Raw genomic sequence first — 42,175 nt, 5'->3', positions numbered from 1 at the left:
CAAGTAATGCTTTTTTCATCTACTCGCAATGGTAGATGTTGTATTATGTCGACCTTTTGCTCATTTAAAATGAGTAAATGTAATCAACATAACTTAAATATTGTGGTGGAGGGAGAAGGATTCGAACCTTCGAAGGCTGAGCCGTCAGATTTACAGTCTGATCCCTTTGGCCACTCGGGAACCCCTCCACAAGTACGAAACGGATAATATCAGAAAATGTCTATATGTGAATAAAAACTTCAAATAAACAGCTAAATATTTTGAAAAACAGGCCGATAACTTACTAGTTGATTATTTCGCGGCAAAATTTGGTTGTTCTGCGCGCAATCTTGTTAAAGAGGTACCTTTATTTACGTTCAATCGATACGACAACATGCTTTAATTGATGAGTTGCAACTTGGCCAACAATTAAATAGATGTGCTTTAAATGGTGATAGAGCAAAATTTGCTTTGCTATTAAGTATGTTGTCATCTGACATTACTGATCAGAAACAAATCGAGATTAAGCAACCTGCCGTTGATACGTCAGCGTACGATGCTGCCCGTATGGTTCGGTTGAATGAATATGCAGTCACTAACAATATGGCTGCGATGCGTTTAGAAATCTGCTTCTCGCCAGAAATCGCTGTGAACGTCGGTGATATTAAATATGTGCCTGAATCTGTGGTGCAAAATAGTTCGCATTTGTTACAGCAAAAATTAGCCCATGATACGTTAATTAAGCCGACGCTGAATGAACTTGCTCAAGCCAATGAATTTAATGAAGATATAACATCTCCTTCTGATACTGTCTCAAGTACCGCTAACTTATTAGATGTATTAAACAGTTATGATACTAGCAAGCCATTGAAAATTAGAGAGTACAGTTAGTATGTATAGTTAAGGCTATATCGATGCTTATATAGGAACGGTTTAATATAAAAAACCGGTCTATAGTAATGCTTGCATCAAAAAGAGCTACGGCTCTAAAATAACCACATAAGGTGATGGGGTGCCACCTACTTAACCGCCAATCTCTGGCTGATGACTCCTATTAAATTTGAGAACAAGTGAATCTGTAAAATAACATCTAAGTCATAGATCTGCGTTATGCATACTATTAACTGAACTGTTATTTAACCTGTGATGATGCCTTGTTTTCCTAAATCTAATAGGATAATTGTATGCACTACTCTTCTGAAATCCAATCAATGTGCCCGATTCAACGCGGCGATCTCCATGCATCAGCACCCATTCCAATCGAAGGTCGAATGATCAATCCTAAAGAAGTGATTGCGATCTCTGGTTTAAGTCATGGTGTCGGTACCTGTGCGCCACAACAAGGGGCTGCAAAACTCACGCTTAATGTTAAAGAAGGCATTATCGAAGAAGCCTTAATTGAAACGATTGGCTGTTCTGGTATGACGCAATCAGCAGCAATGGCGGCTGAAATCATTACCGGGAAAACCATTCTTGAAGCGATGAATACTGATTTGGTCTGCGATGCAATCAATGTTGCAATGCGTGAAATATTCCTCCAATTTGCCTATGGTCGTACGCAATCTGCTTTTTCTGAAGGTGGGTTAGAAATTGGCGCGGCTTTAGAAGACCTAGGGCAAACTCAACGTAGTCAAGTTGGCACTAGCTATGGCACCAGTGCTAAAGGCGTTCGCTATATGGAGATTGCCGAAGGTTATGTCACTCAATTAGGTTTAGATGAAAATAATGAAGTGATTGGTTATGAATACGTCAACCTTGGGAAAATGATGAAAGCGGTTAGCAAGGGTTTTCAAGCTGATGAAGCAATGAAGTCTGCTACCGGGAAGTATGGTCGCTTTGACGATGCAGTTAAAACCATTAATCCACGTGAAGCTTAACCTGAGGGCACTACTATGACGAATCAAACTATTGCAAACCAGACTATTACAAATAAAACTGTTACAAACTCAGTGATGACAAACCAAATCACTGCAATACTAAATGAAATCAACCTGTTTTCAATTGATGAAGCTTATCAATATTGCCTGGCTAAAGGTATCGACTCTAAAGCGTTAGTTATGGAAACTCAGCCTATTGCATTCGATAGTGCCGCTGAAGCATATACCATAGGCACTGCATTAGCGCTATATCGCGAGGCGAGTTCTGCTGAAGAGGCCGCTAATATTATAGGTGAAGGGCTACAAGCATTTACGAAAGAGGGCAGTGTCGCTAAACAACGTAAAGTTGGGCTTGGGCATGGCGCACTTGCAGCGCGATTATTGAATGAGAAAAGCCAATGTTTTGCATTCCTTGCTGGGCATGAATCTTTCGCTGCCGCAGAGGGCGCGATAAAAATTGCGTTGAATGTGAATAAATCACGTCAAACACCGCTTAAAGTTATTCTAAATGGTTTGGGTAAAGATGCTGCTTATCTGATCTCGCGTATTAATGGCTTTACCTATGTCAGAACTCAATTTGATTATGATACTAATGAGCTAAAAGAAGTGAGCCGTCGTTCATTCGCAGCAGGCCCTCGTGGCGACATTCTGTGTTATGGCGCTGATGATGTGCGTGAAGGCGTTGCTATTATGCACGCTGCTGGTGTGGATGTGAGTATTACCGGTAATTCAACGAATCCAACTCGTTTTCAGCACCCTGTCGCTGGTATTTATAAATCAGAATGCATTCGCACTGGTCATGCTTACTTTTCTGTCGCCTCAGGTGGTGGTACGGGACGTACTTTACATCCAGATAATGTCGCGGCGGGTCCTGCATCGTATGGTATGACGGATACGATGGGACGTATGCATGCAGATGCACAATTTGCCGGTAGTTCGTCGGTGCCATCTCACGTTGCTATGATGGGGTTTATTGGTATGGGAAATAACCCGATGGTGGGCGCAACCGTTGCTTTAGCCGTTGAGGTTGATCAGTTACTCAACCGGTAATCGATACTAAATAGCTTTTTAAAATACAAACCGATGACTCTTAATCATCGGTTTTTTAATATCTAACACTCAGCATCGGACTATCTCTGTTCAAAAACATAAAGTCTGTTTATAAATTGTTTCAATTATTTTTAAGATGGGATACAAGATAAGGCTAGATTGTTACACAGCGTTAACATATTATGCCTTTATATAAATAATTTTTAGGTTATAGCGCGTACTTAATTGTATTGAGATAACTAAGTCGGTTAACAAGGGTGAAAATAATGTCTGATCTCAGTAGTTCTGTTGAAGCAGAAGGCAAGTCAGGCTCGATGCCTCAAGACGATATCGTCTATGCCCATATCTTTGATGCCATACTTGAACGTCGTCTACCGCCTGGTACTAAGTTAAATGAAGAAGCATTAGGTGATATTTTTAGTGTCAGTCGCACTATTATACGTCGCGCATTATTACGTTTATCGCACGAACAAGTTGTGGTCATCCGGCCTAATCGTGGTGCTGTTGTGGCATCGCCTTCTGTTGAAGAAGCAAAACAAGTTTTTATTGCCCGCCATACCTTAGAAGACGCCATTACTAAATTGGCTGTTGAGAATGCAACGACTAAACAGATCAATCATTTACGTAAGTTAATCGTCGCTGAAAATGTGGCTACTAAACAAGGTGATTTGGGTAAAGCTATCCGCTTATCAGGTGAGTTTCATTTAAAACTGGCTGAAATGTCGGGTAATGCGCCGTTATTTAACTTCCAGCGTAGCTTGGTATCATTAAGTTCGTTAATCATTGCCCAATATGAAGTGGCGACCAGTACCCATTGTGTATTGGACGAGCACAGTGGCTTACTTGATGCGATTGAAGCGAAAGACACCGAGCAGGCTTGTTTATTAATGCGCGAGCATTTGCAACACATCGAATCTAAATTAAATTTGGATGGTGAAACTGTGTCTAGCGATTTACATGTCGTGTTCTCTAATGTATTAAATAAAAAAAGTTAATGTGTTGGACAAAAAGTTATGATGCGTTAAACAGAAACAACGCATGTAATAATAAAAATTAAATACTGTTACTTTCCATCATATTGTATACACATAATGCCAAGTTCGCCGTGACTTGGCATTGTTTTTTCTACGACTCCAGCCTATTGCCTGCGCTAATCTTCACTATAATTGTATGTATAACCTTTGATTTATTGGATTAAGATGTGTCTCAATTGTTATTTTTATGTAACAATAAGTTGACTCTCGAGTCAGGTTTTAAATCTGAGAGCACTATTACTGAGTCAAAACACAGCTAATAACAACAAATAATAGCAATCAATGTCAATGTTATGGAACAACGCAGGAGGTACGACTTGATTAAGTTTCTACTTAACCAAAAGATGTGTCAGGTATCTGACCTTTCACCCAATACCACAGTCCTTAATTTTTTACGCCAACAAGAAGCGAAGAAAGGGACTAAAGAAGGTTGTGCATCAGGAGACTGCGGTGCTTGTACCGTTGTACTTGGTGATGTTGTCGATGGGCGGATCCGCTATACATCAGTGAATGCGTGTATTACGTTTATATCCGCGTTACATGGTAAGCAATTGATCACAGTCGAAGACCTTAAATCCAAAGACGGCACCTTACATCAAGTGCAGCAAGCACTTGTTGATTATAACGGTACCCAATGTGGTTATTGTACTCCTGGGTTTGTCATGTCGATGTTTGCGTTAAGCAAAAATACCCCGTCAGCCGATAAACAGGCCATCTTTGAAGCGCTAGCAGGTAACTTATGTCGTTGTACGGGTTATCGCTCTATCATAGATTCAGCAATGGCATTAGTAGAACAAGATCATATTGTTGATGCGTTTGAACGTTTAGAAACTGAAACCGTAGCCAAACTTAATACTATTGAGCGCAGCGGTACACAAATACTCTCAGGTAACGGCCAAACGGCTTATTCACCGGATAATGTTGCTGACTTAGCTGCATTATTGGTGAAACACCCCGATGCCCGTATTGTGGCCGGTGGTACTGATCTAGCCTTGGAAGTCACGCAATTCCACCGTCCTATCAATACCCTTATTGCAGTTGGTAACGTCGCCGAGATGAAAAATATCACGGTGACTGACCGTCATATCGAAATTGGTGCAGCAACAAGCCTCACCGACAGCTACAGCACGTTAGCGCAATACTTCCCTGATTTTGGTGAACTTTTACATCGCTTTGCATCACTGCAAGTACGTAATCAAGGTACGATTGGTGGCAACATCGGTAATGCATCGCCCATTGGTGATACACCGCCAGCGTTAATGGCACTGAATGCGCAAGTCGAATTACGTTGTGGTGATGCAGTGCGCGTGATGGATTTAGACGATTACTTTGTTGGTTACAAAGTAACAGCGCAACAAGCGGCTGAGTTTATTACTAAAATTATTATTCCATTGCCGACAGCAGAACAAATATTCCGTACTTACAAGTTATCTAAACGTCTTGATGATGATATTTCGGCAGTACTGGGCGCATTTAATATTACCTTGAAAGACAATGTCGTTACTGATATTCGCATTGCGTTTGGTGGGATGTCGGCGACGCCGATGCGCGCGCAACACGCTGAAAAAATATTATTGGGCGCAACCTGGGAATATCACAATGTAGCAGCAGCGATGCAGGCATTAGCGAAAGACTTTTCGCCATTGTCAGATTTTCGTGCCAGTAAAGAATACCGTTCATTAACAGCGAAGAATTTACTGAAGAAATTTTATTTAGAATTGCAAAATACAACAATTGAAACGCGGGTAACGTCTTATGTCTAATCACAATAAAGTACAATTATCACAGCAGCAATTGTTAGCACAAGCTAATGGTTCGATCAAAACCGGTGTTGGTAAAAATGTAAAACACGACAGTGCTGGTATTCAGGTAACAGGCGAAGCTGTTTATGTCGATGATCGCCTAGAATACCCAAATCAATTGCACGTGTATGTGCGCATGAGCGATGTGGCGCATGCCAATATTATTAAGATCGACCTAACACCTTGTTATGAATTTGACGGTGTTGAATTAGCTATCCAAGCGAAAGATGTGCCGGGCGAATTAGATATCGGTGCCATTTTACCGGGCGATCCATTATTAGCTGATGGCAAAGTGGAATACCTTGGACAAGCGGTTATTGCGGTTGCGGCAAGTTCGATGGAAATAGCTCGCCAAGCAGCGCAAGCGGCCATCATTGAATATGAAGAGCTGCCAGCCATTTTATGTGTGGAAGAAGCATTGGCTAAAAAGAGTTTTGTGACCGAATCACACCAACAAAAACGCGGTAACTCAGCTGCTGCATTGTCAGCAGCTAAGCATATTTTAGAAGGCAGTATCCATATAGGTGGTCAGGAGCATTTCTATTTAGAAACGCAAGCCGCGTCAGTGATGCCAACCGAAGATGGTGGCATGATTGTTTATGCTTCAACCCAGAATCCAACCGAAGTGCAAAAGCTGGTGGCGGAAGTGATTGGCGTACCTATGCATAAAGTCGTTATTGATATGCGTCGTATGGGTGGTGGTTTTGGTGGTAAAGAAACCCAAGCAGCAGGACCAGCCTGTCTCTGTGCGGTATTTGCCAAACTAACAGGACGACCAACTAAGATCCGTTTACCCCGTGTTGAAGACATGATGATGACAGGCAAGCGTCACCCGTTCTTTAATCAATATAAAGTTGGCTTTAATGACGATGGCCAAATTAATGGCATTGATATTATCGTGGCAAGTAACTGTGGTTATTCACCGGATCTTTCTAGCTCTATTACGGATCGTGCCATGTTCCATTCTGACAACGCTTACTATTTAGGTGATGCAACGATTACTGGTCATCGTTGTAAAACCAATACCGCATCAAACACTGCATTCCGTGGTTTTGGTGGCCCGCAAGGCATGATGACCATTGAACACATTATGGATGAGATCGCCGGTAAGTTAGGTAAAGATCCACTCGATGTGCGTAAAGTGAATTTTTACGGTATCGAAGACAGAAACGTCACGCATTACTATCAGAAAGTAGAAGATAACTTTATTCATGACTTGGTGGCTGATCTTGAAGTGAGTAGTGAGTATGCACAACGTCGTAAATCGATTGATGAATACAATAAAACCAGCCCGATTTTGAAAAAGGGTATCTCGCTAACACCGGTTAAGTTTGGTATTTCGTTTACAGCGACATTCTTGAACCAAGCGGGGGCATTACTGCACGTTTACACGGATGGCAGCATGCAGTTAAGTCATGGTGGCACCGAAATGGGCCAAGGGCTTAATACCAAAGTGGCGCAGATTGTCGCGCAAGAATTCCAAGTGGATATTGAAAATATTCAAATCACCTCGGCGAATACCGGTAAAGTACCGAATACTTCACCAACAGCGGCCTCGTCAGGTACTGACTTAAACGGTAAAGCGGCACAAAATGCAGCGCGTACGATTAAGCAGCGTTTGATTGATTTCTGTGTGGCGCATTTTAGCGTGACAGACGAAGAAGTTACCTTCAGTAATAATACCGTGACCATTCGTGAACAGATCATGACGTTTAGCGATTTGATCCAACTGGCTTACTTTAACCAGATCTCGCTATCGAGTACTGGCTTTTATAAAACGCCGAAGATCTATTATGATCATGCCACCGCGAAAGGGCGTCCATTCTATTACTTTGCTTATGGTGCATCTTGTTCTGAAGTATTAATTGATACCTTAACAGGTGAGTACAAAACGCTGCGTGTCGATATTCTCCATGATGTTGGCGCGTCACTTAATCCTGATATTGATATAGGCCAAATTGAAGGTGGCTTTATTCAAGGTATGGGTTGGTTAACCACTGAAGAATTAGTCTGGAATGACAAAGGTAAGTTAGCCACTAATGGCCCTATGGGTTACAAGATTCCAGCCATTGCTGATACACCAATAGATTTTAGAACCCATTTAGTTGAAAACCGCAGTAACCCCGAGCAGACGGTTTATAACTCCAAAGCCGTGGGTGAACCACCGTTTATGTTGAGTATGTCAGTGTGGAGTGCATTGCGTGATGCCGCCGCGAGTGTCGCAGACCATCAATATATGCCACATCTAGATACACCAGCCACACCAGAACGCGTGCTGTGGGCAGTACAAGACGCCGAAGACTATTTATATGCCCACAATCAGGCCGATAAGGTAAAAGACGCACTCGTTAGTGAATCAAAAGTAACGACTGTTACCGCTTAGGTTTAAACGTGTAATGGTGTCACTAAGCTGTTTAGTAAGGAGATTGATGATGTTTGAAGACAATTGGATTGACCCACTTGCGGCGCTAAAGCAGCGCGGTGAAGCATGCATCATGGTAACGGTGCTTGAGCATCACGGTTCAACACCGCGAGATTCAGGCACCAAAATGTTGGTCACGCAAGATAAGCTCTATGCCACGATTGGCGGCGGTCATTTAGAACACTTAGCCACTAAAATGGCGCGCGAGATGTTAGTGGATGCTAAAGAATCACTGGTCGTCGAACGCTTTGATTTAGGTGCGCGCTTAGGGCAATGTTGCGGTGGCAGTGCAACTTTGATGTTTGAACCGATTGGCCAGTCATTACAGCACTTAGCCGTATTTGGTGCTGGACATGTGGCGAAAGCGTTATTGCATGTTGTTGCAACTCTACCATTTCGTGTGACTTGGATTGATGAGCGCGAAGAGCAATTCCCGGCGCAATTGCCCGACAATGTCACCAAGCTACTGAGTGATGATCCGGTTGGCGATGTGCGCGATATGCCAGCAGGCAGTTACTACCTAGTGATGACGCATAATCATCAGCTGGATTTTGATTTAGCCAAAGCGATTTTAAAACGCGGTGACGCCAAATATTTTGGCCTGATAGGTTCGCAGACCAAGAAAAAGCGTTTTCAGTATCGACTGCGTGCACGTGATTTTACTGATACCCAGATTAACCAAATGATTTGCCCGATTGGCATTAGTGCTGTGGTGGGTAAACATCCTGCCGAGATTGCCATTTCAGTGGCGGGTGAGTTAATTGCCATTTATCAAGGCAGAGCGTTAGAAAACAAACAAAAACCTAATCTAGTGCAAGTAAATAGCGACATAGCTAAGTTAGCCTAGTCATCGACAGTGTATAATTATAGACACGCTATCACCAGAGTATTAGGATAGCGCGAGATTTGATGCAGCAGCATAATGAAGGAAGTTTTAAATGAGTACAATTCGAACAGCATACCGATCAGCAATATTACATAGCTTGGGTGATCCCGATAAAGTCGGTATGGAAAATTCGTATGAATATTTCGCTGATGGTGCCCTGATTATTGAAAATGGTATCGTGCAAGCAATCGGTAACGCCGATGAGATCCTGGCTAATGAAAGCAGCGATATCGATGTTAAAGTCTATGAAAACAAGATCATCACATCGGGTTTCATTGATACCCATGTGCATTACCCACAGACGGGTATGATCGCGTCATATGGCGAGCAATTACTGGATTGGTTAAATAACTATACCTTCCCTGCAGAAGGTAAATTTGATGATCCAGCGCATGCGACAAAAGTGGCCGAGATCTTCTTACAAGAATTAATGAGTAACGGTACGACGACAGCGTTAGTATTCGGCACTGTGCATAAAGAATCGGTTGATAGCTTCTTCACTCAAGCGGAATTACGTAACTTACGTATTATTTGCGGTAAAGTGATGATGGATCGTAACGCGCCTGATTTCTTAACCGATACCATTGAAACGTGTTACGAAGACAGTAAAGAATTAATCGAACGCTGGCACCACAAAGGCCGCTTACATTATGCGGTAACCCCTCGTTTTGCACCGACAAGTACGCCCGAACAACTTGATGTAGCGGCGCGTTTGTTAAGTGAATATCCAGATCTCTATATGCACACGCATTTATCAGAAAACTTAAAAGAAATTGAGTGGGTTAAAGAGTTATTCCCTGAGCGCACTAACTACCTTGATGTATACGATCATCACGGTCTGTTAAGTGAACGTTCGGTATTTGCACATGGTATTCATTTGTGTGATAGCGAATGTCAGCGTTTGGCTGATACGGGTTCTGCAGTGGCTTTCTGTCCTACTTCAAACCTATTCTTAGGTTCGGGTCTGCTCGATTTACCGCGTTTAGAAAAATTCGGTGTGAATGTTGGCATGGGTACGGATGTAGGCGCGGGTACTTGTTTCTCATTATTATCAACGATGAATGAAGCGTATAAAGTAATGCAGTTGCAAGGACAGGCGCTAAGCCCGTTTAAATCACTTTATCTAGCAACGTTAGGCGGTGCAAATGCATTACGCTTAGCAGACAAAATTGGTAATTTAGCAGTAGGCAAAGAAGCTGATTTCGTAGTATTGGATTTAGCCGCAACGCCGTTGCTTAAATTCCGCATGGATAACTCAACGTCGTTAGAAGAAACCTTGTTTGCATTAATGCTGATGGGTGATGATCGCGTTGTGTGTGAAACTTATGTGTATGGTGAAAATCGTTACAGCAGCTTGTAACATTTAAGCTGATGATAACGGAGTAAACTGACGAGTTTACTCCGTTAGTTATTTGCTATCGCTAATCTTTCTTCTATTTTATTTCTTCTTTCCAGATTTAACTAGCACAAGCCTCAATCCAATTTGATAGGCTCTTCGCCTGATTTAAAGCATCAAAATTATTTTCTACATTTAAACGAGCTAAACGTCTCATATCTTCGTGTTTTTCTGGTGAGTAATTGATAAATTCAGTGATTGCCTGACTCAGCGATTGGCTATTTTTTTGTTTTACGATCAAGCCTGTTCCTGGCGCGACTATCTCTTTGCAACCCATTAAATCGGTGGTGATCACCGGTACGCCGACAGCCATGGCTTCTTTCAATACTAAAGGACCGGTATCGACACAACCTGAATGTGATACGCAAAATGGGGCAACGAGACAATCAAAAGTGGCAAGATTACGGCTGACCCAATGGGGTGATTTAGACCCGTGGAAGCGAACAAATTTCGATAACCCCAATTTATATACTTGCTGTTGTAAGTTTGTGCGCAGTTCGCCATCACCAATAATATCTAAGGTAACTAAATGGGGTTTATTTAATTCAGCGAGACTTTGGAGCAAGTAATTAAGTCCTTTCTGTTCCACTAACCGGCCTAAGAATACCAGTTTAATAGGTGTGCCACCTTGGTTTTTTTCGGCTGATAAAGCAGGTGGTTTAAATTGATTTGTTTTAACCCCGCAGTGCAATAACCTTATCTTATCGTCGTTTATCTTCTTTAAATCATTCTCCATATCTTTGCATACAGCGATAACAAAGTTGCTGTTATTTACCTTTAAATCGACATCAAAGGGTGTTTCATATAGATCATGACCATGGGCAACAAAGGAGTTACTGATCCCCATCATCTTCGCGGCGGCAATCGCGTGTGTGCAGGTATGCTGAGCAAAGTGAGCATGGACATGATTAATCTCTTCTTTACGCATTTGTAGTGCGAGTTGTAGGCTGTATTTAAAGAGGGATAATTTGGGCATGGATTGTTGCTTAGTAATGAAATGTAACGCTTTCAGCATACCTGTTGGACTAAGTGTACGAATTAACGAAAAATCTGCTTTCTCCCCAATGGTATGGGTATCATAATCAAACTCACTGCAGTCATTATGTTTGGTAAATGTCATGACACAAACCGGATGGCCGCAGGCTTTTACTGAATCTACCTCGGTGCGGATGAATGTTTCACTTAGTACTGGATACGTCGGTGCTACAAATGCCACTTTTTTCATTCTAAGGTCCTCTATGTATTCGTTTGTCCATAAATATTTATTTTTATGGCGGTCAATTTGGTATTTGAATGCGCATAATGTTGCCGATATTACATCCAAAAACATATTTATTAGCTAGGCTTAGCAGCATAGTTAAAATAAAAATGAAGCCTTTGATAAATAATAGTATATCTAAAAGATATTGTTTTTAAGATGTGAAAAACAAGTGTCGGTAGGTCACATAAGGATGGTGTTATGGTGTATATAGTTTCTGTGATTATTCCAAGTTATAATTGTTTAGCTTATTTGCCAAAAGCGATAGCGAGTATTTTGCAGCAAGACCGAAGTGATGTAGAAATCATTATAGTTAATGATAATAGCACGGATGGAACGGCTGAATACTTGGAGACTTTAAGTCAGCAACATGTTTGCGTTAAGGTTATTACTACTACAGGGGTTGGTGCTGCAGGTGCGCGTAATATCGCGATAGAACAAGCTGCTGGCGAGTACATCGCTTTTTTAGATGCGGATGATTATTGGTATCCAGAAAAATTAACGACGCAACTGGCCTTACATAAGTCGAATCCGGATGTCGCGATGTCATTTACTAATTATGATCATGTGAATGAACAATATCAGTATATTGTTGATTGCTTCGGTTATTGGAATCAATTTGCCGAGGTGACGACACCGAGCCATTATATCAAGCAACCTTTAGCCCAAGTACTGGCTCACAATGTGGTGGGCACATCAACGGTAATGGTAAAAGCGTCTGTTTTTAAGACGGTGGGATTATTTGATGTCGATATGAGTTATTGCGAAGATTGGCAGTTATGGCTAAAAATTTGTGAGCACTTTGAAGTGGCGGCCTTAACAAAAAGTTATACCGGTTATCTTATGCGTAGTGATTCTATAACCCAAACTGATAGTAAGCGTTTACAACACCTTAAGTGTATTGAGCAGATAATTAGGGGTTATAAACAGCGTGATCTTGGATTGAGCAAACATACGTTTGCTTTGGCTGATGCTAAATTAAAGGAAGGCTATGCCGACTATTACCGTACACAAAGGAAGTTTATGAATGCGTTGTGTTATGAGGGTTATGCGTTTTTGCTTAACCCTCAAATTCGGCGTATTAAAAATGGCTTAGGGGATATCAAAAAATTAATCTTAAGTCCGATTAGCTAAGCTTTAAACCGCTGCTGGTGTAGTACTGCTATCACAAGAGCGTACGTTACAGCCTTTTAACACCAGTTGGCTGATGAGGTGTGCCGCGTCATCATAATCACTCGCAGCCAGCGATGTTTTACCCATGACGGCATTAATCTGCCAGCTAAAGTCGGCATAAGTTTGCGTTGAAGACCAGATCATAAATAACAGATGGTGTGGTGATACGTTATCCATCTGACCAGCGTCAATCCATTGGGTAAATTTATTGAGTAGAAAGGTACTCTGATTCATTAAACGTTGGCGTATTTCGGGAGATAATAATGGCGAACCGCGCATGATCTCATTCGCGAACACTTTCGATGCATAAGGGTAATCTCGTGAGATGATTAGCTTAGTCTTGATGTATTCGGTTAAGGCGATAGCAGGGTTATCAATCGTCTCGATAGGATGAGTTGCGCTGAGTAATGGTTCAATGATCGTTTCCAATACAGCGGAATATAATGTCTCTTTATTACCAAAATAATAATAGACGTTGGCCTTTGGTACACCGGCAAGTTTCGCGATATCAATGGTTTTGGTTGCTGCGTAACCTTCACTGGCAAACACTTGACTGGCAGCTTTTAAAATCTTTCCTTCGTTTTTCTTCCGTATGGTAGACATACTTATCTTTATCCCTTCGCAGTGATTGATATCAAAGATGTCAGTATACTTTATCCTGAAATTTCCAGCTAGGTTGGTGTTGTATTCAGGCGTAATAATTTAATGAACTATTACCAAAGGAATTGCGATTGCAGATCCTTATTTAACTAAAATTTAGGACTGAAAGTATAATTTTTGATGATGTGCTCGTATTTTACGTGTAAATCTTGAAGTTGTAGCAGTAAGTTTTGATTTCTTAAGGCGAGTTGTTGTTGATTGTGGTTGAGTTCGGCTACGCTTTCCTGACTTACACTTAGTTGTTGTTCTAGTAGGTTAATTTGTTGCAATAACGATACTTGTTCGTGGATCACGGTTTGTTGAGTTTGCTGTATCTGGGCTTGTAACTTGGCCTGTTTTTGTTGTTGGCTTAATGTGTTCGGGACGATGACACGAATAGGCACTTGCGGAAAAAACGGTGCGACTGCTGCAGTCGATTTAAGTTGTAAGGTTGCATTATACTCAAGCAGTTGAATTTTTTGGTCATTGAACTGGGTGCGTTGTTTGGCAATACTAGGATCACCTACTGTATAATGATTATCTTGATAATTCGGTAGTATGAGCACGCTTTTGGCTTTTAATTTATTTTTATTGTTGTTAATAAACGCTTGTGGATTAAGCTGTAAAATCATATTCATGTATTTTTTACGCGACATATTCGTCGGTGCATGCTGTCTGGCTATCGAAGACAGCGTTTCTCCTGAACGTACCGTACCATGCCGTAATTTGCTACTCACCCCGACGGTTAGTTGATTGACAATTATATCTTGTGAGGGTGTTTCTGGTATCGAGTGCAGAGGCGAGTCATGAGCATGTACTTGGCTAACCGCCATGGCTGTCATTATCACCATACCGAGTCTTCGCCCTAGCCCGAACCGAAACGGGGGATGAAATATGCGTCCATTCAACATTTAATTACCTTAATTATCAGTCTACATTACTACTAATACTAGTGTATTTTTTTACTTGTTGGTGATGATTAAGGCAGTGGAGGTATTAATGCCGAACTATTTCAAGACTGAGCTATTTCAAGACTGAGCTATTTCAAGACCGAGCTATCCCATTGTTGGCTAAAGTCGATAAACGCAGTGATTAATTCACTTTTGTACTTTTGCTTATGCATAATAATTTTGTACTGTCGTTCCAATTTATTCGCGAGCGGTAATATCCGTACACGGCCATTGTCTAAAGCGTGTATCGCACTAAATTTAGACACACAAGCAATCCCTAATCCTGCCGCCACAAAATTTAACTGTGCTTCGATAGAATTGAGTTCATAGGCCAGTTGCCAGTGAGAAACCAAGGGGGCTATGTGACTTTTAAAGAAGGCGCGGCTGCCAGAGCCTGACTCACGTAATACCCACGCCGTATCGGTTAAATCAGCCAACGTTAAGTCGGTGCTTTCGAGTAGCGGATGATCTGCGGCAACAATGATGCACATTTCATCTGTGATCCAGGGTGTTGTTTCTATATCATTGTGGTTTACGTCACCTTCGATAATGCCGATATCCAGTTGATAGTGTAATATCATTTCTGCAATGGTGGTGCTATTACTGATGTGTAGTGTTTGCTGGGTGTGCGCGGTCTGTTGTCGAAATTGGGCCAGTAACCAAGGGCAGAGCTGATTACCGATAGTTTCGCTTGCACCAATCGCGAGTTCACCGATTAGCTGCCCAGACTGCTGAAACAGCGTATCAATACTGGCTGCTCGGTGCAGTAATTCATCGGCAATCGGCAATAAACGTTGACCGTGTGGATTGAGGTGTAAGCGGTTATTGGTACGATCAAACAGCCGTTGGCCTAATTGATTTTCGAGTTCGCTGAGCGCCATGCTTACTGCTGCTTTGGTGAGAAATAAGCTTTTTGCAGCGTGGGTAATGCTCTGCTGTTGACTGACTGCAACAAAGACACGTAATTGTTTTAACGATAGATTCATACTTGTTCAACTTATTTTAACTCAATGTTAAAAAGATACAGATTTAATTAACTAAAAGCTAGGGTTATAATAGCTTCATCAACAAGTGAGGTGCATTATGTTAAACCAAATTAAAATTAACTTTAAATTATTACCAACGCCAGTAGCAGGTCTTGCCTTAGGTATTTCATCACTGGGTGCGCTGTGGGAGTCGATATATGGCTTCAGTGGTTATGTGCAGAATACGACATCAACGATTGCTGGGGTGATCTTACTCACTTTGTTATTACGCTTTATCATTCACCCACAAACACTTTGGAATGACCTTTCTCATCATGTTGTTGGTAGTGTTGTACCGACATTTGCTATGGCAACGATGGTGGTATCAAGTTCGCTAACGGCTATTTACCCTGCCACAGCTTCATTCATATGGCTAGCGGCAATTGTGTTACATGTCGTATTTTTGGTCATGTTTCTTTACCACCGTTGCCAAGATATGCAACTACAGCATATGGTACCAAGCTGGTTTGTGCCACCAATCGGTTTAATTGTTGCTGTATTTACTTGTCCACAACCTGAGTTATTCAAACCGATTTGTTATGCCATTTTAGTCTTCGGTATTGTTAATTATGCGGTGTTATTACCTGTGATGATTAACCGTCTTATTTTTGGTGAAAAAATCCCTGCGAGTGCGAAACCTTCAATTGCGATATTAGCGGCGCCAGCAAGCTTATGTTTAACCGGTTACTTGGCTTTTATGACCCAACCATCACCGGTAATCGTCGCAGTATTATTAGGCATTGCACTATTGATGACCGTGGTTATTTATATGGCGCTGTTACACTTATCCCGCTTAGATTTTAACCCTGGTTTTGCAGCGTTTACCTTTCCGTTAGTGATCAGTGCTAAAGCCTTGTATAGCACTGGTGATTGGTTTGCCAGTATCGGTATTGCTGAACAATATATTTCACAGTTGCATGTGGTGGCTTTGTTTGAATTGTGGGGCGCAACGGCTGTCGTTACTTGGGTGAGTATTGGTTACATAAAATACTTAGTCAAAAAACTACAAAACATGCACTTAGCGCACAAAATAGAAGCTAAAGTATTTATAAAAAATTAATAAAAACAGGGGGGTAGGGATTAGGTATATTTACTCGGTATATGGTGATAAAGTAACATTTCTAACACTATTATTATTTTTTGAGTCACTGATTATTATGCTTATAGAACAAGATATTGCCGATGTTTCTGCGGGTACTTACATTGAAAAAATCACCGTGCAAACTGGCAGTTTTAGGCTGACAACATCAGAATGGATTAAAAATGATGTAGTGCTTAATAAGTTAATTGAACTCGGCATTAAACGCGTATTAGTGGATACCGAAAAGTTTGATGCCAAAATGGCAGCGGATGCTGCGGCCTTAAGGTCTGGCTCATTTGGGCGTAAACAAGAGTTCAATGTGAAGATGATCGAAGCTAAAGCGCTTATTTCAACGTCTAAAGATGTGCAGAGAAAGCTATTCCAGCATATTGAAGAAGGTACACAGATAGATCTTTGTTCAGTAAAAAGTCTTACCACTGAGTTAATAGATACTTTGTTTACCGATTCTGACGCGCTGATGTGTGCGATCAATATCCGTAAAAAAGATGAATATTTGTTAGAACATTCTTTTGCGGTATCTATGCTGATGGCGTTATTTTCTCGTTATCTTGGTATTGAAAAAACCATCATCAGAGAACTGGCAATTGGTGCTTTTTTACATGATATAGGCAAAATTCGCACGCCAGATAAAATCCTCAACAAGCCGGGTAAATTAACCGCTGATGAATTTGGCGTTATGAAGTTACACGTCAATCACTCTATCGATATTATTAAATCGATTCCGGGTATTTCTAAAATAAGCTTAGATGTTGCTGGTTTACACCATGAAAAGTTAAACGGTGAAGGTTATCCCTACGGCTTATCTGGACAGCAAATTTCGCGTTATGGGCGCATGCTTACTATTTGCGACATCTACGATGCTTTAACGGCAAATCGTTGTTATAAAGAAGGCTCTACTCAGTTAAAAGCATTTGGTATTTTACGTAGCTTAGGCCAAGCCGGACAATTAGATTTAAGTTTGGTTAATGGCTTTATCAAATGTATGGGCGTTTACCCTGTCGGTTCACTGGTTAAATTGAATTCTAATCGTTTGGCGATTGTTGAAGGTTATAATCAAGCGGATCCTATTCGCCCAAAAGTGAATTCGTTTTACAGTTTAGATAAGTGCGATTTTGAACATTCTAATCAGATTGACTTGTCTGTGGTTGATGATGGTATCGCGCAGTCGGTAAGAGCGGATGATTTTAACTTAGACATGGAAGAGATCATGCGCTTCTTAGTTAGCGAAGCCTAATACCAGAAAATAGTACCAGCAACAGCTAATGTGCTGCTGGTGCGGAACATTTATTCAATCCCTATCATATGACGAACTCCACGGCTCGTACCTATAACAGTCGCTTGGTTAAGCGATCGCCGGTCGTAATAATTAGATTGTAAATACCTGCAAGTTTATATCGAACAGTGTGTACTAGCATTGCTGACATCATCCCCATGACTGATGCGGCTACAATATCGAAAGGATAATGTACGCCAATATATACCCGCGATAACCCACCTATAATAGCGAACACCGTTAATCCCAATGCTAATGTTTTTGTTGCTTGATGAAACAACAAGCTAAATGCGATACAAAACATAAATGTAGTGTGATCAGATGGGAATGATGAGTTTGGTGTATGGGCGACAAGTGTGGTGCCCAAATCGTTCATAAAAGGACGTGGGTGAAAGTAAACTTGAGCGATAAGCGAGTTGATCGCGATCCCCACAATAGATGCTAATGTTGCCCCAATAAGGTAACGTTTCGTTTGTTCGTCACTGCGAAACCATATGCCGATGACAAAGATGATAAAGAGGTAGGGCATTGCCTCGGCAAAGAACATGAAGATGTAATCCGCGACTTGATTTTGGCCAGCAAACTGGTTAATGGCTAAAAAGAGGTTATTGTTTAATTGTTCCATAGGAGGCTTTGTTGTTATTTTATATAGCACTAAGACCTTTATAATAGTGTTTTGTTCCATTAATTCTGTTAAATCTGAAAACCCCTACTCACAATTGATGAGTAGGGGTTTGTTTACTGTGTTATATTTTCGCACCTTGGTTGATCCAATTGATCAAGACTGTACGTTCGTCAGTGGTCATTTTTGTGATATTACCTTGTGGCATAACGCGGTTACGTACTGCCGATAATACCCGATCTGAGTTCAGTTTGATGTTTTCTGGCGTATCAAGATGCACCCCTGCCATTGGCGCTACACCATTGGTGGCATGACACACAGCGCAACGTTCAGCAACAATCGTTTGTACTTCACTAAAGGCCACTTGTGGCGCGCTATTATCCACTGTTGGTTTCGTGACATACGCTAACGTGATCATCGCGAAAGCAGCAAACGGTAAGGTCCAAGCGTATTTCTGATGCTGGTGGCGAGTGTTGAAGTAATGACGCACTAACACACTGATAATGGATACCGCTGCTAATATTAACCAGTTGTACTCACTGCCATAGGTACTTGGGAAGTGATTACTGATCATGATAAATAACACAGGTAATGTCAGGTAGTTATTATGGCGCGAACGCAATAATGCTTTGGCTGGATCTTTTGGATCCGGCGTTTCACCTTTCGATACTGCCGCGACCATTTTGCGTTGCCCTGGCATGATCACAAAGAATACGTTACCGACCATGATAGAGCCGATCATCGCGCCGACATGGATATAAGCAGCACGGCCAGTGAATACCAGTGACAATCCGTAAGCGACGGCAATGATCATCAACATTAATACCACGCCCATCAAGGCTGGTTTTTGTGCTAATGGCGATTCACATAATACATGATACACAATCCAACCAACCACAATCGTGGCGATACCAATCGCAATACCTTGCCATTCGACTAAGCCAGACTCTGGCGCGATTAACATGGCTTGCGCATTGAAATAATACACCACGGTGAGTAGTGATATACCACTAATGAACGTAGTATAGGCTTCCCATTTAAACCAATGTAATGTTTCAGGCATCTCTTTTGGCGCGAGTTTGTATTTTTCTAAATGATAAATACCACCACCATGAATAGCCCAAAGATCGCCGGCTAACCCTGTTTTTGGGTTAACGCGATTAAGGTGGTTTTCTAGCCATACAAAATAGAATGAGGCACCGATCCAAGCGATACCAACAATCATATGCATCCATCGAATCGCAAGATTCAGCCATTCCGTAATATGCGGATCCATAAATACTCCCTGTTATTATAGTGGCGTACAAGTATTGTTTTATACAAGTACGCCTTATTAAATATATGTATTAGCACTTAGGTACTGACACTGGTTTTTTTAATACCCGCGTTTTAGCAGCGCTAAAATGTACTTCTTCACAGTTATTACCCGGTCCAGCGCGATCAACGACTAAGAACTGATCTTGGTCTGTTAATGCGAGGATAGGGTGGTGCCAGACACCTTTGTGATAGTTGACGCCTTGCGTACCATCACTGATGAAACCACGTATGTTTTGGCTGTCTAAGGGATCATTGTTAAGATCGCCAGTCGGCGCTGCCACTAAAATTAAATAGCTATTACCAAACAAAGGAATAAACGCTTGTGAGCCGAGTGGATGACGTTCCATCATAGCGACTGATAACGGGTAATCCAGAGGCGTAGCTTGAAAAATACTGATAATAGTACGGCCATCTTCGGCCTCGGTATCAACATTCGCAAGCTGATGATAGCGACGGGTAGAACCATTGTTGATCATGAAATGATCACGGTCAGCCGTCGCTATCACATCCCCATAAGGCTTAAACGCATCTGCGGTTAATGGCTCAAGTGTGATCATGCTAGTCATCATTTCGATACGGTACCGAACATGCGCACACGGCTAATGCCACCGTCTGGATAAATGTTGACGCGGATATGGGTAATATCACCGAGTACATTCACTTGCTCTTGATAGTTGTGGATATTATCTGCAGATAATTTTTGTGCTGGTAACAGTTCACGCCAGAATAAGCTCTGCGCTTGGATCTGCTCTTCCGTGCCGCCTGCCACACAAGCTGCTTGGATGTTGACTGAATCAGGGAAGTTACCTTTAAAATGCGCAGTATCGATTTCGATGCGATTAACACTGCCTTTATTACCTAAGGCGATAATTACCCAGTCATTACCTGGTGTACGACGACGTGCTGTTTCCCAGCCATCACCCATGTTGATACCACGGCCAGGGTTTAGCAAATTACCCATGACGCCAAAGTGTTCATCGTTACAGGCAATCGCACGACCACCATTAACGGTTGCTGCAAGGTCGATTTCTTGATCGGCGCTGATGTTATCCCAGTTGATACTTGGCTTACCGTAAACACGCAGACGTGCTACACCACCGTCAGGGTAGATATTAAGGCGCACATGAGTATAAACAGTGTTGTCTGTTAAGCTAAATAAATGCTCACTGTCACCTTGTAATGATTCTGAAGCTAAGATCTCTGTCCATTGTGTTTCTGCTTGTGGATCTTGGCCATCAGCTACAAAACATGCATCAACCGATGCTGATGGTGCGTAGTTGCCAGTGAAGTTAGCTGTATCAATGTTTAAACCTTCAATTGAACCCGGTAAACCAAGGCGAACGATACAGTAATCATAACCTTCATGGCGTTTACGACGAGATTCCCAACCGTCCATCCATTTACCATTTTCATCATATAAATCAGGAACGAATACCGCCGCTGCTGTTTTTAACATACGCTGTTTATCAGCAAAGAAATCATCGGTAGCAAAAATAGCTTCAGCACCGAGCTTTTCATCTGCAAGGTTAATATGGCGGTCAAAGTTTAATTCAGTAGTCATTGTTGTCGTCCTTGTTATAAATCGTTTAAGCGAAATGCGGCTATTTTGTTTATTTCTGATAATGCTTGTTTGAATTCGGTGTCGGCATCATTTTGTATACGACGTTTAAAATCAGCTAAGATTAAAAAACGGTTGGCGCCACGCACGGCTTTGATAAATGGAAAATTGAATTTCGCTTTATAAGCATCATTGAGTTGCGTGAAATTGTTAAATTCTTCGGTCGTACATTGATCGATACCTGCGCCAGCTTGCTCTGATGTTGACGCTGCAGTTAGCTCTCCGTTTACGGCTGCGCGGCCAGCTAAATCGGGATGGGCATTGATTAATGCCAACTGTTGTTCATGGTTAGCAGCAAGTAAAATACCTGCCATGCATTGCTGTAGTGAAGTAATGTCATCGATATTGCCATGCACTTTTTGCGCTTGGTATTGCAGATAAGCCTGTTCTGCAACCCAAGGGCTGTGCTCATAAATATCCGCAAAAATGGCGACAAAGTCGGCTTGCGTTAATTGGCTTGGAGTGCAAGTAGTAAAATGTGTCATGTTAAGATCCCTGGTATGGATGATGTTCAATCCAGTGATTGGCGATTTGTTCACGTGTGCATAACCACACATCATCATGCTGTTTTACGTAGTCTAAAAAGCGTTTGAGTGAAGCGATACGTCCCGGACGGCCGACTAAGCGGCAATGTAAACCGACAGACATCATTTTTGGTGATTCCGCACCTTCGGCATACAGGGTATCGAAGCTGTCTTTTAAGTATTGAAAGAACTGCTCACCACTGTTAAAACCTTGCGGGGTAGCAAAGCGCATATCGTTCACATCTAAGGTATATGGAATCACTAAGTGCGGTTGATTGTTGGCTTTAACCCAATACGGCAGATCATCGTCATAAGCATCTGAGTCATACAAAAAACCACCTTCTTCTGCGACTAAACGACGGGTATTAGGACCCAAACGGCCGGTATACCAACCTGTTGGACGTTTACCTGTTAATGCTTTGATGATGTCGATTGCTTTATATAAGTGCTCGCGCTCTTCGGCTTCATCAGTGTATTGATAATCAAGCCAGCGATAGCCATGACTGCAGATCTCGTGGTCTGCGGCGACAAATGCTTTGGCGACATCAGGGTGTCTTTCTAGTGCCATTGCGACAGCGAATACGGTTAATGGTATTTGATAATCAGCGAACAATTTAAGTAAACGCCATACTCCAGCACGACTGCCGTATTCATAACAAGATTCCATACTGAGGTTACGCACACCTTGTAGTGGTACAGCACCTGGCATTTCCGATAAAAAGGCTTCTGATTCGTTGTCGCCATGTAGCACACAACGTTCGCCGCCTTCTTCGTAATTAAGTACAAATGAGATTGCCAAGCGTGCTTTGTTTGGCCAGTTAGCATTTGGTACATCTTGGCCGTAACCAATTAGATCTCGCGGATAGGCAACAGTCATCATGACTCCTTGTTATACATATGTTCTACAATTACCCACTTAGTTATTAATAAGTAATCATGTTGTTGAACAATTATTGCAATTATTGTGTACAAAATCCATATATTTATGTAACAACTTTGTAATACTTGTATTTCCATCTCAATTACGGGTTTTTATTAGATTATTATCAATTTAACCTCTCAGTAAGAGGTATATCTGAGATGTTTTCAGTCTTTTTTTGTGTTTTGAAAGCAAAAAGTGGATTAATAATTTAACTTTACAGCCTTTTTCTGTAATTATATGAAACATAAATTTAACATATTGTATCGATCTATGTGTTCAATCTTAAGCTTAGACGATTTTTAAACCGCAATATTTAATCTGACAGTAAGGTATTTTTTATTATGAGTGGACTCAGTACACATGTACTTGATACAGCCAATGGCGTACCCGGTGCAGGTATCAGTATTAAGTTATATCGAGTGGAAGCAGATCAATTAGAATTAGTTACTTCTGCAGTAACGAATAGCGACGGTCGTACCGATGCGCAACTATTAACAAGTGAAGAACTACGTGTTGGTAAGTATCAGTTACAGTTTGATACAGCAGATTATTTTCGGGCGCGTGGAACAGTAATACCAGAAACAGCATTTTTGGATGATATTGTGATCCGCTTTGGTATTAGTGATACCCAAGCGCATTATCACGTGCCGTTACTGGTATCACCATTTAGCTATTCTACTTATCGTGGGAGTTAGTCTATTTATTTGGGATCTCATCTTTAAAAATAAATAGGTATAAGTCGTATAAAAATACAATTGGTCAAACCAAAAATAACAAGGAAAGTATGATGGATAAGGCAGAGCAAGGATCTGAGTTACAAGGATCATCTAAGGGTGGTATTTTAGAGCGGTTATTTAAACTCTCTGAACATGGTACAACGGTTAAAACTGAGCTGATGGCTGGTTTAACTACTTTCGTCACTATGGCTTACATTATTTTTGTAAACCCCGATATTATGTCTAAGACTGGCATGGACAAAGACGCGCTGGTTGTTGCTACCTGTATTGGTGCTGCAATTGGTTGTATGCTGATGGGGCTATACGCCAACTGGCCTGTCGGTCTTGCACCGGGTATGGGACTTAATGCTTTCTTTACTTATACGGTTGTCTTTGACATGGGTTATACCTGGCAGGTTGCGATGGCAGCGGTATTTGTATCGGGTGTACTCTTTGCCTTGATGAGCTTTTATAAGATCCGCGAATGGATACTCGACAGTATACCGCAGAGTTTACGCTATGCGATGACGGCGGGTGTCGGTCTATTCTTAGGTATTATTGGTTTCAAAAATGCCGGTATCGTGGTTTCTTTTGAACCAACGCTAACGACGTTAGGTAATTTTAAAGAACCGACTGTAATACTGGCTGCGTTAACCTTTTTGATTATTGGTTCGTTATTCCGCCGTAACCTATTTGGTGCGGTACTCATCGGTATGTTAGTGACAACACTTGCTGGTATTCCGCTGGGTCTTGTTTCTGCGCCAGCGTCAATTGTGTCTATGCCACCAAGTATTGCCCCATTATTCATGGCAATGGACTTCCAACACTTATTTTACAGTGCTGAAGGGCTATTTAACGTTGGTATGGTCAGTGTCATTATTTCGTTCTTATTTGTGAATATGTTCGATACGGCAGGCACCTTAATGGGCGTTGCAGATAAAGCCAATCTGATTAATGAAAAAGGTGAAATTCAAAACCTGAAAAAATCATTAAAAGCCGATTCGGTATCCAGTGTATTAGGTGCATGTGTGGGTTGTCCACCAGTAACATCGTATGTTGAAAGTGCATCTGGCGTGGCTGCAGGTGGCCGAACTGGTTTAACGGCTGTGACTGTTGGTGTGCTATTTTTAGCGGCGACGTTCTTTACTGATATCGCGTTAATTATTCCGAGTTATGCAACCGCTGGTGCACTTATCTTTGTATCATTCTTAATGATGAGTGGTTTAAGCAAAGTTAACTGGGATGAGTTCACGGATTATGTACCTGCTTGTATTACAGCAATCATGATGGCATTTACCTTCTCGATCGCCAACGGCATTGCACTGGGTTTCATTGCTTATACGTTCTTAAAAGTAGGTTCAGGTAAAGCCAGTGAAGTCTCAATTAGTATCTGGGTATTAACGGCTGTGTTTATCGCTAAATTAGCGTTTATGTAAGCTGAATTTATATAAATAGAGTTTGTATAAGAGCTTGTATAAATAAAGCTTAAAACGAAAAAAGCCACTGACGTTATGTCCTTCTTATTGGACTTCACCAGTGGCTTTTTATTTGTACGGTTTTATGTATCGCTTACAACGATTTATAGCTATTTCGCGTTATAACTATTTCGCGTTATAAATACTGGTATCTAATTCATTTTCTGATTTAGCAATGATCACTGATGCAGCAATGTCACCGGAAATATTAACCGTGGTACGTGCCATATCAAGAATACGGTCGATACCAGCAATCAGTGCCACACCTTCAACAGGTAAGCCTACAGTAGTAAGTACTAACGTTAACATGATAAGACCTGCGCCTGGGACGCCTGCGGTACCAATTGATGCGAGTGTCGCTGTTAAGATAATGGTGATGTATTCAGGCATGCCTAAATCAATACCAAATGCTTGCGCAACGAAGAGTGTGGTTACACCCTGGTAAAGTGCAGTACCATCCATGTTGATGGTTGTACCAAGTGGCAATACAAAGCTTGATACGCCTTTTGATACACCTAGTTTTTCACGTGCGCATTTCATTGATACAGGTAACGTACCCGCGCTTGATGTCGTGGTGAACGCCACTACTTGAGCATCAACAATACCGCGGAAATACTGTACTGGACTCAGCTTAGCAATAAATAGAATTAGCGCGCTGTACACACCAAGTACATGTAAAATACTACCAAGGTAAACCGCACCAATCACTTTCATTAATGGCAGTAATAAGGTTAAACCGTACTTACCGGCAACCCATGCCATTAATGCAAATACACCGTAAGGTGCTAGTTTCATTACTAGGTCGGTCAGTTTGTACATGGCTTCAGCAAGGCTTTCGAATACCGCAACCGCTGGTTTGCCTTTTTCGCCAATCAGTGTCAGCGATACGCCAAGCGCGACTGCAAATACGATGATTTGTAGTATGTGGCCTTGCGCTAATGCGCCGATAGGGTTCGTTGGTACTAACGCAACTAATGTGTCAGCCAATGAAGGGGTCGCTTTTGCTGTTTCAGCTTGCTGAGCGACAAGGTCTAAACCGGCACCTGGTTGCAGAATATTACCTAGGGCAAGGCCAATGCTGATAGCAACTGCGGTAGAAAGTAAATAGAAAATCACCGCTTTAAAACCAATACGGCCCATTTTGCTGGTATCTTGCATTGACGTGATACCAACAATGATTGAACAGAAAACCAGTGGCACAATCAACATCTTAATGGTGTTAACAAATAACGACCCAATTGGTTTAAGGATCACAGCATCTTCACCGAAGATAATACCCACGGTAATACCGAGGATCATACCGATCACAATTTTCTGCCAAAGGGGTAAGTTAAACCATAGTTTCTGGCCTAAAGTGGGGGTATCTAATGATTCAGTATTACTCAAAATCGACGTCCTCTGCTTTCTGTATCGTAATATGGAGCATAATCTGTTGCCTATTCAGCGTCAGTTAGCACCGTTAAGAGGCGTCAGTTTATCGGTCACATGACAAAAGTAAAGCCATTCATGCCTTGGATTATAAAATTCTTAGTTATAACCACTTTATTCTGTCTTTTACTTGGTTTTTTTGTCGATTAAGTAAACTTTGTTTAACTAAAATAAGATACTGTTGACGATTCCGCTATTACTGTATAGTTATTTCATTATTTTTTTAATATCATCGAATAGTGATTTATAACCATCGGTAATTAATACCACTATGGTGTCGTGTGAATGTGGTGTGAGTGCTTTTTGTTTAATGTAAACAACCAAAGTAACGCCAACAAAAAAAGAGATAAGCATAAAAGAGAGTCCTATAGAGAGTGTGTATTAAAGGATATCGATAGTAACATAATCTGATAGCCGTAAAATACTCGAGTTGTCCTATAAACATTATAAAGGAATGTAATGTATAAAATTCTAGTCAGTAAGACTGCAAAGAAAATATATTTCGCGCTGCTCGTTATATTTATTCTAGGTACATTTATCGGATTTTCACCGTTAAATTCGGTTAGCAGTTCGAAGCCTGCGACTAATCTAGTGTTTTCAAATCAAGCTATTGCTCCCGTCGCTATTTTAGCTACTGCGGATCCTACTCCAAAGACATTACGTGTATTAACGTGGGCTGGTGGCGAAATTATTTTCCCGCGTCGAGGCCATCCTCAAGATATTGAATTAGATTACCTGCAACAATTTGCTGATGAAAAAAAACTGGAAATTGACAATATCCGTGTGGCCAAGTTCGCAGATCTTATTCCCATGCTGCTCGCTGGTGAAGGTGATGTGATTGCCGCTAATTTAACGAACACGCGTGAACGCGCAAAACGGGTGAATTTTAGCGAACCTTTCTTGTTGACGAAAGAATACTTGGTGATGGGCAGTCAAAGCAAAAGTTTAAAATCGGGTAAAGACTTAAACGGTCGTGAAATAGTGATTCAGAAGGGCAAAAGCTATGAATCAACGGCATTAGGGTTACAAAAGGTCTATCCCAAGCTGAAAATTCGTTTAGTCGATAGCGCCATTAGCCATGAAGTTTTATACGATAAGCTGGCCAGTGGCGAATACGATATTAGTATTCAAGATGAGAATTTAATTCGTTCAGCAAGTACTTACCGTGATGATATTAAGATGAGCTTGCAAGCCAGCGCAACGCGTCAGCTTGCTTGGGGTGTGGCACCGAGCAATAAGACCTTGTTAACAGAATTGAATCAATTTCTAAAAACACAGAATTTAATTGCTAAACAAAAACCGAAAAAAAAGCATAAATACCAAAGCCAATGGCAAAAGATCCAAGCGACTAAAACCGTTCGTTTTGTGTTACGTAATAATCTTTCTTCTTATTATATTTGGCGTGGAGAACTGCTCGGCTTTCACTATGAGTTAGCAAAGCGCTTTGCTAAAGAGCACAAATTACGTTATGAAATTATTGTTGCGCCAAATAATGTCGCTTTACTTGATTACCTGCTTGAAGATAAAGCCGATATTGCACTGGGTTTTTTAACCCCAACTGCACAGCGACGCAATAAAGGCATTGCCTTCTCGCGACCTTACCATTATGCCTCTGAATTAGTTATTGCCCATAAAGATCGAGCTGAAATTACCTCTGAAGCTGAACTGGCGAACAGTAATATTTATATCCGCCCGTCGAGTTCGTACTGGGAAAGCGCGGTCGAGTTAAAGAAAACCGTTGCTGGTATTAACTTAGTGGGTGTACCTGAAAGCCAAGAAACCGAGCTTATCCTTGATAAGGTGGGTGAAAAAGAATACGAAATGACGATTGCAGATAGTCACATTGTCGATATTGAAATGACCTTCCGTGATGACATTCAATCGCTAATGGCGTTAGGCGCACCTAAATCACAAAGTTGGGCTGTGGCGTCGGGTAACGATAAGCTTTTAGCAAAATCCAATGCCTTTATTAAGAAACACTACAGGGGCTTGTTTTATAATGTCATTTACAATAAATACTTTAAGAATCAAAAGCGCTTAGATACCCATTATAAAGATTATGTACTGCAGAATGATTCCGGTGTACTCTCGCCTTATGATGACATTGTGAAGAAATATGCCCGTGAGCATGATTTTGATTGGCGCTTACTGGTTTCTCAGATGCATCAAGAAAGCCGTTTTAATCCGCAAGCCAAGTCGATGGCAGGGGCAAAAGGTCTATTCCAGTTAATGCCGCGTACCGCAAAAGAGCTTGGTATTGTAGATGTACACGTCCCTGAACGAGGCATTAAAGCGGGTGTGCTTTATATGAACTGGGTACGTGAACGTATGCGTAAAGATGAAGTGCAAGAAGATCAGCTGATCTGGTTTACGCTGGCGTCTTATAATGCCGGAGCAGGGCATGTGCGTGATGCCATGCGTTTGGCGAAACAAAAAGGCTGGCGCGATGACGTTTGGTTTGGCCATGTTGAAAAAGCCATGCTACTGCTGTCTAAATCTAAATATGCCGCAAAAGCCCGTTATGGTTATGTGCGTGGGCAAGAACCGGTTAATTACATTCGTAAAATTAAACGTCGCTTTGAAACCTATGACAATATTGTGAAAAAGATCTAGCAGGTCTTGGCAGAGCAGAGCTAAAAAACCTGGTTGGTGAACAAGGATACTTATGTTGTTCGTTGCATATCGTTGATTTATTGCGCTGAATGTTGATTAATTTATATGAATAAAAATCACAAGGTCACTCCTGTTGGAGGGATCTTGTGATTCAGAGAATAAAAGTGGACATTATTAAATAGGTATTTTATCCTCATTTTATCTATTCCCCGCAGTGCTAAATGCTATGACTACATTATCTTCTTGGTTTCTTGTTACACGTCCCAAAACACTGCTGGTGGCATTGGCGGTTATTTTACTTGGGCAAACGCTCGCCTGGTTCGACTCTCCAGCTAATTTCAGTTTTTATATCGCCATATTGTGTATGGTCTGCTGCATGGCATTACAAATTGCCGTGAACCTTTCTAATGATTATTTCGATGGTAAGAGTGGTGTTGATGGCGATGACCGCTTAGGGCCCGATCGTGCATTACAGAAAGGACTGATATCCGCAGCGCACTTACGCCTTGGCATTATCGCTATGTGCTTGGTTGCCATTGTCAGCGGTTGTTATCTTATCTATGTTGGTGGTTTGGCTTACGTCGTGTTAGGTCTGTTATCTTTGCTTGGTGTGTATGTTTATAGTGGTGGGCCACGTCCGCTGGCGTCACATGGTCTTGGTGAAGTTGCCGTTTTCCTTTATTTTGGCTGGTTGGCTGTGGTTGGCAGTTATTATTTACAAACCCAAGTACTGACGTTTGATGTGTTTATTCCCGCGAGTCAAATAGGCTTTTTAGTTGTGGCTATCATGTTGGTTAATAATATTCGCGATGTGGCATCGGATCGCAGAGCCCAAAAATTTACTTTAGCAACGCGCTTAGGCGTAAAAGCCAGTAAGCACCTTTATTGTATGACGGTGCTACTGCCGTCGTTATTATTACTCGTTGATAGCTATCAAGGACTAGTTATGCTGCTGTTATTACCGGTGCAATTAGCCTTGTGTGTGGCAATATATCAACGTGATGGCAAACAGTTAAACGCCCAGCTAGCACAAACGTCGCTGGTGGTTTTATTATGGGGTGGGTTTTACTCAGTGGATTTAATGCTGGGGTAATAAAAATACCGCGTTAGTATTTTAAGCTAACGCGGTATTTTTTAACTTATTTTTATAATCAGTACTTAATAGCGGGTCTTTTGCACGCGCGTTGGCATTGATGAGGTATTTTCATATAGCTCAAAAACACGTTTAAAATCGAGTTCTAGCTCTGTTGCGTAGACATCGTCATTAACAGGATAAGTCTGTACGACGCGTGCACCACGGATAATACCGGATACCGATGCTTCGATTGACTCACCTTGCAGTGAGCGTGATTTATAATTGCTATCACTGTAAATCTCTTGCCCACTGACTTGCTCAGCTAATTCACGATAAGCATCTAATTTAGATGCGCGCATTGCATTAAGCATACGTTCACTTTCACTATTACCTGGCTGAGAACTTAAAGCTGCATAGCCAACGGCTTTAAGTACAGGGAATGATTTTGGTTCTTTAATAGAGTAAACCGTATCTTTTTCTAACAGTGAACAGCCTGTTAAACTAACCAGAGTGACAAGTATAAGTAAACGCAAATATTTCATTGAAAAACCTTAATTAGTAATACGAACTGAAGGCGCTGAACCTGTACGATAAATATAACGGCCGCGGCCTTCTAATGGCCCCATGCTGTTTGAACCACCAATCACTAAATGATTAGGGATAATACCTTGAGAGGTTGACTCAACGAAGCCTGACTCCATATTAATCACCCGCATGTTAACAATAACGCCTTCACTGTTGCGTGACATTGTACCGGTAAGGATACGTGAAACCGGTAATTGACCGCGTAATTTTTTCCAATCTCGGGTGAATACAAAGTCACCCTGACCAGTAACACTAATCGTGCCTGTCGTTTTATAATCAATCACTGGAATTCGACGGATAGTCAATTCATGAATAAACGATTCTGATAATGTTTGACCAAGCCAATTTGTTGTCGATAGATCGTCAAGATTTACAAAGGAAGTGACAGCAATTGGTTCATTGTTCGGAATGATCGACAAATCATTGACGATCAGCTGATCAGCTAAACCACGGACGATGAAACTTAATTCTTGGGTATAGTTTATCGGTTGATTCGGTAATAAGCTTTTTGGATACTGTGGTTCATAAGAATTACCGTCCCACGTTGAATGCGGCGGTGTTTCTTTCGGTGCTTCAGGGGTTACCGGTTGCTTTAGTGCGCAACCAGTGAGTAGGGTAAATAGGCTGATAGCTATGACTGCCTTTTTCATATTACTTCCTTAAGTGCTTTAATTGTTTGTCATTAACCGTTACTTACTGCTGGTTGAAACGTCGCGGCGGTAAGGGTAGGTATAAGGACTTCTAAACATATTGTTGTACTGTTCTTTAGTAAGCACACTTTGTGCCATGTTTGCATTTCGACCATAGGGCTGATAAACAGGCTGCACAATAATCTGTTTGATAACCACTGGCTGTACTTTAGTATTGGCGCCAGTTAATAACACGTGACCAGGTTCTTCAATGACAGTACATGCTGAAGTCAACACAACCGCTAATGACGGTAGTAAAAAACGCTTCATAATCGTTCCTAAATTTACATTATGCATGATGATAATAAGGCATACCTTTAAGGGTTAGGTCTTGTTATATGCGTGTTTAATGGATAAACATAAGCAAATTACTTGCCAAATTATCATTGCCGCTTAATTTTTTATCATGATAACGCTTTTATGGCTTAATTTAACCTAGATGTGATTTTATATTTATAAAAATTTGATCTGGTACAAATGTTGCTTTTAAAATACACATCTCCAGAATTCATATGCGATTAAAAAATGAGAAAACTGCTATTACTATTATTGGTCTGTTGTTCGTTCACCTTACATGCCGAGTGGTATGAGGTTGAAGGTGAAGCGATTATTGTCGACAACGATGTCGATATTGCGCGTGAGTTAGCGGTTCGTAATGCATTGAAGCAAGCGTTATTGTATGCAGGTGCTTCGGTTTCAAGTTTGCAATCTTTTAATGGCGGTAAAATACTCTCAGACCGCTTCCAAGTGCGTATGGATGGTGAAGTCAGGGATATTCGTTTAAACAGTGAAAAGATTAAAGGCGATAAAATAACAGTCCAAATAGTGACGGATATTGTGGCTGACCGTAATAAGTGTTTAAGTGCGGGTTATCAAAAATCAGTGTCGTTATTACGCTTTAATATCCGTCATCGTGAACAAGCGAGTTACGGTGGTATTTATAATATCAATGAATCGTTTAGTCGTTTGTTATACCAAAGTTTACGCAAAAATAGTCAAACTTTTGATGCTCGTGAATTTATTAACCAAAACATTGGTTTTAGCGGCAGTTCTTTGCCGCTGCGTGGAAATCTAACGTCACATGAAGTAAAACAAATAAGTAAGTCTGCAGATAGCCAATATATTATTCTGGGGTCGATTACCGATTTGTCTACGTTTAAACCAGCGGTGAATGGCATAGCAAAAATATTCGCTGGTGATTTACCTGAGCGTAATTTTCGTTTGAATGTACAAGTGTTTGATGGTTTTAACGGTAATTTATTGTTTGACCGTAATTATAGTAAGGTCACCAAGTGGGAATTTGCTAAACACCGAGTTGTAGATACTGATACGCTAAAATTCTGGCGCTCTGAGTTTGGTATATCGTTACAGTTAATTATTGACGATGTGTTATTCGATTTAGATGCTAGCTTGCAGTGTAAATTGGTTGAAGCGCGTGTGATTGCTGTTGATGGTAATGAAGTGAACATTAATATTGGCCGTAATAATGGTCTAAAATTAGGTGATCAATTTATGATTAAACATACTGGTAATTATGTCGATCAATTTGGTATCAATCGCAAAAAAGAAACCAATAGCAGTAGCAAAGTTGAAGTCACCAAGCTTTACGATCAGCAAGCGAGTCTCGTTACGATTGATAGACAGCCTACGGCAAATGTACAGATCGATGATTTAGTTATTTTAAATTAGATGACTGAGCCATGTTGTGGCTATTCTGTGACAGAGCTTGATATTGTTATTTTGATTTTGAGGTTCTGTCGTTATTGTTATGACGTTTAGTTAATCACTCATTGTTTTTCGCAGGCGATGCTGTTATTGATTTATGTCGAGTTGTCAAAATACTGGGAGTTATCAATATATGTGGTTTTTGATTGTTGCTATTGTCGTGTTCATTGTTTTCCTGCTTATTCGTAATCTGTATGGCGACGATCTTCGTCAATATGACAGCACCGATTTTAGTGCAACTTTTTATCGTCCTACACCGTCGTATAAATATCCGCAAGCCTTAGAACTGCTCGAGAGTATTAAAGAGCCAATTAGCTTTGTTAAACCGAGTAATTATCTCTATGCATTACGCCAAAAAATTGATCGTTTAGGGGATGTTGAATTAGATTGTGAAATTATTCCTGTCTCTAGCCACCTTCAAGAGCAAAGCGTGATGGGGGAGTGGGTGCTAACAAAAAACTGTGATGTAAATAAGCGCTTACTTTATATTCACGGTGGTGGGTTTGCAGTCGGCAGTGCTAAAAGTCACCGCGTGGTCACGGAGCGTTTATCACGTGAACTTGGTGTTGTTGTGTTTGCGGTCAACTACGACATGATGCCTGATGGGAACCGTGCTCAGGGCATTCAAGATTGCCGTCATGCGTATCAATGGTTATTAGAACACAATCCTTATCAGCAGCAGGAATGCCATCGTATTTATGTTGCTGGTGATTCAGCGGGCGGTAATTTAACCCTGTCTCTTATCGGTTGGCTTAAACACCAAAATATCCGTCAAGTTGATGCGGCTATTGCAATATGTCCCTGTATTGATAGTACCTTCAGCTACGGCAGCTTAAGTTATAACGCCAAAACTGACTTTTTATTAAATCCGTTCATGGGCAAGTTCCATCACTTTCCACAGTTTGTATTGTTAATCTGGGTCGCTATATTATTTCGTATGAATCCGAGCAACCCGCAAATATCCCCCATTTTTGCTAACCTAGCTGATTTACCGCCTATTTTGATCCAAGCCAGCGATACCGAAATGATGGTTGATGATTCGCGTCGTTATACCAATAAAGCACGCGCGGAAGGTTCTGATGTACGTTTACAAACATGGTCTAATATGCTCCATGTCTGGCATTTATTTGATTTGGAAGAGGCCGATGAGGCGTACGCGGAAATCGCTAAGTTTGTCGCGCAAAGTGAACATCAATTAGTAAAAGCAGCGAGTTAACAGTCCTTCTCTGACGGTGAACTTATGGTTTTATAGTGACTGATATGTTATTTTGTGCCAACTTACACTGCGTTATAAAGGGAGTGACGTAATGTCAACTCAAGGCTTAACTAGCCCTATTCAATCGTTTTCTGTTTTTGTGCAATGGGTTATGCAAGCAACCCTATTATGCGTTCTGCTGTTTAGCCTACAAGTTAATGCAACGGCGACGGTAAAGGCCGAGACGAATACAGTCCCTAATGAGCTGACGACTGCCACTCCATCAAAAGATAACGACACCACAATAATAGGCGACACAAAAGTCGTCGATGAGACCCCTTCACAAAAAACAATTGAAGTACCTTTACCCGTTAAAGCCCAGTCTGTGATTGCCGATGCCATTTATTTTGGTGGTGATATTTTGACGATGGCAAGTGCACAGCCAAGTTATATTGAAGCTGTCGTCACCAAAGATAAGAAGATCATCTTTGTTGGGTCCAAAATCGACGCGATGAACCTCAGTGGCGATAATACTAAACTGATTAATATTAGCGGTAAAACCATGTTGCCGGGCTTTATCGAACCGCACGTACATCCTTCTATTGCGGCCATTATGTTGCCAAACGAAATCATTGCGCCTTATGATTGGGTATTACCGAACGAAGTCAAAAAAGGTGTATCGGGTCATTTTGCTTATCTTGAACGTTTAAAGCAATCGATTGATGCTAACGCTGACAAGGACAAGGTGTTCTTTGTTTGGGGTTACCATCAACTTTGGCATGGTACGTTAACTCGCCAAGTACTAAACGAACTGTCACCAGACAAACCCGTTGCTATCATTCACCGTTCTTTCCATGAAGTATTTTTAAATGATGCTGCGATCAAAAAGTTTGGTCTTAAAAAAGCCGATTTTGCTGACAATCCCCAAGTCGATTGGGATAAAGGCCATTTTTATGAAGGTGGTTGGTTAGCATTAGTCCCTAAAATAGCAGCAGATTTAATTAACCCTGAAAGTTATAAGCTCGGGTTGAAGATCATGTCACAACTGGTGCTTAAAAATGGTATTACGACCATAGCCGAACCTGGTTTTCCAAGCTCCAACTTTGATTTGGAATATCAGTTATTAAAATCTGAAATGGATCAAAAGCCGCCTTACGACGTATTTTTAATTCCAAGCGGTACTTATTTATATAATGCCAAGGGTCAGAGTAATCAGAAAGCGTTAGATTTCATTGAAACCTTAGAGAGTGAATACAATACCGATAACATTAAGTTTTTACCTAAGCAGGTTAAACTGTTTTCCGATGGCGCGATCTATTCTCAGCTAATGCAGATGAAAGACGGCTATCTTGATGGTCATGAAGGGGAGTGGATGACGCCGTTGGATGTATTCCAGCAGCAGTTAAGTTTCTATTGGGACAATGGCTATCAGATCCATGTACATGCGAATGGCGATCTCGGTATCCAACAAGTGCTGGACTTCAACAAAGCCGATCAAGCTCGACTTGCGCGTGAAGATCATCGTCTGACATTGCACCACATGGGTTACTTTACTCCAGAGCAGGTCAAGCAATTAGCTGACTTAGACATTGAAGCATCGGTAAATCCTTATTATTTATGGGCGTTAGCGGATAAATACTCGGAAGTTGGATTAGGTAATGAACGTGCAGAGAGTTTAGTACGTGTGAATAGTCTAATGAAAAACAATATTCCGGTGTCATTTCATTCTGACTTTTCTATGGCCCCCATGGAACCGTTAACGTTAGCGTGGACGGCTGTTAATCGCATCACATCGGCAGGCAACAAGGTTTCACAAGGTGAACGTATTACTGCTTATCAAGCGATGCAAGCCATTACTATTAATGCCGCTCACACTTTAAGACTGGAAGATAAAATTGGCTCTATCGCTGTTGGTAAAACGGCTAATTTTACCTTGCTTGAGCAAAATCCGTTAAAAGTAACACCTATGCAGATTAAAGATATTCCAGTATGGGGCGTGGTGTTTGAAGATCAGGTTAATACGGTAGTAGCGCCACCGAAGAAGAAGAATTTAGAAGTGCGGGTTATTTATTTAGAACGTAAGGGTTTACCTGCATCGTCAACGATAACCGTGACACTTGAAGATGTGTCTCAGACGGATATTAGTCGTTCAATGCTGGGGCAGAAAACTATTGCTGCGACGAAACCACCCCCTTATAATATTTCTCTGCAGTACGATCCGGCAGCATTTGATAATAATGGTCAGTATGTGGTTAGAGCGAGAATTGAAAATGATGGTAAACCGTTATATTCAGCGACACTCGATTTACCTGAGCTGAATAAATTGTCGGGGCAGTTATTTGAGTTAATGGTTAAAGCTATTCCACAGCCGCCAGTAGCGGTCGATAACAGTGTAGAACCTACGCCAGCATCTTCTGCTGCAGGTACTACCACTACTCCAACGACCACTGCGATCACAAAGCCCATGACGAAGCCGACTACGACAAAATCTAGTCCTGCGAATGTTGCTACACCTTAAGTCCTCTTTGTAAATTAAGCCTTTGTACTGCAGAGGCTTAATTTGATCTGACCGAGTATTATGCTGAAATAATCTCGCTTCTCCCGAATGATAATTCATTAATAATAATTAGTGCTATTGTATGGTTTATTATATTGTGTATTATGCCGTCTCTGGTTTTTAACGGTTACCTAGCCTATCGCTATTTTAAATGCGTATTCAAGCAACCCGCTATCGTTGTTAACCTGCATTAATGCCATTACTTTTATATAGCGAAGTGTTTTATCATTTGCTAATTGATGCGGTTAGCTCTAACCTCGACAGGGTGATACTGGATTCAAGTAATTCAGTGCAAAATATTCTTTAAAGGTAGCTATTTACATGCAAAAAAATAAACATCGACTAAATCGTAAAACGGCCTTAACGGCGGCTGTTATCACGGGTTTATTAATGAGTTTAGGTGGTTGTGTTGCGACAGGCGAGCAAACGACGAAGGCTGATCAAGCGGTTACTATCCAGCAACAGACGATGACTGCGAACGTGTTTTATTTACAGCGTATTGCTTTGCCGCCAGGTGCGCAGGTTAGCGTCATTTTAGAAGACGTTTCTAAAATGGATGTAGCAGCAGAGGTGGTAGCGAGACAAACCATTACTGCAGAGGGTGGCCCCCCGTATCAATTGAATTTAAGCTATAACGCTGCAGACATTAAACCGCAACATCGTTATGCCTTACGGGCGCAGATCACGCTTGATGGTCAATTATTGTTTACCAATGCAGAGCAGGTCGATGCATTTGTTAATCAGGGGCTGAACCCAACTGAAATTTTAGTGTCACAAGTAAGCTCCGCAATAAAAGATGACGGACTCGCGAGTTTAGTTGATACGCAGTGGCAATTGTCGATGTTAGGCACGCAAGCGATCACTGCGGATGTAACACAGCAACAGCCTTACCTTACATTTACCCAAGATGATAACAAAGTGATTGGTTTTGCTGGCTGTAACCGTTTTAACGGTCGTTATGATGTATTCGCGAGTAACGTTAATCTGACGCAATTGTTAACAACAAAGAAAATGTGCTTTCAACAAATGAACTTGGAAACGCAATTTTTAACTGCATTATCAGAAGCTGATAATTATAAAGTGATTGATAAAACATTAACTTTATACAGTAATGTCGGTATTGCTCTAGGGCAGTTCACGGCGCAGGAAAAGTAATAGGTACGACACTGAAATAGTTCGTATTTATTAAATTATTTTTTATTAAAGTAATATTTATTAAAATAGTATAAATAGCGAATGGAAATGAAAATGAAAATGAAAAAATTGATTTGTGCAACGGTTATAGCTGCATCGGTATCTGGGCTAACGGGTTGTATTGGTCAAATGGGTTTGACGAAATTAGCAGTGGGCGTGAACTTAAAAGCAGTTGATAATCGTTATGGTCGTGCTGGGATCTACGTGTTAGCAGCGCCTGTTTATGCGGTTACATCATTGGTTGATTTGATGGTGATTAACAGTATTGAGTTTTGGACTGGTACTAACCCTATCACCAGAAAAGGCCCTGCTGTGGCGGATACACCGGTTGAAGCATGGATGAAGGTTAACGATGATATCGACCCTTCATTACGTAGTGCACCACTGACAAATCTTCAGGTATCGGTGCAATCAACATCAATGGAAGTGCTGAGTGATGATAGCCTAGCGTTACATGTGGCTTATGTTAACGGTAGTGAGCAATCAATTATTGGTAAACGTTTAGTCAATAATGACGTTGCTTTTTATAATCAGGGTCGGTTAGTTGCAGTTGCAAATAACCAACAGCTGCTGGATCACGTAGCAAGCTTATAGTCTTCGTTTTTGTTTTATTTTTAAAGCGCCGTCATGCCTGTCATGACGGTGCTTTTTTTGTCTATGACGACCTACCATATCTGTTTATTTCTAGTTATAGCTATTCTATACATAGCTTATGCTTCATTACGGTCATCAATATTTTTACGTATGTCTATTATTATAAAAATATAAATTGCACACAATCTAGTTGTAATTATGCTTCATCAGGATTATAGTCATTGCAATTGAATTGCGCGCAATCTAACTTGAACTTATTTTAAAGGAATTAATGATGACAACACTTTATACAACTACTGCAACAGCATCAGCGGGTCGTAACGGCCAAGTCGAAACAGATGATGGTATGTTATCGTTAGCATTAAGCTATCCAAAAGAAATGGGTGGCAAGGGCGGCGCTACAAATCCTGAACAGTTATTTGCAGCTGGTTACTCGGCTTGTTTCTCGAATGCGATTTTGCATGTTGCCCGTGAAATGAAAATCAACATTACGGCTGCACCAGTCTCTGCTGAAGTGGGCATTGGTCCTAACGCGACTGGCGGTTTTGCATTAACGGTTAGCCTCGCGATTGAATTAGCTTTACCACAAGCAGATGCAGAGAAATTAGTCGCGACTGCGCATCAAGTTTGCCCTTATTCAAATGCGGTTCGCGGTAATATTGATGTACAGCTTAGCGTAAAGGGTCAAGCATAAGATGAATAAAATATTATTAACCGTTGGCCGAATCTTGTTGGCATTGTATTTTTTAATCCCTGGCATTATGAAGTTTGTATCTTGGGATATGCACATTGGCTTAATGGAAAAGCATAACATGCCATTCGTGCCGGTATTATTGGCAGCGGCGGGTGTATTCCAGATTGTGGCGGCTATCTTATTGATTGCTAATCGTTATACCGCAATTGTAGCGTTATTACTGGCAGGCTTGGTGTTGGTGATTAATGTTAACTTGCATGATTTTTGGAATTTAGCTGGCCTTGAAGGCGCGCATGAAATGCAAAACTTCATTAAAAACTTAGGTATTCTTGCAGGTTTGCTCGTGCTGTCTGGCCATTCTTGGTTAGTGACGAACACTGACATTGCTGAAAAGTAACGCCGTGATGTACTGATTCGCCGTTTGTCTCTCTATGTCAGTACAGTTACTTTTTATATAGAAAGCACTAACGCTGTAATTACAGCCTTAGTGCTTTTTTATTAGTACCTTATTATAGTTATTACACATATACCTGTCCTTACAACCTCATCAATGCTGTCCTATAAGCACTACAAGTCTATTAATATTGCAAATATTTCACCGTACAAATCTATTCACCTTATAAATCTATAGATAGCACTCTTTTTGCGTAAGCATGATGCTTACTCTGCCATTCGTTGCTTGTTTTTTGAACGTGTTAAAGACTCATCTATCAAACATAATTTATTTTTAAAATTAAATTTAGGTTCGTTTCATATTGAATTATTAGGGCGTAATCGCAATTTTACTTAATAAACCATAAGTAAAATGGATTATCGTTATCAAATCGATAAGTTACTGATAATAAACTTCAATAATCACACTTATTCGATATATAAACCTGTATATATAGGTAGATCACAAAATATTACACCTAAATCGCTCTTGGTGATTTTTAGCTGTTTTTATTGATTCAAATCAAATGTCGAAATAACAACTCGTTCAGAATACCCCTTAATGGTTACCGATTGTGTGGGCGCATGACTACACAGTTAACAGGTGAATTTTTGCCTTATTTAATAATTATCTCGGGGTGCTTATGACTAAACCAACTGCAAATGATCCTAAAGTTAAGATCGGTGGATATATTGCACTTGTTTTTGCAATCGTCTTTTTCTCTGGTCTGATGAAATCGAACGAATGGTATGGCGTATTTGATTTCACCACACTTAATGGTTCTTTCGGCAAAGTGGCCTATTCAGTTTCTGACACTGCCGAGGGTGTCGAAGTCGCAACAACTTCACTGCGTGGTAAAGGCGGTAGTGGTGCTCGTGACGGTTTCATTTTTGCGTTAACCCTCATCCCAACAGTCATGTTTGCGCTAGGTATGATTAATGTACTTGAGCATTACGGTGCCCTAAAAGCAGCACGTAAATTATTAACACCGCTATTACGCCCATTAATGGGGATCCCTGGAAACTCAGGTCTCGCGCTTATCGCCTCACTGCAAAGTACCGATGCGGGGGCTGCAATGACACGTCAGTTGAAAGATGAAAAACATTTAACCAAGCGTGAAACAGATGTCTTTACCATGTTCCAATTTACTGCTGGCGCCGCCATTGTGAATTTCTTCTCTTCAGGCGCAGTGCTATTTACCTTAACAAACCCAGACGGATCTACTGCTGTACCTTCTTCTATTGGTCTTGCGGTTATCGTGATGTTCGCATTCAAATTTGTTGGCGCAAACCTATTCCGTCTTTATTTGAATATTACTGAAGGCAAGGAAGGCAGTACGAAAGACAACGACAAGAAAATGCTTGAGGAGACAGTGTAATGAGTAACGTAACAGCAAAAAAACCTATGGTTACAGACATCTTCGTTGAAGGCGCTAAAAAAGGCTGGGTCATTGCAACGACTTCTACCGTACCTAATGTATTGATGGCCTTCGTGATAATTAAAGCATTACAGATCACGGGTGCTCTGGCCTTAATGGGTACTGTGTTTTCGCCGATAATGGCGGTCTTTGGTCTACCTGGTGAAGCGGCGGCAGTATTAATCGGTGCCTGGATGTCGATGGGCGGGGCTGTAGGTGTGGTTATCACTTTATTTGACCAAGGTATTTTGAATGGTGCTCATATTGCAATTCTAGCACCGGCTATTTATTTGATGGGCTCTCAAGTGCAGTACATGGGCCGCATTATGGGGCCTATTGGTACTGAAGGTCGTTACATTCCAGTTATGATCGCGATTTCAGTATTGAATGCATTTGGTGCGATGTTAGTCATGAATATTATCCTTTAAGAGGTATAAAATGAATTTGTCTTTAAATGATTATCTAGAAGAATTACGCCCACTTATTAATGTCGACTGCGGTACTTACACTGTTGACGGTATTGCGTTTATCGCCAATGAAATGGCAGCGAAATATGCGGCAATGAACGGTTGGTCTATTAAACAAGTTGATTGTGGTAAAGCGGGCATTGGTCTTGAAGTGCGTAATAAACCAGACGCTGAAGATATCGATGTGTTGTTGCTTGGCCATATGGATACGGTTTTCCCTGTTGGTACTGCTGCAGAACGCCCGATGACGACTGATGCGACGAAAGCATATGGTCCTGGTGTGTCTGATATGAAGTCCGGCTTACTGAATGTGGTTTACGCATTACGGCATATAGACCAATCGGTACTGGATGAGTTGTCGATTTGTGTATGTATGAATCCAGATGAAGAAACGGGTTCGCTCTATTCTGTTGACTGGATCCAAGCAACAGCCAAACAAGCTAAGCATG

The 42,175-nt window shown here is 41.2% G+C and carries 40 protein-coding genes, 1 tRNA gene and 1 riboswitch (1 of these 42 running past the window's edge); of the genes, 25 read left to right on the top strand and 16 right to left on the bottom strand.

Going from position 1 to position 42,175, the window contains the following annotated elements:
* Positions 1–103 precede the first annotated feature (103 nt).
* A tRNA-Tyr gene (locus A923_RS0114335) sits at positions 104–188 on the bottom strand.
* 160 nt (positions 189–348) lie between these two features.
* On the opposite strand from A923_RS0114335, the gene A923_RS0114330 reads away from it, so the two are divergent.
* The 8 genes from A923_RS0114330 (at position 349) to guaD (ending at position 10,410) form a co-directional block, all read left to right on the top strand.
* Entirely contained in the window at positions 349–870 is a 522-nt protein-coding gene (locus A923_RS0114330; protein ID WP_337454751.1) for a VC2046/SO_2500 family protein, read from the top strand.
* 103 nt (positions 871–973) lie between these two features.
* Positions 974–1,040: riboswitch (Fluoride riboswitch) on the top strand.
* Positions 1,041–1,163: 123 nt separating this feature from the next.
* On the top strand, positions 1,164–1,856 hold the full coding sequence (locus tag A923_RS0114325; protein ID WP_017222368.1) for an iron-sulfur cluster assembly scaffold protein: 693 nt from the start codon (positions 1,164–1,166) through the stop codon (positions 1,854–1,856).
* A 15-nt stretch (positions 1,857–1,871) separates the two neighbouring features.
* Positions 1,872–2,906: a GGGtGRT protein gene (locus A923_RS0114320; RefSeq protein ID WP_017222367.1), complete on the top strand. Its 1,035-nt coding sequence runs from the start codon at positions 1,872–1,874 to the stop codon at positions 2,904–2,906.
* Positions 2,907–3,172: 266 nt separating this feature from the next.
* Positions 3,173–3,901: a GntR family transcriptional regulator gene (locus A923_RS0114315; protein ID WP_017222366.1), complete on the top strand. Its 729-nt coding sequence runs from the start codon at positions 3,173–3,175 to the stop codon at positions 3,899–3,901.
* 356 nt (positions 3,902–4,257) lie between these two features.
* Positions 4,258–5,703 carry a xanthine dehydrogenase small subunit gene (xdhA, locus tag A923_RS0114310; RefSeq protein WP_192810691.1) on the top strand — a complete coding sequence of 482 codons (1,446 nt, stop codon included), beginning with the start codon at positions 4,258–4,260 and terminating at the stop codon, positions 5,701–5,703.
* A complete protein-coding gene (gene xdhB, locus A923_RS0114305) occupies positions 5,696–8,125 on the top strand; it encodes a xanthine dehydrogenase molybdopterin binding subunit (protein WP_017222364.1) in 2,430 nt (809 codons plus the stop codon). The genes xdhA and xdhB overlap by 8 nt, the downstream gene beginning before the upstream one ends.
* A 46-nt stretch (positions 8,126–8,171) precedes the next feature.
* A complete protein-coding gene (gene xdhC / locus A923_RS0114300; RefSeq protein WP_017222363.1) occupies positions 8,172–9,011 on the top strand; it encodes a xanthine dehydrogenase accessory protein XdhC in 840 nt (279 codons plus the stop codon).
* A gap of 91 nt (positions 9,012–9,102) precedes the next feature.
* A complete protein-coding gene (guaD, locus tag A923_RS0114295; protein WP_017222362.1) occupies positions 9,103–10,410 on the top strand; it encodes a guanine deaminase in 1,308 nt (435 codons plus the stop codon).
* A 97-nt stretch (positions 10,411–10,507) separates the two neighbouring features.
* Here guaD and A923_RS0114290 read toward each other — a convergent pair whose 3' ends face one another.
* Positions 10,508–11,671: a glycosyltransferase family 4 protein gene (locus A923_RS0114290; protein ID WP_017222361.1), complete on the bottom strand. Its 1,164-nt coding sequence runs from the start codon at positions 11,669–11,671 to the stop codon at positions 10,508–10,510.
* Positions 11,672–11,905: 234 nt separating this feature from the next.
* On the opposite strand from A923_RS0114290, the gene A923_RS0114285 reads away from it, so the two are divergent.
* The gene (locus tag A923_RS0114285) at positions 11,906–12,838 is read left to right on the top strand and encodes a glycosyltransferase family 2 protein (protein WP_017222360.1); all 933 of its coding nucleotides are present in this window, start codon (positions 11,906–11,908) and stop codon (positions 12,836–12,838) included.
* A gap of 3 nt (positions 12,839–12,841) precedes the next feature.
* Here the strand turns inward: A923_RS0114285 and A923_RS0114280 are convergent, their stop codons facing one another.
* The 3 genes from A923_RS0114280 to A923_RS0114270 all read right to left on the bottom strand — a co-directional run bounded on the left by A923_RS0114280 (position 12,842) and on the right by A923_RS0114270 (position 15,452).
* Entirely contained in the window at positions 12,842–13,480 is a 639-nt protein-coding gene (locus tag A923_RS0114280; RefSeq protein ID WP_017222359.1) for a TetR/AcrR family transcriptional regulator, read from the bottom strand.
* A gap of 146 nt (positions 13,481–13,626) precedes the next feature.
* Entirely contained in the window at positions 13,627–14,367 is a 741-nt protein-coding gene (locus tag A923_RS0114275; RefSeq protein WP_237716221.1) for a type IV pilus assembly protein FimV, read from the bottom strand.
* 188 nt (positions 14,368–14,555) lie between these two features.
* Entirely contained in the window at positions 14,556–15,452 is an 897-nt protein-coding gene (locus A923_RS0114270; RefSeq protein WP_017222357.1) for a LysR substrate-binding domain-containing protein, read from the bottom strand.
* 97 nt (positions 15,453–15,549) lie between these two features.
* Here A923_RS0114270 and A923_RS22285 point away from each other — a divergent pair, with 97 nt between their 5' ends.
* Both A923_RS22285 and A923_RS0114260 read left to right on the top strand, forming a co-directional pair.
* Entirely contained in the window at positions 15,550–16,551 is a 1,002-nt protein-coding gene (locus tag A923_RS22285) for a TDT family transporter (protein ID WP_017222356.1), read from the top strand.
* Between the two features lie 97 nt (positions 16,552–16,648).
* On the top strand, positions 16,649–17,827 hold the full coding sequence (locus A923_RS0114260) for a cyclic di-GMP phosphodiesterase (protein ID WP_017222355.1): 1,179 nt from the start codon (positions 16,649–16,651) through the stop codon (positions 17,825–17,827).
* Between the two features lie 91 nt (positions 17,828–17,918).
* Here A923_RS0114260 and A923_RS0114255 read toward each other — a convergent pair whose 3' ends face one another.
* The 6 genes from A923_RS0114255 to puuE form a co-directional block, all read right to left on the bottom strand.
* Positions 17,919–18,491 (bottom strand): undecaprenyl-diphosphatase, encoded by a 573-nt coding sequence (locus A923_RS0114255; protein WP_017222354.1) that lies wholly within the window; start codon positions 18,489–18,491, stop codon positions 17,919–17,921.
* A gap of 121 nt (positions 18,492–18,612) precedes the next feature.
* Entirely contained in the window at positions 18,613–19,764 is a 1,152-nt protein-coding gene (locus A923_RS0114250; protein WP_017222353.1) for a urate hydroxylase PuuD, read from the bottom strand.
* Positions 19,765–19,834: 70 nt separating this feature from the next.
* Positions 19,835–20,371 (bottom strand): ureidoglycolate lyase, encoded by a 537-nt coding sequence (locus A923_RS0114245; RefSeq protein ID WP_026006251.1) that lies wholly within the window; start codon positions 20,369–20,371, stop codon positions 19,835–19,837.
* Entirely contained in the window at positions 20,371–21,366 is a 996-nt protein-coding gene (gene alc, locus A923_RS0114240; protein WP_017222351.1) for an allantoicase, read from the bottom strand. Before alc ends, A923_RS0114245 begins: the two co-directional genes overlap by 1 nt.
* Positions 21,367–21,380: 14 nt before the next feature.
* Entirely contained in the window at positions 21,381–21,908 is a 528-nt protein-coding gene (uraD, locus tag A923_RS0114235; protein WP_017222350.1) for a 2-oxo-4-hydroxy-4-carboxy-5-ureidoimidazoline decarboxylase, read from the bottom strand.
* Position 21,909: 1 nt separating this feature from the next.
* A complete protein-coding gene (gene puuE, locus A923_RS0114230; protein WP_017222349.1) occupies positions 21,910–22,824 on the bottom strand; it encodes an allantoinase PuuE in 915 nt (304 codons plus the stop codon).
* 386 nt (positions 22,825–23,210) lie between these two features.
* Between puuE and uraH the strand changes: the two genes are divergently transcribed.
* Both uraH and A923_RS0114220 read left to right on the top strand, forming a co-directional pair.
* Positions 23,211–23,564, top strand: a complete 354-nt coding sequence (uraH, locus tag A923_RS0114225) for a hydroxyisourate hydrolase (RefSeq protein WP_017222348.1) — start codon at positions 23,211–23,213, stop codon at positions 23,562–23,564.
* Between the two features lie 92 nt (positions 23,565–23,656).
* The gene (locus A923_RS0114220) at positions 23,657–25,021 is read left to right on the top strand and encodes an NCS2 family permease (protein WP_017222347.1); all 1,365 of its coding nucleotides are present in this window, start codon (positions 23,657–23,659) and stop codon (positions 25,019–25,021) included.
* A gap of 165 nt (positions 25,022–25,186) precedes the next feature.
* Here the strand turns inward: A923_RS0114220 and A923_RS0114215 are convergent, their stop codons facing one another.
* A complete protein-coding gene (locus tag A923_RS0114215; RefSeq protein WP_017222346.1) occupies positions 25,187–26,446 on the bottom strand; it encodes a dicarboxylate/amino acid:cation symporter in 1,260 nt (419 codons plus the stop codon).
* 249 nt (positions 26,447–26,695) lie between these two features.
* Positions 26,696–26,842, bottom strand: a complete 147-nt coding sequence (locus A923_RS23115) for a hypothetical protein (RefSeq protein WP_017222345.1) — start codon at positions 26,840–26,842, stop codon at positions 26,696–26,698.
* Between the two features lie 105 nt (positions 26,843–26,947).
* On the opposite strand from A923_RS23115, the gene A923_RS0114205 reads away from it, so the two are divergent.
* Complete coding sequence (locus tag A923_RS0114205; protein ID WP_017222344.1) at positions 26,948–29,101, top strand: MltF family protein; 2,154 nt, start codon at positions 26,948–26,950, stop codon at positions 29,099–29,101.
* Between the two features lie 226 nt (positions 29,102–29,327).
* Positions 29,328–30,194 carry a 1,4-dihydroxy-2-naphthoate octaprenyltransferase gene (menA, locus tag A923_RS0114200; RefSeq protein ID WP_017222343.1) on the top strand — a complete coding sequence of 289 codons (867 nt, stop codon included), beginning with the start codon at positions 29,328–29,330 and terminating at the stop codon, positions 30,192–30,194.
* Between the two features lie 65 nt (positions 30,195–30,259).
* Here menA and A923_RS0114195 read toward each other — a convergent pair whose 3' ends face one another.
* From A923_RS0114195 to A923_RS0114185, 3 genes are read right to left on the bottom strand one after another with little or no spacing between them, the layout of a single operon-like run.
* Positions 30,260–30,718, bottom strand: a complete 459-nt coding sequence (locus A923_RS0114195) for an LPP20 family lipoprotein (RefSeq protein ID WP_017222342.1) — start codon at positions 30,716–30,718, stop codon at positions 30,260–30,262.
* A 9-nt stretch (positions 30,719–30,727) separates the two neighbouring features.
* A complete protein-coding gene (locus A923_RS0114190) occupies positions 30,728–31,411 on the bottom strand; it encodes a FlgO family outer membrane protein (protein ID WP_017222341.1) in 684 nt (227 codons plus the stop codon).
* A 39-nt stretch (positions 31,412–31,450) separates the two neighbouring features.
* On the bottom strand, positions 31,451–31,720 hold the full coding sequence (locus tag A923_RS0114185; protein WP_017222340.1) for a hypothetical protein: 270 nt from the start codon (positions 31,718–31,720) through the stop codon (positions 31,451–31,453).
* Between the two features lie 255 nt (positions 31,721–31,975).
* On the opposite strand from A923_RS0114185, the gene A923_RS0114180 reads away from it, so the two are divergent.
* The 10 genes from A923_RS0114180 to A923_RS0114130 all read left to right on the top strand — a co-directional run.
* The gene (locus A923_RS0114180; RefSeq protein ID WP_017222339.1) at positions 31,976–33,139 is read left to right on the top strand and encodes a flagella assembly protein FlgT; all 1,164 of its coding nucleotides are present in this window, start codon (positions 31,976–31,978) and stop codon (positions 33,137–33,139) included.
* A 169-nt stretch (positions 33,140–33,308) separates the two neighbouring features.
* On the top strand, positions 33,309–34,391 hold the full coding sequence (locus A923_RS0114175) for an alpha/beta hydrolase (RefSeq protein WP_017222338.1): 1,083 nt from the start codon (positions 33,309–33,311) through the stop codon (positions 34,389–34,391).
* 91 nt (positions 34,392–34,482) lie between these two features.
* The gene (locus tag A923_RS0114170; RefSeq protein WP_017222337.1) at positions 34,483–36,888 is read left to right on the top strand and encodes an amidohydrolase family protein; all 2,406 of its coding nucleotides are present in this window, start codon (positions 34,483–34,485) and stop codon (positions 36,886–36,888) included.
* 360 nt (positions 36,889–37,248) lie between these two features.
* A complete protein-coding gene (locus tag A923_RS0114165) occupies positions 37,249–38,082 on the top strand; it encodes a YbaY family lipoprotein (protein ID WP_017222336.1) in 834 nt (277 codons plus the stop codon).
* 93 nt (positions 38,083–38,175) lie between these two features.
* Positions 38,176–38,715, top strand: a complete 540-nt coding sequence (locus tag A923_RS0114160) for a DUF3332 family protein (RefSeq protein ID WP_017222335.1) — start codon at positions 38,176–38,178, stop codon at positions 38,713–38,715.
* A 274-nt stretch (positions 38,716–38,989) separates the two neighbouring features.
* On the top strand, positions 38,990–39,409 hold the full coding sequence (ohr, locus tag A923_RS0114155) for an organic hydroperoxide reductase Ohr (RefSeq protein WP_017222334.1): 420 nt from the start codon (positions 38,990–38,992) through the stop codon (positions 39,407–39,409).
* A gap of 1 nt (position 39,410) precedes the next feature.
* On the top strand, positions 39,411–39,806 hold the full coding sequence (locus A923_RS0114150) for a DoxX family protein (RefSeq protein WP_017222333.1): 396 nt from the start codon (positions 39,411–39,413) through the stop codon (positions 39,804–39,806).
* Positions 39,807–40,485: 679 nt separating this feature from the next.
* Entirely contained in the window at positions 40,486–41,220 is a 735-nt protein-coding gene (locus A923_RS0114140; RefSeq protein WP_017222331.1) for a nucleoside recognition domain-containing protein, read from the top strand.
* Entirely contained in the window at positions 41,220–41,687 is a 468-nt protein-coding gene (locus A923_RS0114135; protein WP_017222330.1) for a YjiG family protein, read from the top strand. Before A923_RS0114140 ends, A923_RS0114135 begins: the two co-directional genes overlap by 1 nt.
* 10 nt (positions 41,688–41,697) lie before the next feature.
* Positions 41,698–42,175, top strand: partial view of a M20 family metallopeptidase gene (locus A923_RS0114130; RefSeq protein WP_017222329.1) — the start only. Its footprint extends 668 nt past the window's final position; only the first 478 of its 1,146 coding nucleotides appear in the window; the start codon lies at positions 41,698–41,700; the stop codon falls past the right edge of the window.

This window comes from Moritella dasanensis ArB 0140 (genome assembly GCF_000276805.1).
GTDB lineage: Bacteria > Pseudomonadota > Gammaproteobacteria > Enterobacterales > Moritellaceae > Moritella > Moritella dasanensis.
Note: the sequence above shows the minus strand (reverse complement) of the source record. Positions and strands in the feature narration are given on the sequence as shown.

What these genes read in the sequence shown, in the direction of transcription:
- A923_RS0114170 (WP_017222337.1), top strand. Translation starts at nt 34,483, where the DNA reads ATGTCAACTCAAGGCTTAACTAGCCCTATTCAATCGTTTTCTGTTTTT.
- A923_RS0114185 (WP_017222340.1), bottom strand. Translation starts at nt 31,720, where the DNA reads ATGAAGCGTTTTTTACTACCGTCATTAGCGGTTGTGTTGACTTCAGCA.
- A923_RS0114175 (WP_017222338.1), top strand. Translation starts at nt 33,309, where the DNA reads ATGTGGTTTTTGATTGTTGCTATTGTCGTGTTCATTGTTTTCCTGCTT.
- A923_RS22285 (WP_017222356.1), top strand. Translation starts at nt 15,550, where the DNA reads ATGTTAAACCAAATTAAAATTAACTTTAAATTATTACCAACGCCAGTA.
- xdhC (WP_017222363.1), top strand. Translation starts at nt 8,172, where the DNA reads ATGATGTTTGAAGACAATTGGATTGACCCACTTGCGGCGCTAAAGCAG.
- alc (WP_017222351.1), bottom strand. Translation starts at nt 21,366, where the DNA reads ATGACTACTGAATTAAACTTTGACCGCCATATTAACCTTGCAGATGAA.
- A923_RS23115 (WP_017222345.1), bottom strand. Translation starts at nt 26,842, where the DNA reads ATGCTTATCTCTTTTTTTGTTGGCGTTACTTTGGTTGTTTACATTAAA.
- A923_RS0114285 (WP_017222360.1), top strand. Translation starts at nt 11,906, where the DNA reads ATGGTGTATATAGTTTCTGTGATTATTCCAAGTTATAATTGTTTAGCT.
- A923_RS0114190 (WP_017222341.1), bottom strand. Translation starts at nt 31,411, where the DNA reads ATGAAAAAGGCAGTCATAGCTATCAGCCTATTTACCCTACTCACTGGT.
- A923_RS0114160 (WP_017222335.1), top strand. Translation starts at nt 38,176, where the DNA reads ATGAAAATGAAAAAATTGATTTGTGCAACGGTTATAGCTGCATCGGTA.
- A923_RS0114245 (WP_026006251.1), bottom strand. Translation starts at nt 20,371, where the DNA reads ATGACTAGCATGATCACACTTGAGCCATTAACCGCAGATGCGTTTAAG.
- A923_RS0114280 (WP_017222359.1), bottom strand. Translation starts at nt 13,480, where the DNA reads ATGTCTACCATACGGAAGAAAAACGAAGGAAAGATTTTAAAAGCTGCC.
- uraH (WP_017222348.1), top strand. Translation starts at nt 23,211, where the DNA reads ATGAGTGGACTCAGTACACATGTACTTGATACAGCCAATGGCGTACCC.
- A923_RS0114290 (WP_017222361.1), bottom strand. Translation starts at nt 11,671, where the DNA reads ATGAAAAAAGTGGCATTTGTAGCACCGACGTATCCAGTACTAAGTGAA.
- A923_RS0114260 (WP_017222355.1), top strand. Translation starts at nt 16,649, where the DNA reads ATGCTTATAGAACAAGATATTGCCGATGTTTCTGCGGGTACTTACATT.
- A923_RS0114140 (WP_017222331.1), top strand. Translation starts at nt 40,486, where the DNA reads ATGACTAAACCAACTGCAAATGATCCTAAAGTTAAGATCGGTGGATAT.
- A923_RS0114275 (WP_237716221.1), bottom strand. Translation starts at nt 14,367, where the DNA reads ATGGTGATAATGACAGCCATGGCGGTTAGCCAAGTACATGCTCATGAC.
- A923_RS0114315 (WP_017222366.1), top strand. Translation starts at nt 3,173, where the DNA reads ATGTCTGATCTCAGTAGTTCTGTTGAAGCAGAAGGCAAGTCAGGCTCG.
- menA (WP_017222343.1), top strand. Translation starts at nt 29,328, where the DNA reads ATGACTACATTATCTTCTTGGTTTCTTGTTACACGTCCCAAAACACTG.
- A923_RS0114220 (WP_017222347.1), top strand. Translation starts at nt 23,657, where the DNA reads ATGGATAAGGCAGAGCAAGGATCTGAGTTACAAGGATCATCTAAGGGT.
- A923_RS0114180 (WP_017222339.1), top strand. Translation starts at nt 31,976, where the DNA reads ATGAGAAAACTGCTATTACTATTATTGGTCTGTTGTTCGTTCACCTTA.
- A923_RS0114150 (WP_017222333.1), top strand. Translation starts at nt 39,411, where the DNA reads ATGAATAAAATATTATTAACCGTTGGCCGAATCTTGTTGGCATTGTAT.
- ohr (WP_017222334.1), top strand. Translation starts at nt 38,990, where the DNA reads ATGACAACACTTTATACAACTACTGCAACAGCATCAGCGGGTCGTAAC.
- uraD (WP_017222350.1), bottom strand. Translation starts at nt 21,908, where the DNA reads ATGACACATTTTACTACTTGCACTCCAAGCCAATTAACGCAAGCCGAC.
- xdhB (WP_017222364.1), top strand. Translation starts at nt 5,696, where the DNA reads ATGTCTAATCACAATAAAGTACAATTATCACAGCAGCAATTGTTAGCA.
- A923_RS0114165 (WP_017222336.1), top strand. Translation starts at nt 37,249, where the DNA reads ATGCAAAAAAATAAACATCGACTAAATCGTAAAACGGCCTTAACGGCG.
- puuE (WP_017222349.1), bottom strand. Translation starts at nt 22,824, where the DNA reads ATGACTGTTGCCTATCCGCGAGATCTAATTGGTTACGGCCAAGATGTA.
- A923_RS0114135 (WP_017222330.1), top strand. Translation starts at nt 41,220, where the DNA reads ATGAGTAACGTAACAGCAAAAAAACCTATGGTTACAGACATCTTCGTT.
- A923_RS0114325 (WP_017222368.1), top strand. Translation starts at nt 1,164, where the DNA reads ATGCACTACTCTTCTGAAATCCAATCAATGTGCCCGATTCAACGCGGC.
- A923_RS0114320 (WP_017222367.1), top strand. Translation starts at nt 1,872, where the DNA reads ATGACGAATCAAACTATTGCAAACCAGACTATTACAAATAAAACTGTT.
- A923_RS0114195 (WP_017222342.1), bottom strand. Translation starts at nt 30,718, where the DNA reads ATGAAATATTTGCGTTTACTTATACTTGTCACTCTGGTTAGTTTAACA.
- guaD (WP_017222362.1), top strand. Translation starts at nt 9,103, where the DNA reads ATGAGTACAATTCGAACAGCATACCGATCAGCAATATTACATAGCTTG.
- A923_RS0114250 (WP_017222353.1), bottom strand. Translation starts at nt 19,764, where the DNA reads ATGGATCCGCATATTACGGAATGGCTGAATCTTGCGATTCGATGGATG.
- A923_RS0114255 (WP_017222354.1), bottom strand. Translation starts at nt 18,491, where the DNA reads ATGGAACAATTAAACAATAACCTCTTTTTAGCCATTAACCAGTTTGCT.
- A923_RS0114205 (WP_017222344.1), top strand. Translation starts at nt 26,948, where the DNA reads ATGTATAAAATTCTAGTCAGTAAGACTGCAAAGAAAATATATTTCGCG.
- A923_RS0114270 (WP_017222357.1), bottom strand. Translation starts at nt 15,452, where the DNA reads ATGAATCTATCGTTAAAACAATTACGTGTCTTTGTTGCAGTCAGTCAA.